General features: G+C 70.1%; 33 protein-coding genes and 4 pseudogenes. 24 read left to right on the top strand and 13 right to left on the bottom strand.

Features of this window, described 5'->3' with window-relative positions:
• Positions 1 to 89: 89 nt before the first annotated feature.
• On the bottom strand, positions 90 to 653 hold the full coding sequence (locus tag ACZ5Y0_RS35480; RefSeq protein ID WP_329900747.1) for a TetR/AcrR family transcriptional regulator: 564 nt from the start codon (positions 651 to 653) through the stop codon (positions 90 to 92).
• A 138-nt stretch (positions 654 to 791) separates the two neighbouring features.
• On the opposite strand from ACZ5Y0_RS35480, the gene ACZ5Y0_RS35475 reads away from it, so the two are divergent.
• The 15 genes and pseudogenes from ACZ5Y0_RS35475 to ACZ5Y0_RS35405 form a co-directional block, all read left to right on the top strand.
• Positions 792 to 1,517, top strand: coding sequence for an SDR family oxidoreductase (locus tag ACZ5Y0_RS35475; protein WP_469132762.1), 726 nt, complete (start codon positions 792 to 794; stop codon positions 1,515 to 1,517).
• A 69-nt stretch (positions 1,518 to 1,586) separates the two neighbouring features.
• The gene (locus ACZ5Y0_RS35470) at positions 1,587 to 2,657 is read left to right on the top strand and encodes an aldo/keto reductase (protein ID WP_469132761.1); all 1,071 of its coding nucleotides are present in this window, start codon (positions 1,587 to 1,589) and stop codon (positions 2,655 to 2,657) included.
• 69 nt (positions 2,658 to 2,726) lie between these two features.
• Positions 2,727 to 3,473 carry an SDR family oxidoreductase gene (locus tag ACZ5Y0_RS35465; protein WP_469132763.1) on the top strand — a complete coding sequence of 249 codons (747 nt, stop codon included), beginning with the start codon at positions 2,727 to 2,729 and terminating at the stop codon, positions 3,471 to 3,473.
• A gap of 259 nt (positions 3,474 to 3,732) precedes the next feature.
• Positions 3,733 to 3,985, top strand: a pseudogene (locus ACZ5Y0_RS35460) (transposase family protein); the annotation flags it as partial.
• 804 nt (positions 3,986 to 4,789) lie between these two features.
• On the top strand, positions 4,790 to 6,490 hold the full coding sequence (locus ACZ5Y0_RS35455; protein ID WP_469132760.1) for a trypsin-like serine peptidase: 1,701 nt from the start codon (positions 4,790 to 4,792) through the stop codon (positions 6,488 to 6,490).
• 10 nt (positions 6,491 to 6,500) lie between these two features.
• A complete protein-coding gene (locus ACZ5Y0_RS35450; protein ID WP_469132759.1) occupies positions 6,501 to 8,636 on the top strand; it encodes a tetratricopeptide repeat protein in 2,136 nt (711 codons plus the stop codon).
• 85 nt (positions 8,637 to 8,721) lie between these two features.
• Positions 8,722 to 10,161, top strand: a complete 1,440-nt coding sequence (locus ACZ5Y0_RS35445) for a vWA domain-containing protein (RefSeq protein ID WP_469132758.1) — start codon at positions 8,722 to 8,724, stop codon at positions 10,159 to 10,161.
• Complete coding sequence (locus tag ACZ5Y0_RS35440) at positions 10,158 to 11,075, top strand: hypothetical protein (protein ID WP_469132757.1); 918 nt, start codon at positions 10,158 to 10,160, stop codon at positions 11,073 to 11,075. Before ACZ5Y0_RS35445 ends, ACZ5Y0_RS35440 begins: the two co-directional genes overlap by 4 nt.
• Positions 11,072 to 12,310 (top strand): extracellular solute-binding protein, encoded by a 1,239-nt coding sequence (locus ACZ5Y0_RS35435; protein ID WP_469132756.1) that lies wholly within the window; start codon positions 11,072 to 11,074, stop codon positions 12,308 to 12,310. The genes ACZ5Y0_RS35440 and ACZ5Y0_RS35435 overlap by 4 nt, the downstream gene beginning before the upstream one ends.
• A gap of 50 nt (positions 12,311 to 12,360) precedes the next feature.
• Positions 12,361 to 12,690 (top strand): CU044_2847 family protein, encoded by a 330-nt coding sequence (locus ACZ5Y0_RS35430; protein ID WP_467518941.1) that lies wholly within the window; start codon positions 12,361 to 12,363, stop codon positions 12,688 to 12,690.
• 91 nt (positions 12,691 to 12,781) lie between these two features.
• Positions 12,782 to 13,300: a hypothetical protein gene (locus ACZ5Y0_RS35425; protein WP_469132755.1), complete on the top strand. Its 519-nt coding sequence runs from the start codon at positions 12,782 to 12,784 to the stop codon at positions 13,298 to 13,300.
• A gap of 569 nt (positions 13,301 to 13,869) precedes the next feature.
• Complete coding sequence (locus ACZ5Y0_RS35420; RefSeq protein ID WP_469132754.1) at positions 13,870 to 15,228, top strand: glycoside hydrolase family 43 protein; 1,359 nt, start codon at positions 13,870 to 13,872, stop codon at positions 15,226 to 15,228.
• Positions 15,229 to 15,336: 108 nt separating this feature from the next.
• Positions 15,337 to 17,643 (top strand): beta-L-arabinofuranosidase domain-containing protein, encoded by a 2,307-nt coding sequence (locus tag ACZ5Y0_RS35415; RefSeq protein WP_469132753.1) that lies wholly within the window; start codon positions 15,337 to 15,339, stop codon positions 17,641 to 17,643.
• Positions 17,644 to 17,749: 106 nt separating this feature from the next.
• Complete coding sequence (locus ACZ5Y0_RS35410; RefSeq protein ID WP_469132752.1) at positions 17,750 to 19,159, top strand: non-reducing end alpha-L-arabinofuranosidase family hydrolase; 1,410 nt, start codon at positions 17,750 to 17,752, stop codon at positions 19,157 to 19,159.
• A 75-nt stretch (positions 19,160 to 19,234) separates the two neighbouring features.
• Positions 19,235 to 19,531, top strand: a pseudogene (locus ACZ5Y0_RS35405) (alpha-galactosidase); the annotation flags it as partial.
• A 107-nt stretch (positions 19,532 to 19,638) separates the two neighbouring features.
• Here the strand turns inward: ACZ5Y0_RS35405 and ACZ5Y0_RS35400 are convergent.
• The 4 genes and pseudogenes from ACZ5Y0_RS35400 to ACZ5Y0_RS35385 all read right to left on the bottom strand — a co-directional run bounded on the left by ACZ5Y0_RS35400 (position 19,639) and on the right by ACZ5Y0_RS35385 (position 23,200).
• Positions 19,639 to 20,556 (bottom strand): RNA polymerase sigma-70 factor, encoded by a 918-nt coding sequence (locus ACZ5Y0_RS35400; RefSeq protein WP_469132751.1) that lies wholly within the window; start codon positions 20,554 to 20,556, stop codon positions 19,639 to 19,641.
• Positions 20,553 to 21,746, bottom strand: coding sequence for an NAD(P)/FAD-dependent oxidoreductase (locus ACZ5Y0_RS35395; RefSeq protein ID WP_469132750.1), 1,194 nt, complete (start codon positions 21,744 to 21,746; stop codon positions 20,553 to 20,555). Before ACZ5Y0_RS35395 ends, ACZ5Y0_RS35400 begins: the two co-directional genes overlap by 4 nt.
• Positions 21,747 to 22,116: 370 nt before the next feature.
• A pseudogene (locus ACZ5Y0_RS35390) lies at positions 22,117 to 22,308 on the bottom strand (alpha/beta hydrolase); the annotation flags it as partial.
• A 118-nt stretch (positions 22,309 to 22,426) separates the two neighbouring features.
• Complete coding sequence (locus tag ACZ5Y0_RS35385) at positions 22,427 to 23,200, bottom strand: DUF5995 family protein (protein WP_469132749.1); 774 nt, start codon at positions 23,198 to 23,200, stop codon at positions 22,427 to 22,429.
• Between the two features lie 662 nt (positions 23,201 to 23,862).
• Between ACZ5Y0_RS35385 and ACZ5Y0_RS35380 the strand changes: the two genes are divergently transcribed.
• Positions 23,863 to 24,663, top strand: a complete 801-nt coding sequence (locus tag ACZ5Y0_RS35380; RefSeq protein WP_469132748.1) for a class I SAM-dependent methyltransferase — start codon at positions 23,863 to 23,865, stop codon at positions 24,661 to 24,663.
• Positions 24,664 to 24,795: 132 nt separating this feature from the next.
• Here ACZ5Y0_RS35380 and ACZ5Y0_RS35375 read toward each other — a convergent pair whose 3' ends face one another.
• Both ACZ5Y0_RS35375 and ACZ5Y0_RS35370 read right to left on the bottom strand, forming a co-directional pair.
• Complete coding sequence (locus ACZ5Y0_RS35375; RefSeq protein ID WP_469132747.1) at positions 24,796 to 25,197, bottom strand: MerR family transcriptional regulator; 402 nt, start codon at positions 25,195 to 25,197, stop codon at positions 24,796 to 24,798.
• A 26-nt stretch (positions 25,198 to 25,223) separates the two neighbouring features.
• A complete protein-coding gene (locus ACZ5Y0_RS35370) occupies positions 25,224 to 25,982 on the bottom strand; it encodes an SDR family NAD(P)-dependent oxidoreductase (protein WP_469132746.1) in 759 nt (252 codons plus the stop codon).
• 740 nt (positions 25,983 to 26,722) lie between these two features.
• On the opposite strand from ACZ5Y0_RS35370, the gene ACZ5Y0_RS35365 reads away from it, so the two are divergent.
• On the top strand, positions 26,723 to 27,766 hold the full coding sequence (locus ACZ5Y0_RS35365; RefSeq protein WP_469132745.1) for an SGNH/GDSL hydrolase family protein: 1,044 nt from the start codon (positions 26,723 to 26,725) through the stop codon (positions 27,764 to 27,766).
• Between the two features lie 823 nt (positions 27,767 to 28,589).
• Here ACZ5Y0_RS35365 and ACZ5Y0_RS35360 read toward each other — a convergent pair.
• The 3 genes from ACZ5Y0_RS35360 to ACZ5Y0_RS35350 form a co-directional block, all read right to left on the bottom strand.
• Positions 28,590 to 29,078, bottom strand: a complete 489-nt coding sequence (locus tag ACZ5Y0_RS35360; RefSeq protein WP_469132744.1) for a glutathione peroxidase — start codon at positions 29,076 to 29,078, stop codon at positions 28,590 to 28,592.
• A gap of 78 nt (positions 29,079 to 29,156) precedes the next feature.
• Complete coding sequence (locus ACZ5Y0_RS35355) at positions 29,157 to 30,356, bottom strand: DegT/DnrJ/EryC1/StrS family aminotransferase (RefSeq protein WP_469132743.1); 1,200 nt, start codon at positions 30,354 to 30,356, stop codon at positions 29,157 to 29,159.
• The gene (locus ACZ5Y0_RS35350; RefSeq protein ID WP_469132742.1) at positions 30,353 to 32,059 is read right to left on the bottom strand and encodes a carbamoyltransferase family protein; all 1,707 of its coding nucleotides are present in this window, start codon (positions 32,057 to 32,059) and stop codon (positions 30,353 to 30,355) included. Before ACZ5Y0_RS35350 ends, ACZ5Y0_RS35355 begins: the two co-directional genes overlap by 4 nt.
• A 274-nt stretch (positions 32,060 to 32,333) precedes the next feature.
• Between ACZ5Y0_RS35350 and ACZ5Y0_RS35345 the strand changes: the two genes are divergently transcribed.
• Together ACZ5Y0_RS35345 and ACZ5Y0_RS35340 are read left to right on the top strand one after the other, a co-directional pair.
• A complete protein-coding gene (locus tag ACZ5Y0_RS35345) occupies positions 32,334 to 33,452 on the top strand; it encodes a radical SAM protein (RefSeq protein WP_469132741.1) in 1,119 nt (372 codons plus the stop codon).
• Positions 33,453 to 33,510: 58 nt separating this feature from the next.
• Positions 33,511 to 34,590, top strand: a complete 1,080-nt coding sequence (locus tag ACZ5Y0_RS35340) for a methyltransferase (protein ID WP_469132740.1) — start codon at positions 33,511 to 33,513, stop codon at positions 34,588 to 34,590.
• A 44-nt stretch (positions 34,591 to 34,634) separates the two neighbouring features.
• Here the strand turns inward: ACZ5Y0_RS35340 and ACZ5Y0_RS35335 are convergent, their stop codons facing one another.
• From ACZ5Y0_RS35335 to ACZ5Y0_RS35325, 3 genes are read right to left on the bottom strand one after another with little or no spacing between them, the layout of a single operon-like run.
• The gene (locus ACZ5Y0_RS35335; RefSeq protein WP_469132739.1) at positions 34,635 to 35,180 is read right to left on the bottom strand and encodes a P-loop nucleotide/nucleoside kinase family protein; all 546 of its coding nucleotides are present in this window, start codon (positions 35,178 to 35,180) and stop codon (positions 34,635 to 34,637) included.
• Positions 35,180 to 35,812 carry a winged helix-turn-helix domain-containing protein gene (locus tag ACZ5Y0_RS35330; RefSeq protein ID WP_469132738.1) on the bottom strand — a complete coding sequence of 211 codons (633 nt, stop codon included), beginning with the start codon at positions 35,810 to 35,812 and terminating at the stop codon, positions 35,180 to 35,182. The genes ACZ5Y0_RS35335 and ACZ5Y0_RS35330 overlap by 1 nt, the downstream gene beginning before the upstream one ends.
• A 55-nt stretch (positions 35,813 to 35,867) precedes the next feature.
• Positions 35,868 to 36,791 (bottom strand): PIG-L deacetylase family protein, encoded by a 924-nt coding sequence (locus tag ACZ5Y0_RS35325; protein ID WP_469132737.1) that lies wholly within the window; start codon positions 36,789 to 36,791, stop codon positions 35,868 to 35,870.
• Positions 36,792 to 37,355: 564 nt separating this feature from the next.
• On the opposite strand from ACZ5Y0_RS35325, the gene ACZ5Y0_RS35320 reads away from it, so the two are divergent.
• From ACZ5Y0_RS35320 to ACZ5Y0_RS35300, 5 genes and pseudogenes are all read left to right on the top strand, one after another.
• Positions 37,356 to 39,257, top strand: coding sequence for a KedN5 family methylcobalamin-dependent radical SAM C-methyltransferase (locus tag ACZ5Y0_RS35320; RefSeq protein WP_469132736.1), 1,902 nt, complete (start codon positions 37,356 to 37,358; stop codon positions 39,255 to 39,257).
• A 32-nt stretch (positions 39,258 to 39,289) separates the two neighbouring features.
• On the top strand, positions 39,290 to 39,565 hold the full coding sequence (locus ACZ5Y0_RS35315; protein ID WP_469132735.1) for an acyl carrier protein: 276 nt from the start codon (positions 39,290 to 39,292) through the stop codon (positions 39,563 to 39,565).
• 59 nt (positions 39,566 to 39,624) lie between these two features.
• A complete protein-coding gene (locus tag ACZ5Y0_RS35310) occupies positions 39,625 to 40,527 on the top strand; it encodes a glycosyltransferase family 2 protein (protein ID WP_469132734.1) in 903 nt (300 codons plus the stop codon).
• Positions 40,524 to 42,227 carry a beta-ketoacyl synthase N-terminal-like domain-containing protein gene (locus ACZ5Y0_RS35305; protein WP_469132733.1) on the top strand — a complete coding sequence of 568 codons (1,704 nt, stop codon included), beginning with the start codon at positions 40,524 to 40,526 and terminating at the stop codon, positions 42,225 to 42,227. The genes ACZ5Y0_RS35310 and ACZ5Y0_RS35305 overlap by 4 nt, the downstream gene beginning before the upstream one ends.
• Positions 42,220 to 42,445: pseudogene (locus ACZ5Y0_RS35300) on the top strand (B12-binding domain-containing radical SAM protein); the annotation flags it as partial. The gene ACZ5Y0_RS35305 and the pseudogene ACZ5Y0_RS35300, both read left to right, overlap by 8 nt.

Raw genomic sequence — 42,445 nt, 5'->3', positions numbered from 1 at the left:
AACGACGCGATGACATCCACGAAGCCTTCCTCGGCCTCGCCGTCTGCCTGATCACCCACAGACACGTCCAGCGCCTTTGTTAGGACCTCTTAGCGGGGCCTGAGTCCGTCGACGACGACGTCCAGCATGCGGTTCAGTTGGGGGCGCTGTTCGGGTGCGCCGGCCACGGAGAGCAAACCGGCGAGGATGCCGCCTACCTCGACCGGGTCGATGTCGCTGCGCAGTTCTCCTGCTGTGGCGCCGGCCTCGAGCACCATCGCCAGGACTTGCTGGACCTCGTCGCAGACCGGTCCGGTGCCGAAGCGGCCGGAAGCGCTCATGGCGACCAAGGCCTCGCAGATGCCGCGTCGTTCGCCGGCCCAGTCGGCGAATCGGAGCATCCACGCGTGGAGGGCCTGTGCGGGCGGCTCGGTAGCCAGCAGGGTGCGCGCGTCTTCGCGCAAGGGGCGGATCTGGTCCCGGTAGACCTCTTCGACCAGATCCTCTCGGGTGGGGAAGTGCCGGTACAGGGTGGCGTTCCCCACTCCCGCGCGTTTGGCGATCGCGTCCAGTGAGATCGGGCGTCCGGAGGCGAAGGCTTCGGCGGCCGTGGCGATCAGTTGCTCGCGGTTGCGCTGCGCGTCGGCGCGCAGGGTGCTGCGTGGAGGTGTCATGACCTTCGCGATCGTGAGTGTCGGATGAGGCTCGAGAACGATTCGGGGATGTCCCCGGTTCAGTGTACGGTGAGACAACCGGGGAGTTCCCCGATTATGGGTGGTCTCACCCATCGCTTCAGCGACGAAAGGTCTGCCATGCCCACAGCGCTCATCACCGGGGGGACGACCGGGATCGGCAGAGCGACGGCCGAGCTGCTGCACGCCCGCGGCCACCAGGTCGCGGTCACCGGACAGAATCCCGAATCCCTCGCACGGGCGCAGTCCGAGCTCCCCGACAACGTGCTCGTCGTCCGATCCGACGGGCGCGTGCTCTCCGACACCGACGCCCTGATGTCGGCGGTGTCGGCGCGGTTCGGATCGTTGGACCTGCTCTTCCTCAACGCCGGGATATTCCGTCCGGCCCCGGTTGCCGAGGTGACGGAGGAATCGTTCGACGAGCACGCCGACCTCAACTTCAAGGGCCAGTACTTCACCCTCCAAAAGGCCCTTCCCCTCATGAACGACGGCGGCTCGATCGTGCTGACCGTGGGTATCGGATCCCGTCACGGCACCCCTGGCGCCACGGTGGGGGCGGCGACACGCGGCGCGCTGCTGGCCATGCTGCCCTCCCTCGCGCTCGAACTGGCCCCGCGCAGGATTCGCGTCAACGCCGTGAGCCCCGGGGCCACCGACACCCCGCTGCTCAACAAGCTGGGGGTGCCCGAGAGCGGCCGGGACGCCATGCGCTCGAAGATCCCCTTCAAGCGCTTCGGAACCAGCCAGGAGGTCGCGGAAGCAGTCGCCTTCCTCGCCTCGGACGCCGCCGGCTACATCACCGGCCAGGACATCACCGTGGCCGGCGGCTACGGGCTCGGCGCCTGAAACACGGGCGGGTCGACCACCAATCCGCACCTTCCGAACGCCACGAACCGCACCTCACAGGAGAACACGATGGCACTCACTCTCGACACCTATCGGCTGCTGGGCCGTTCCGGACTCCGGGTCTCACCGCTGGCGCTGGGCACGGCGACCTTCGGCACCGAGTGGGGCTGGGGCGCCGAGCGCGAGGAGGCGCGCAAGCTCTTCGACCGCTACACCGAGCTCGGCGGCAACTTCTTCGACACCGCCAGCACCTACACCAACGGCAGCTCCGAGCGACTGCTCGGCGAATTCGCCCGCACCAACCGCGACAAGATGGTGCTGGCGACGAAGTACTCGACGCTGCGTCAGCCCGGTGACCCCAATTCCGGGGGTACCCACCGCAAGAGCATGCTGGCGTCGGTGGAAGCCAGTCTGCGGCAGCTGAACACCGACTACATCGATCTGCTCTACGTGAACGTATGGGACTTCAGGACGCCGGTGGAGGAGATCCTGCGGGGACTGGACGACCTGGTGAGGCAGAGCAAGGTGCTCTACGTGGCGATCTCCAGCGCCCCGGCCTGGCAGGTGTCGCGCATGCAGGCGATCGCCGACCTGCGCGGCTGGTCACCACTGGTCGCACTGGAGACCGAGTACAGCCTGATCGAGCGCACTGCGGAGCGTGACCTGATCCCGATGGCACGCGAGATGGGACTCGGCGTGGTCCCCTTCTCCCCGCTGGGCGGCGGGGTGCTCACCGGCAAGTACAGCCGGGAGGACCAGAACCAGGTGGGCTCCGTTGTCGGCGAAACCGCCAGCAACCGCAAGAGCCTCAACGTCGCCTTGGGATGGGTCACCGACCGCAACCTAGCCATTGCCGATGTGGTGAAGGAGGTGGCCTCGGAGCTAGGCCGCACACCCGCCCAGGTCGCACTGGCCTGGACCCTGAACGCCCCGGGCGTGACGGCACCGATCATCGGCGCCCGCACCATCGCGCAGCTGGAGGACAACCTGGGTGCCCTGCAGGTCGACCTCACTCCTTCCCAACTGGCCCGCCTCGACGAGGTCGGCTCCATCCACCTCGGCAATCCGCACGGCCTGCTCGCCAGCGATCACATCCGCACGGTCACCACAGGCGACATGAAGATCGAAACCCTCGGCTGATTCGCTTCATGGATGGCGACATACAGATATATCGACATGTTTTTGATGATGGAACGGAGCAACCTCGGTATGGGTAAGTACAGCGACAAGAATGTGGTGATCACGGGTGGCAGCAGCGGGATGGGGCTCGCGCTGGCGGAGCTGCTGGTGCAAGGCGGAGCCCGCGTGGTGATCACCGGCCGTTCTCAGGCCAAGCTCGACGCGGCACGCGAGCGGCTCGGAGAGAACGCCGCGGCTGTCCGGGCGGATGTGGCCTCACTGTCCGACCTGGATGTGCTCGTCGGCCGTGTGAAGAGCGAGCTCGGCTCGATGGAGGCTTTGTTCGTCAACGCCGGCATCTCGCCCCTCACGCCCCTCGAGTCGACGACCGAGGACGTGTACGACGAGCTGTTCGCGATCAACGTCAAGGGCGCCTTCTTCACTGTGCAGAAGCTCGCTCCGCTGCTGAGCGCGAACGCCGCCATCGTCCTCACCACCTCGATCGCGAACGTCATCGGCATGGTGGACACCAGCGTCTATGCGGCCGGCAAGGCGGCGCTGCGCTCGATGGCCCGCACCTTCTCCCGGGAGCTGCTTCCGCGGGGAATCCGTGTCAATGCGATCAGCCCGGGTCCCATCGACTCGGGGATTCTGGAAACGATGAACTTGTCCAAAGAGGCCGCTGACCTGTTCAGGGCGGAGCGGACCGCGAGCAACCCTATGAAGCGCTACGGCACCGTCGAAGAGTTCGCCAAGGCGGCCGCATTCCTCGCCTTCGATGCCACGTACACCACCGGCATCGAGCTGGCCGTGGATGGCGGCGAAACCCAGCTCTGAGCTCGTCTGCCGTCCCGCCACGGGCGTAAGGCCCGCTACCACGGCGGTTTCAGCGGGGAGCTGCAACACGTGGTCGTGTCGATCAGGCCGCAAGCAGTTCATGCAGGCGCTCGGCTGGGGTAGCGCCGCCGAGCGTTTTGCGTGGGCGGCCATCGAGTTCGGCGGCGACGGCGTCAAGATGCTCGCACCAGGAGGTTGGCGCGGCCCACGAAGACACGCCGACTGAGTCCGGCGTCGACCGGGCCTGCCGCGGCGCCCGACCATCGCCGACGGCGGATATCAGGGCACTGGCCTGCTCATCCCACACCGTGAACGACGAGGCCAGAGCCACCTCAGTCCCCAGCAGGAAGCGGAGAACGCGGACCACCGCCGGGCTCAAGCCCGGGTGGAACATGCTCTGTCGCGGCTGAAGAACGGGAAGATCCTGCGGGACTGCCGGCTCAAGGGCGACGGAGTTCAGCAAGGCCATGCTCGGCGTCGCCCGGCTCCACCACCTGGCCCTCACCGGATAACTCACGCCCCATACGGGACAACCTCTAGATCTTCCTATCCATAGGGCTATAGGTGTCACCTCCGACAACCACGACTACGGCCTATCGATGTCCCTTTCTGACGGGCCAGTTCACGACGGGCCCCTCCCGCCTTTCAACGAGATGACCCTGCCCACCGTCCACCCCGAGCCAGCCGAATTACAGGTCCCCGTAGGCGGGACGTTGGCCGGGAACGCCGTAGGTCCGTCCGAGCAGCAGGCCGCCTCGTCGTACGTGGTCTCGAACAGGCACGCGCGCCGGTGCTGCCTGCGCGCAGCCGCGCGCGCCGCGCCCGGACTGCATCACCTCGAGGTTCGCGGCGGTCACCGGCGCCGGCGCCGGCATTTCGGGCACGGTCAGTGGCCACCGCGGGGCCGTAGCGGTCGGCCGGCTCCCCCAGCCAGCAGTGCCTGTCCACAGAAACCAGCTGCGCGAGGCCCTTGCTCTCCAGGCGCTGGACGGTGTTGCGGTCGATTCCAAAGGTATGCCGGATCGCGCCGGCCTCCAGCAGCACCTGGAACGCAGCCCGTTCCCGGGCAGGCAGACGCGTCGACCTGGGGCGCGCGGTACGGGTCGGCGCCATCAGGCCGGTGTGGCGGACGCGGCCGGCGTCGGCGGACGTCGAGGTCCCGGCGGCCGGGCGGCGGGGCGGTCGGGTACGTGCGGGTGGGCGTGCGCGGCCGGTCGGCGGCATCGGCCGGACTGAGCGTGCAGAGGTGACGGGCGGCAGCGGTCCCGTCCCGCCGATCCGGGTCAACGGGGCGCGTGTTGCCCTACCTTGGGCTCATGGCGCTGCATCACCACAGTGACCGTCCGTGGCGTGTGAGGGTGGACGACGAGGAAGGCGCGCCCTGTGGCGCCGGGGTGCTGCTGGACGACCGGCACGTGCTCACGTGCGCCCACGTGGTCCGCTACGCGGGGGCGGCCCCCGGGGGGTCCGTGCCGCATGTGCGCATCAGCAGCGTGGCGTGCCGGCCGGAATGGACGCGCACCGCGCACGTGGTACCGGGCACGTGGGTGCACGACCACGGAACGCAGCGCGGCGACGTGGCGCTCCTCGAACTCGACGAGCCGGCCGGCTGCGGCACCCGCACCACGCTGTGGAAGGCCCCCCTGTCCGGCGGCACGGTCCAGGTCTACGGCTTCCCTCAGGACGAACCGTTCGGCATGGGGGCCGACGCCCGACTGGCGGGATCGGGCCACCGGCAGGGCGAGTGGGGCCTGCTGAAGCGGATGCGCGAGGGCGATCCGTGGATCGAGCGGGGCTACTCGGGCGCCGGGGCGATGGCGGTGGGCGGCGAGTTCGACGGCCGGGTCATCGGCATCGTGGTGGCCGACTACGTCAACGGCGACGCGAAGGCGGCCTGGATGCTGCCGACCGAGACGATCCTGACGTACCTGCCCCGGATCGAGGAGTTCACAGGCGGCGACCGAAACGACGAACTGGGGCCCTCGCGCGGCGAATTGCCCGGCGACGTGCTGGGTGACCCGCTGCGCCTCGCCCTGACCCAGGAGCTCACCCGGCTGCTCGACAGCGGCTGGTCCGGCACGGTCGTCGTCGGCACCGGCGGCACGACCGCCGTGGGCGACTCCTGGCTCGTCCGTCTGGTGCGCACGGCCGATCCCGCGGCCCGCGCCACGGTCACCGACGCCGAACTCACCGGCGCCCCCGGGGACACCGTCCTCGGGCTCGGCACGATCGACGCGGCCTACGACGCGCGCGGCAGGTCGGTCGCCGACGTCTGCGGCTATCTCACCCGGCGGTTCGGGCTCCAAGGCGGCGACGCGCACGAGGTGCGGCGGCAACTGCTGCGCCGTTTGCCGCCCGCCTGTCTGGTGGTGGGCGGGGTCGACCGGGCCCAGGACCCGCAGGCCCTCCTCCGCGAACTGCTCGGGGAGCCGGCGGCCCGCGCCCGCTCGCGCGGCCTGCGCCTCGTCCTCGGCTTCGAGGGACCGCCGCCGGCCGACCTCGCCCACGACGTCTCCCTCGACCCCGAGCCGCTGCGCGGAGAGGCCGCCCGCAGCGTGACCGCCGCCGAGGTCCACCGGGTCGTCGGCCGGCTCTCGGCGGAGGAGGACGCCGCGTCCGTGCTGCAACAGGAGCGCGGGGCACAGTTCTTCGCCGCGCCCCGGCTGCCGCGCCGTGCCGCACCCCGGCTGCGGGTCCGGCTGGCCGTGGCGCGGGCGACGGAGCCCAACCCCGAACTCGCCGCGATCCACGGCCGGGCCGAGGAGGCCCGGGCCGCCGTGGCCCGGTTCGATCACGACCTGCGCCGCATGATCACGGCGCACGAGGACCTCACCACCCGCCTGGAACTGCACCGGGTGCGCGCCGCCCGCTACTTCGGCGTCGAGGACCGGCGTCTCGCCGAGCGGCACGCCCCGGCCTTCCGCTCGCTGATGACCGAGCCGGTCGACCTCGCGGCCGCGCGCTCGCTGGTCAGGCGTTACATCGAAGAGGTCGACCGACGGTTGGAGGAAAGGTGAGTCACAGGGGATGAGCCGTCAGTTGTGCAACCGCCCCGACTGCGGGCAGGACGTGATCGACGACCAGGGCTTCTGCGCGCGGTGCGACCGGCCGCCGCTGCCGCGGGCCGAGGCCGTGTCGGCGCGACCGGAGCCGGGACCGGAGCCGCAGGCGCGCGGGGGCGCGGGCGTCGGCGTGGCGCACGTCCGCCCGGATCCCTGGTACGGCCTCGGTCTGGTCGGTTCCGACCAGCCGCCGGAGCTGCCGCCGCCCCGCTCGGGCCCGGTGGCCGAGGAGCACCGTCACTGCCTCAACCCCGCCTGCGGGCGGCCGGTCGGACGCGGCCACGACGGCAGGCCGGGCCGGATCGCCGGATTCTGCTCCGTGTGCGGGACCCGTTACGACTTCGGCCGCCCGGACGGCTTGACGGTCGCCGGGCGCTACGACGTCCGACGCGTCCTCGGCTCGGGCGCGTACGGCGCCGCCTACCTCGCCCACGACCGCAACCTCGCGACCGAGGTCGTCCTCAAGGCCCTGCACAGGTCGGTCGCCAAGACCGCCCGCCACGAACGGGACGTCCTGGCCGGACTCCGCCACGACAGCATCGTGCGCATCCTGGGCTACGAGCCCGAAGGGCCGTACCTCGTCCTCGAGTACGTGCCGGGCGAACCGCTCTCGGCCCGCGACGGCGACCGCCTCGAAACCCTCCTCGCGCACGGCGTCCGCGTCCTCCAGGCGCTCGACTACCTGCACGCCCGCGGTCTGTTGCACTGCGACGTCAAGCCTTTGAACATCATCCGCTTCCGGGAGGAGAGCGCGGCGGGCGCGCAGGACCGGGTGCGGCTCATCGACTTCGGGGCGGTGCGCAGCCACACGAAGGACACCGGACCGGTCGTGGCGTACACGGAGGCGTACGCGCCTCCGAAGACGGATCCGGAGCACCTGCGTCCCACCCCCGGCTTCGACCTGTACGGGCTGGGCATGACGCTGCGCGAGGTGTGCCGCTCCCGCTGGACGGACCGCTCCGCGCCGGGCGTCGACTCGCTCCACCTGCTTGTGGAGCGCGCCACGGACTCCGAGCGGCCGTGGGGGCGGTTCGTGTCGGCCCGGCAGTTCGCGGAGCAGCTCAGCGGCGTCATCCGGCAGGTGGTCGCGGCGCCGCCGACGTGCCGTCAGGTGGCGCGTCCCTCGGCCCTGTTCGGCTCGATGCCCGAGTCGCTGCACGGCGGGCTGGGCGCGGCCCGGCCGCCGGCCCACTGGGTGGAGGCGCAACCCGACGAGAGGGGGCTGCTGAGGATGCCCGCGCCGTTCTCCTCCCCGCATCCCGGTGACATCGCGGCCGCCCTTCCGGCCCCTCTGTCCGACCCGGACGATCCCGGCGTCACGGGTGCGGCCGGTGGGTCGCTGGCCGAGAGCCGTCTCGCCCTGCGCAGAAAGGACGCGGCGTCGGCGGCGGGACAGCTGGCGGGGGCGGGTCTGCCCGACTGGCACTGGCTGGCCGACTGGTACTGCGGCCTGATCGCGCTTGCCGACGGGCGTCCGAAGCGGGCCGCCGTGGTGTTCGGCCGGGTCCGCAGGGCGCTTCCCGGGGAGCTGATACCGCCGCTCGCCCTCGGCCTGTGCGCGGAATTGCGCGGGGACCGCACGGCGGCGCGGTCGCACTACGGCATGGCCTTCGACACCACTCCGGCACTCGGGGCGGCCGGGTTCGGTCTGGCCCGCGTTCTGCTGCGGGCCGGCGAACGCGCGAAGGCGGTGCACGTGGCCGAACAGCTGGCCGAGGAGTTCCGCTACGAGCGCGAGGCACGCGTGGCGGCCGTGCGGCTGCGCGTGATGGTCGTACCCGGACCGGGGCACCCCGCGCCGACCGAGGACGACGTGGCGCGGGCCAGAGCGGCCCTGCCGGGCCTCGACGTGGACGAGGCGGCCTTCGCCGCCCTGCGGGCCGAGATCCAGTACGCGGAGTTCCTGCGCACCCGCGACCGGCTGAAGCTGTCCGACGCGGTCCGGGCCCTCGGACCGCACGCGCCGACCGAGCGCGAGTACGTGGCACTGGTGGACCTGGCCAACAGGCTTCGTCCGCCGCTGAGATGGGGCCGGACGGGAAAGCGTGGCAGAACGGGTCATTCCCGTTTCGGAGCCGCGCCCGGCAGGCTAAGCTCCTGAAACGTTCCGTCGAGGACGTGAACACGCTCCGTAGGGGAACACGCAGCGACATGATCGGGTGGTGCCGGTGGGGGACAGGTCGCCCTTGGGGCTCAGCTTCGCCCTGGAAGTGGACGCGCCCTCGGATCTGCCCCACGACGAGCGGCGCGCGGACGCCCTGATCACCGTCACGGCGCGGTCGGCGGAGGGCTCGGCCGAACGGGCCCCGAGCGCGGAGATCCTCATCATGGACCGCTCGCTGTCCATGACGGGCCACAAGCTGGACGAGGCGAAGCGCGCGATGTGCGCGGCCATCGACACCTTGCGTGACGGCACCCTGCTGGGGATCGTCGCGGGCAACCACAACGCCGAGGTGATCTTTCCCCCTTCGGGCCGCGGCCTGGCCCGCGTCGACGCCCTCAGCCGGGCGGACGCCAAGCTCCGGGTCGTCGGCCAACTGCCGGAGGGCGGCACGGCGATCGGCCGATGGCTTGCCCGCGCCCGCGAGCTCTTCGCCTCCGTGGAGTCCCCGGGCACGGTGCGCCACGCGGTGCTGTACACCGACGGAAAGGACGAGCACGAGACGCCGGAGCAGCTCGGCGAGATCCTCGCGACGTGCACCGACCGCTTCGTCTGCGACGCGAGGGGGCTGGGCGACGACTGGCACTACGCCGAGGTCCTGCGCATCACCGAGGCCCTGTACGGCACCGCCGAGGCCGTGGTCACCCTCTCCGACCTCACGGAGGACTTCACCCGCCTGATGCGTGAGGCACAGCGGATCGTCGTACCCCGGGTGTATCTGGGCCTGCGCCTCAACCACCGTTTCCAGCTCGCCTTCGTACGGCAGACCCGCCCCGTGGAAGCGGAGTTGACAGCAAGTCAGCGACGGGAGGAGGAGACGCACGTACCCCTGGGCTCCTGGCCGCCGGAGAGCCGCCAGTACCAGATCTCCCTCCGTTTCGACCCTCAGAGCCTGCCCGTGGACGAGGTGCTGCGCGCCGCACGGGTCACGCTGCACGCCGAGTTCCCCGACGGGACCCGCCGGCCCTGCTCCGATACCGCGGCCATGGTCGTGCGCCGCCGCTCGACACCCGGCTTCGGCGTCGCCCGCTCCCCCGACCTCACCCGCGTCGAGAACGAACGCGAACTCGGCATGGCGATGCGTGCCTGCGCCGACGCCCACCTGCGCGGGGACCTCGACCGCGCGGACCACGAACTGCGGCTCGCGATCGGCCTCGCGGAATCCCTGCGGGACACCGCGCGCCTGCGGTTGCTGCGCTCCGTGGCGTCCGAAGGCCACGACGGCCGGCTGCGGGTGCGGCCGGACGTCCCCCGGGGCCGGATACTCGGCGTCGGCGTCGACTCGACCAAGACCGCGAGACCGCAGGCCGACCCGCCCGATCTCCCTCCCCGGGACGCGCAGTCGCCGCACGTGTGCCCGCGGTGCGCCACGACCGCGACGTCGCCCGCGGCCAGGTTCTGCGAGGCGTGCGGCGATCGGTTCGGGGAGACGGGTGCGGCCGACGAGCCGATGGACGCCCTGTGAGCGGGGTGCGGCCGCGCGCCTCCCATCCGGTCGTGGCGCTGCGCTGGCTCAGAGCCGGCGTGCTGGGCGTGGTGGCGGCGACGACGCTGCTCTACCTGATGGTGGCGGACCGGGCCGGTGAGCAGCTCGCGACCGCTCGGCGCACGCAGACCGCCATCGACCACATCGCTGAGGCACAGGCCGAGACGCGGAAGGCGAAGGCCGCGCTGGACGCGGTCTCCAAGATCGGCAAAGAGGCGATGGGCCTGACCGGCACCGGCGCCGACTTCGCCAACGCCACCGCCCGCATCAGCTCCCATCTCACCTCGGCGACCGAGAGCAACGGAGCCGGCGAGCAGGGACTCAGTCACATCCAGTTCGTGCAGGGCCAGTTGGCGACGACCGTCCAGATGGCCAACACGGCGGTCCTGGACGGGGCTCCGGCCGTCCTGAAGGTCGGCGAGGCGCTGGACGCGCCGGGGACCGGCGCACAGGGGAAGGGCGCGTCCGCCGCGCCCGTGAAGGAGACGAAGGAGGCGAAGGATTCGGAGGCCGATGAGGAGGCCGCTTCCTTCACCGGTGACCTCGACCAGTCCCTCGCGGGCCTCAAGAAGCTCGAGCTCGACGCCAAGGAGCGCCAGGAGACCTCCCGCTGGCGCGATCCCGGGGTCCTGTGGCCGCTGTTCATGGCGCCCCTGGTGGTCATGCTGGTGCTGGTCTGGGCGACCGGCCGCATCGTCGTACGAAGCTTCCGGCGCTACCCCAGCCCCACCCTCCTCCAGGCCCTGGTGGCCACCGCGTCGATCTGCGTCTGCATGTGCCGGTTCACCCCGCTGCACGCGGCGATCGCGTTGCCCGTGCTCGCCGCCGCGGGCGGCCTCGCGTACCTGGCCTACCGTCCCCGCCTGGCCGAATACAGGTTCCCCCGCTCATGAGAAGACTCGCGACACCCCTGCTGCGCTGCGCCCTGGTCCTCGGGCTGGTCGCGGCTCCGGCCGCGTGCGCCGGACCGCAGGAGAAGGGCACGGTGACGATCATGGTTCCGTGGTCCGACGACGAGTTCGCGGCGTTCCACGCGGTCGTCGAGGCCTTCGAGGAGCGCAACCCCGGCATCGACGTCAAACCGCTGGCCACCCGCGCCCTGACCCAGCAGCTCGACGCCGCTGTTGCCGCCGACGCGAAGCCCGACCTGGCGGTGCTGCCCAGCGTCGGAGCGATCGCCAAGTACCGGCAGGAGGGCGCGTTGCGCGAACTGTCCGTGGAGACGGGCGAGTTCGTGCAGCCGTTCCGGGGCCTCGGCATGGCGGGCGAGGCCGTCTACGCCGTCCCCGTCAAGGCCGACGTCAAGAGCCTCATCTGGTACGACTCCCGGGCCGCCGCCCCTCCCGCGGACGCCGACTCGCGGCCGGGCTCCCCCTGGTGTCTGGGACTGGAGTCGGGTCCCACCTCCGGCTGGCCCGGCGCCGACTGGATAGCGGACATCCTGCTCGCCACACACGGTGACGACGACTACACCCGCTGGGCGTTGGGGACGAAGGGTCCGGCGGGCCCGGCGAAGTGGAGCACCGGACCCGTCCACGACGCGTGGACCACGTGGGGGGAGACCGTGGGAACCGCCCTCGACAACGCGGCCAACGTCCCCTTCCGTGCCGCCGCCGACGACGTGACCGGCAGAAAGTGCTCCCTGCGGCACGGCGCCCTGTCCGCGATGCCCTTCGACGCGGCCGAGGTGAAGGAGAAGGGCGGGTACACGTTCGTCCCGCCCACCCGTGAAGCGTTGCAGGTCTCGGCGGACTTCGTCGGGAAGCTCACGGAGAACGAGAACGCCGACAGGTTCATCGCCTTCCTGGCGAGCGCGCCGGCCCAGCAGGCCTGGGTGAACGAACCCGGTTTCGCGCTGTCCGCCCACAGCAAGGTGACCGAGTACGCCAATCCCGTCCAGGGCCGGATAGCGGCGCTGCTACGGCCCCCCGTGCACAGGCTCTGTTTCAGTGCGGCCGACGCGATGGACCCGGACGTGTCCGCCGCGTTCTACCGGGCGGTCGTGGAGTACGCCAACGGCAAGCCCCAGAGGACTCTGCTGGCGGCACTCGACAGGATCCAGGACGCACTCGGATACGAGGACCCCGAGTCCTCTCCGCGGCCGCCGCCGCTCTGCAGCACCCCCTGACCATCCCTGCCCCCCACCCGCATCCCGCCCGACCCCTGTAGGAGCCCCGCATGCCGGACGCCGTCCAGTTCACCCTCGACGACGGCACCGCCGTCCTCGTCGCCCCGCCCGCCCGCACCGGCACCGGGGCCGTGGGCCTGGGAAGCCGCCTGGAGACAGCGGGGACGACCCTGCGCGAGGCGCTGGCGCCGATCACGTCCGCCGCCTCCGAGGTGATAGGCCAGTTCCGCGACGTCGCCCAGCGGCCCGACGAGGTGGAGGTCACCTTCGGTGTCGTCCTGGACGCCAAACTCGGCGCGATCCTGACGAGCGCCGGCGTCAGCACCCACCTCGACGTCACGCTCCGCTGGAGCGGCACGGAACCGACGCCGCCGGCCTGAGAGGGCCTGTCGGCCGGAGTGCCGTACGGCTCCGGGGCCGATCCGGCGGGGACTCGGCGGCCGAACGTGAACGGTCGGCCATGTGGTGGCGGTGCCCAAGTCCCAGCAGATCAAGTCCCTGGCCGGTATCTGGCGTATCGACCAGCTCATCGACGAAGCACCCTGCCACGGGGCTGTGGGACGGTCAGGACCAGATGCCGGACACGCCTCGCCGCGCGGCATCGACACCGTCCACTACGCCGCCCGCGTCAAGTACCTGCCCAACTTCCTCGAGGCACTGAGCAGGCGCAGCTGCCACGCCCGGCACATCACCGTCATCACCGGATCCGACGCGGCAGCCCTCGACCCGAAGACGGAAGCACTCCACGACCCGGACTCGCCGATCGCCGTCCTGTACGCGTCGTTCCCCAAGGCGGAGCAGTTCCGCGCCCCCTTCAACCCCGGCCGCGGCCTGTACCAAACCTTCGCCGCGGTCTCTCTCCCACACACACCACCACGGCCAGCAGTTCCCCGCAGGGCATCTCACCAGCAGCTACTGGGGCATCGTCGTGGCTGGGTTGCTTTGGGCTGGGGTTCGCCGAGGCGGTGGACGGTGGTGACGGCGTCGTAGGCAGGGCGGCACCCCTGTAAGGGCGGACCATCTGCCGTGGCCGAGGGCCACGGCACCGGCGACGGCGGCGGTGCGGCGCTGGTGATGGCCACGGCGTCGGCCCCGTCGGGCCCGCCGGCCGTCAGCGACGGGTCTTCCCGCCGGGAACCAGGGCTCGTCGGGGGCGACATGCCCCGGCAGTCTCGGCAGCGCGACAACGGACCTCGCTTCGGTGCGGGCCGGTGCGCGCCCGACGACGACCGGGGCACCGGCCGCTCGAACACGGACCACCGTACGGCCCTCTGAGGGCCGGCCGACTCAAGAAGTGTCCGGTGGTGTGAACGTGGGCCACATCCGCGATGCGGAATGGTCGCAGAACGGGCAAGACGTCGTGCGGAGTTCAACGTGCGCGACAGCACTGCCATCCCGCCGTCCGGGTGGCCCCGGCCGCACCGGAAACGGAACCCGTCGGAAGCATTGACGGAACCGCGGCCCAAACCTATCTTCTGCTCGAAGTACCGCACGCAGTTCGACTTTTCGAACAACAGTCCTCAGGCATCAGGGCAGTTCACGCAGAAACGGGACCAGCGTTGAACAGAACCCTCAGGGCGGTCCTCGCCCTCCTCACCTCGGTGGCCGCCCTGCTGGGCCTCACCACCGCCTTCGCCGGTACGGCCGGAGCCGCCCACCCGCCGGCGGGGCAGACGACGCGGTACACGATGACCGCGTTCACCAACAGCAACGAGTCGAACATGTACGTGTACGACTCGCCGGACGCCACCGGATTCACCTTGCGGAAGGGCCCGGCCTTCACCCCGCCGTCCGGTCTGATCCGAGACCCCAGCATCTTCAAGCACACCGACGGCTTCTACTACCTCACTTACACCACCAACTGGACCGGGAACACGATCGGTTTCGCCCGGAGCACCGACCGAGTGAACTGGACGCTCCTGTACAACCACACGATCCCCATCAGCGGGCTGACCCGGACCTGGGCGCCCGAGTGGTTCGTCGACACCGACGGCAGCGTCAACGTCATCGTGTCCCTGACGTCGGCGAGCACCGCGACCCACTTCACCGCCTACAAGATCACGGCGACCAACTCCGCGCTGACCGCCTGGTCCACCCCCACCCAGCTGGCGGGCATCGGCCCGAACTACATCGACACCTTCGTCGTCAAGGTCGGTTCCACCTACCACGCGTTCACCAAGAACGAGACGACCAAGTACATCGAATACGCCACCGCCTCCAGCCTCACCGGCCCGTACACCTTCAAGAAGACCGGCAACTGGGCGGGCTTCGGCGACTGGGTCGAGGGCCCGGCCCTGGTCCGGCTCGACAACGGAGGCTGGCGCATCTACTACGACGGCTACCGCGCCGGCAAGTACTGGTACAGCGACAGCTACGACAACTACGCCACCTGGTCCACACCCACCGAGGTGCCCGGACTGTCGGGCCTCATACGCCACGCGACGGTGCTGAAGGAGACCGTCTCCGGTGGCGTCACCCTCCCGGCCAACACCACTCGGTCCCTCCGGTCCGTCAACTTCCCGAACCGTTACGCCCTGGTGCGCTCCGACAACCTCGGCTACATCGACTCGGTGACCTCCTCCAGCAGCACCGCCGTCAAGCAGAGCGCCACCTTCACCGTCGTGCCCGGACTGGCGGACGCCAACTGCTACTCCTTCCGCGACTCCGGCGGACGCTATCTGCGGCACTGGGACCACCGGATCCGCTTCGACAGCAGCAGCGGCACGACCATCTTCGACAAGGACGCCACGTACTGCGCCCGTCCGGGCGCGACCGCGGGCTCGGTGAGCCTGGAGTCGTACAACTACCCCGGCCGCTACCTCCGCCACTACAACTACGCGCTGCGCATGGACCTCTACCAGAACACCGACACCTTCCGCGCCGACAGCTTCTTCACGGTGGTCAGTCCCTGGGCCTGACCTGCCCGACTCCCCTGGGCACGGTTTCCCTGTTGTTCCGTCAGCGCGCCAGGGCCTTCACCGCATGGATACGCAACCGCACGTTCCGCCCTCACCGAAAGGGTCAAAATGTCGTCCTCCGTCAGCAGACGGCGCCTACTGCAAGCAGTGGGCGCCACCGCCGCCGCCTCTGCCACCGGATCCTTCGTCTGCGCGTCCCCCGCCCAGGCGGCCGTGCCTCCCGCAAGGGTCGACGTCGGGGTCTCCGCGCACCCCTTCGCACTCGACCAGGTCCGGCTCACCGCGAGCCGATGGCTGGACAACCAGAACCGCACACGGAACTACCTGCGGTTCGTCGATGTCGACCGGCTGCTGTACAACTTCCGTGCCAATCACCGGCTCTCCACCAACGGCGCGGCCCCGAACGGTGGTTGGGACGCGCCCGACTTCCCCTTCCGCACCCATGTCCAGGGGCACTTCCTCACGGCATGGGCACAGCTGTACGCCGTGACCGGGGACACCGTCTGCCGGGACAAGGCGACCCACATGGTCGCGGAGCTGGCCAAGTGCCAGGCCAACAACAGCGCCGCCGGCTTTACCGCCGGGTACCTCTCCGGCTACCCCGAGTCCGACTTCACCGCTCTCGAACAGCGGACCCTGAGCAACGGCAACGTGCCGTACTACACCATCCACAAGACCCTCGCCGGCCTGCTGGACGTATGGCGCCACATCGGCAGCACCCAAGCCCGTGACGTGCTGCTCGCCCTGGCGGGATGGGTCGACCTGCGCACCGGCCGGCTGAGCGGCCAGCAGATGCAGGCCATGCTGGGAACGGAGTTCGGCGGCATGAACGCCGTGCTGACCGATCTCCACCAGCAGACGGGCGACGCGCGGTGGCTCACCGTCGCCCGGCGGTTCGACCACGCGGCGGTGTTCGACCCACTGGCGGCCAACCAGGACCGGCTCAGCGGACTGCACGCCAACACCCAGGTACCCAAGTGGATCGGGGCCGCCCGGGAGTACAAGGCGACCGGCACCACCCGTTACCGGGACGTCGCCACCAACGCCTGGAACTTCTGCGTCGACTCGCACACCTATGCCATCGGCGGCAACAGCCAGGCGGAGCATTTCCGCGCCCCGAACGCCATCGCCGGCTACCTGAACAAGGACACCTGCGAAAGCTGCAACACCTTCAACATGCTCCTTCTCACGCGGGAGTTGTTCGCACTGGACCCGAACCGGGCCGCGCTGTTCGACTACTACGAGCGGGCGTGGCTGAACCACATGATCGGCCAGCAGAACCCGGCCGACCCCCACGGCCACGTCACCTACTTCACCCCGCTCAACCCGGGAGGCCGGCGCGGTGTGGGTCCCGCGTGGGGCGGCGGCAGCTGGAGCACCGACTACGGCACGTTCTGGTGCTGCCAGGGCACGGGCCTGGAGATGCACACCAGGCTGATGGACTCCATCTACTACCGCAGTGACGACACGCTGATCGTGAACCTGTTCGTGCCCTCGGTGCTCAACTGGTCCCAGCGCGGCATCACGGTCACCCAGACCACGACATACCCCGTCAGCGACACCACGACCCTACAGGTCACCGGCAACGTCAGCGGAACCTGGGCAATGCGCTTGCGCATCCCGGGCTGGACCGCCGGGGCCACCGTCAGCGTCAACGGCACGCGGCAGGACATCACCACCACGCCCGGCAGCTACGCCACCCTGACCCGCTCCTGGACCTCCGGCGACACGGTCACCGTCCACCTGCCCATGCGGGTCATCATACGGGCGGCCAACGACAACGCGAACGTCGCCGCGATCACCTACGGCCCGGTGGTCCTGTCCGGCAACTACGGCGACTCCACGCTCAGCTCCCTCCCCACGCTGAACACATCCTCGATCAAACGGACCAGCAGCACGTCACTCGCCTTCACCGCCACCGCCAACGGCTCCACCGTCAACCTGGGCCCGTTCCACGACGCGCACGGCCACAACTACACCGTCTACTGGAACGCCGGCGGCACCGTCCGTCTCACCAATGTGGGCAGCGGTCTCGTGCTGGGCATCCAGGACATGTCCACAGCCGACGGCGGCCGCGCTCTCCAGTGGCACGACTCGGGCACCGCCGACCACGACTGGCACATGATCGCCGATGGAAACGGGTTCCGCTTCCGCAACGCCCACAGCGGCAAGGTGCTCGGCGTCTTGAACATGTCCACGGCAGACGACGCGACCGTCCTGCAGTGGTCGGACAACGGCACCGCCGACCACCGCTGGACACTGCTCGACCAGGGAGACGGGACCTACAAGATCCGCAACGAACACAGCGGCAAATTGCTCGCCATCGCGAACGATTCCACCGCTGTCGGCGCGTTCGCGGTCCAGGATTCAGACGACGGCACCGCCGACAACCGGTGGCGCATCGTGAGGATGTGAGTTCCGCCCCGGAAGCAGACGGCCGCTCTTCCCCCTTCACTCTGCCCGACAGCTCGACCCTTGTTCGTCATGACGAACAGCCGCTCACTCAAGGAATGAGACCCCCATGCGCAGACGTGGTTTCAGCCGCAGGTACTTGTCTGTGGTGCTCGCGACCCTGGTCGCTTCGGCGGCGACCCTCCTCACCAACCCCGCCCAGGCGGCCACTACGAGCACCGTGCGCGGCGTCGGTTCCGGCCGGTGCCTCGATGTGTCGGGCGCCGGCCAGACCGACGGCACCAACGTGCAGATCTGGGACTGCCACGGCGGGACCAACCAGCAGTGGACGCTGACGGACAACAACCGGCTCACCGTGTACGGCAACAAGTGCCTGGATGTTCCGGGCCACGCCACCACGGCCGGTACCCGGCCGGTGATCTGGTCCTGTACCGGCGGAACCAACCAGCAGTGGCGGGCGAACGCCGACGGCACGATCGTCGCCGTGGAGTCCGGGCTGTGCCTGGACGTCAGCGGCGGCGCCACGGCCAACGGCACGGCGGTGCAGCTCTGGAACTGCAACGGCGGCAGCAGCCAGAAGTGGACCGGCCTGTCCGGGACGCCGACCACGTGTGCTCTCCCGTCGACGTACCGGTGGAATTCGACGGGTCCGCTGGCGCAGCCGGCGAACGGGTGGGTCGCCCTGAAGGACTTCACCACCGTGACGTACAACGGTCAGCACCTGGTCTACGCGACCAGTTCTGACGGATCGTCGTGGGGCGCGATGACGTTCCGGCCCTTCACGAACTGGTCGGACATGGCCTCGGCCGGCCAGACCGGGATCAGCGGGTCCGCGGTGGCACCCAAACTCTTCTACTTCGCGCCCAAGAAGATATGGGTGCTGGTCTCGAACGGGTGGGGCACCGCCTGGCCCTTCACCTATCGCACGTCCAGCGACCCCACCAACCCCAACGGCTGGTCCGCGCCGCAGCCGCTGTTCACCGGCAGCGTCCCCGTCGGCGGCCCGATCGACCCGACCGTGATCGCCGACGACCAGAACATGTACCTGTTCTTCGCCAACGACAAGGGCAGCATCTTCAAGTCGACCATGCCGATCGGGAACTTCCCGAGCAGCTTCGGCTCGTCGTACACGACGGTCATGAGCGACACGGAGAAGAACCTGTTCGAGGCGCCGGAGCTCTACAAGGTCCAGGGCCAGAACCAGTACCTCATGATCGTTGAGGCTCGTGGTGCAACGGAGCAGCGATTCTTCCGCTCGTTCACGGCCTCCGGCCTGAACGGTCCGTGGACCCCGCAGGCCGCCACCGAGAGCAACCCCTTCGCGGGCAAGGCCAACAGCGGTGCCACCTGGACCAACGACATCAGCCACGGTGACCTGGTCCGCAACAACCCCGACCAGACCATGACCATCGACCCCTGCAACCTGCAGTTCCTCTACCAGGGCAGGGACCCCCACTCGAACGGCACCGACTACGTGAAGCTGCCGTACCGGCCGGCCCTGCTCACCCTGCGGCGCTGACCCGCGCGCGCCTGATCACCAACTCGTGGGCGGCCCATCAGGCCCGCACAGCTTCGCGGGCCAGGAAGGACCCCCATGGTTTCCCCGAACAGACGACTGCCGCGTCTCCTCACGGCCACCGCGCTGACGCTCACCGCCTGCATCGCCGCCTCCCCCGGCACGGCCGCCGAGGCCGCGCCTGGCAGCCCGTCACTCACCCCGCCGCTGGGCTGGAACAGCTGGAACAGCTTCGGGTGCGGGATCACCGAGGCGCAGGTCCGCCAGGCCGCCGACGCGATGGTGTCCACGGGCATGAAGGCAGCGGGCCACCAGTACGTCGTCGTCGACGACTGCTGGTTCGACCCGCAGCGTGACGCGGCTGGGCCTGTTCAACCGGGGAGGGAGCACCACGACGATCACCGCCTGGGCCGCGCAGGTCGGCCTCACCGGAGGGCCGCTCACCCTCACCGACCTGTGGGGCGTCGATATCGAGCGGACGGTCAGGAGAGGTCGTGCCGAGTGCCGTCGGTGACGGCGTGGAGCTTGTCGGGGTTGGCCACGTTGTGGATGGTCGAGATGCGGCCTTCCGGGTCGAAATCGAAGGTCAGCGTCGCGACCACACGGTCCGGGCCGTGGAAGACCACGCCCGGGCCGCCGTTGATCCAGGTGAGTTCTGCCCGCATCTGCCCAGGCTCAATGCCCTGGTAGGTCTCGGTGCCGAGCGCGGCGAACCAACGGGCCACGGTCTCCAGGCCCACAACCGGCTTGAGGGCCTGGCGGACCTTGCCGCCGCCATCGGTCCACAGCGTCACGTCCGGTGAGAGCAGCTCCATGAGGGTGTTGATGTCGCCACCCGTCGCCGCCGCGAAGAAACGCTCGGTGACGTGGCGTTGCCGGGTTCGGTCCGCGGCGAAACGGGGCCGGCGGGCCTGGACGTGCTCGCGGGCGCGGTGCGCGGCCTGCCGAACCGCCGGCTCCGAGCGTTCCACCGCCTCCGCGATCTCCCCGTAGCTGAAGGCGAATGCCTCCTTCAACACGAAGACCGCGCGTTCCAGGGGGCTCAGCGTCTCCAGCACGACCAGCAGGGCCATGGACACCGAGTCCGCCGCAGCGACGCCGTCGGCGGTGTCCGGGCCGGTGAGGATCGGCTCGGGGAGCCATGGCCCGACGTAGGTCTCGCGCTGGTGGCGGGTCGAACGCAGCCGCTCCATCGCCAGGTTGGAGACGATCCGGGTCAGGTAGGCCTTGGGGTCGGCGACCTGGGAACGGTCGGCCGCCGACCACTTGAGCCAGGCGTCCTGGACCACGTCCTCGGCGTCGGCGGCGGTGCCGAGGATGCGGTAGGCGACGGAGAAGAGCAGGGTGCGGTACTGCTGGAAGGCGAGCTGGTCGGGGGCGAGCTGTCGCGGCTGGGTCACTTGGCGCTCCGTGTCCGGGTGTAGCGGCCGCCGTGCGGCCAGAACGCGCCCGAGGCGGGCATCTTCTTCATGCGGGCGAAGGTCGGCCACGGCGCGGCGGTGACCGTCTCCTTGTACTTGGCGGCCCGCTTGCCGGTCAGCACGATCCGGCGCGGGCTGTCGTCGGGGTGGGTGAACTGCACGACGGCGTCGTTGCGGCCCAGGCTGACGGGTGTGTGGTAGTAGCCGAAGCGGAAGGGCTTGGGCTCCTTGCCGGCCAGCACCCGCAGGATCGAGAGGGCCGCGTGCACGCCGGTGGGCATGCCGCCCTGGCAGGTCCCGTGCATCACGCCGTAGCCCTGGCGGATCGCCGCCGCATCACCCACGGCGTAGACGTCGGGGTGGGAGACCGAGCGCAGCGCGCTGTCGGTGACCACCCGGCCGCGCTCGTCGACGGTCAGGCCGGCGCCGGCGGCCAGCGGCGAGACACGGGTGCCGCTGGTCCACAGCACCGCGGCCGCCCGGATGCTGGAGCCGTCCGCGAGCTCGACGCTGTCCGGCAGCACCTTGACCACCTCGACGCCGCTGCGCACCTGCACGCCGAGCCGGGCGAGCGCCGCGTCCAGGTGGGCCTTGGCCTTCGGGTGCATGCTCGCGCCCGGCTCCTGCCGGCCCAGCAGCACCACCTGGAGCTCCGGGTGGCGCTCGGCGATCTCCGCGGCGGCCTCGACGCCGGTGAGGCCGCTGCCACCGATTACGACGGTCCCGCCGTCGAGCCGGGTCAGCCGGCAGGCGAGGAGGGCGGCGTCCTGTGGGCTGTCGAGGGTGTAGGCGTGGTCGTCCACGCCGGGGACGGCGACGGTGTTCGCGACGCTGCCCAAGCCGTAGATCAGGGTGTCGTAGCGCAGGACCCGGTCGTCGTCGATCCGTACGGTCCTCTCCTCGGCGTCCACGGCGGTGACCCAGCCGCGGACGAAGCCGGCCCCGGTGCCGTCCAACAGCTCTGGGATGTTCATCTCGGCAGTCTCCTGGCCGGTGGCGGTCATGTGCAGTCGGAGCCGCTCGGTGAAGGTGTCGTACGGGTTGACCAGTGTCACTCGCAGGTTCCCACGCTTCCTGGCGCGGGCCGCGAGCTGGATCGCGGCCGAGAGCCCGGCATAACCAGCGCCCAGAACCAGGACCTCGTGCCGCTGCACTGCTGTCGCATTCATCGCTCTGCTGCCTCTTTCGTGTCGGTCGTTCCCGCCGTGCGGACGACCACCAGACGCAAGCTGCCCTTCCGTTCGTGACATGCGGTCGGTGCGACCCGCATCACATTGCGACGAAAGGACGGGCGCGCGGCATCACCACCCCGAGCGCCGCGACGCAGCATTCAACCATGATCAAACCGGCCCCGCGCGGGAACTGACGAGCCGACAGGAGCCGCGGGTAAGCGGCAGGGCCTGGTGCTTCCACGCCGCCCGCGAGCACGACCGCGCCTCCCCCGGCCGCGGAACCACACCGTCACCGCTTGAGCGCGAGCTGCGCTCGAAAACGAACCGCACCTTACTGACTTCGGCTTGTCAGGGTGACTCTGGATCGTCGAGGGCCAGGCCGGTGCCGGCGGTCCCGGACGAGCAGGGTCAGGGCCGCGGTCAGGCCACCGCCCGCGCTGGGCCCCGACACGACCAGCCGCCCTGGATCGACGCCCAGCTCCTCCGCATGCTCCACCGTCCACAGCAGCCCCGCGTACACGTCCTCCAGCCCCGCGGGGAAGGGCGGCGCTCGGGCGAGTGGTCTGGAACTGACCCACCGCTCGACGTTGCGCCGCTCGGCGCGCGGCGGGACGCACGCCTTGTCTCCTGGGCAGTCGGTGAGTGGTCTGCGCCGATGCAGACGCTTCCTGGCGTCGCTATGGGACAGAGGGGCGCGCCATGGCGTGGTCCAAATGAGCGATGACAGCCGGTATGTCATCGCTCTCGGTGCCGCGGATCAGTTCCAGGGCCGGACGGATGAGACCGCTCGGGTGTGCCACCAGGCGGGCGAGCACAGCGGCCCGGACGTCGAGGCGGTCGATGGTCGCCTCGCGTTCCTCCTGGCTCTGACCGGCCAGCAGGACGGCGTTGTACCAGGCCTCCTCGCGCGACTGGCGGATACTGAAGTCGAGGATCCGTTCGTCGGTGCGGGCTCCGACCCGGTCCAGCAGGGACAGCAGCGGGGACAGGGCGCCGACCGAGTCCTGAACGGCCAGCACCACCCGGCCGAGGATGTCGTTGATCAGCAGGAAGTCGTGTCGCAGCCCGTGGATGGCCCCGCCCGGGCTGGTCCGGGCGGCTGCGACGGCCAGGTCGAGGTTGATGTGCGCGTTCACGCCGAGCAGCAGGTGCTGGATGATGACGGTGCCCGCGTCGTCCAGCAGTCCGAATCCCTCGCGCCAGCAGCGCGGCCCGCGGCTGTCGCGACGCCAGGCGTCATGCGCGTCGAAGTAGCGGTTGCCGAAGGCCGTGTCGAAACGGTCCATGCGCTCACCGTCGTCGAACAGCCCACTGTGGATCGCCGTGCGGACCTCGACGGTCACCTGGCGGTAGAGCGCGGCGAAGTACCCGATCCGGTCACCGGCGCGGGTGGCCTCCCGCACGATCCCGGCGAGTCCGTCCACGACCTCGTCGATGTTCTGTGCCCTCATGCCCAACTCCCGTTCTATAGAAGGACGTTCGCGAACAAGACGCCGACTGCAGACCCGTCCTACCACCGCACGAGCACGACGGGAAGCGGCGGCCGCTCGGCGAGACGGGGGCCCTGGCAGGACCGCAGCAGCCGGTACGGGATCCCGCCGTCCCGCTACCGAGCCGCCTCACGCGCGGAAAGCGACACTCACCTCCCTTTCTGAGGTCTTGGATTCGGCGGCTTGTTCTCACCGGTGCTCGTCCGACGCCCGGTGCGCCACGGCCTACGGGCCCGTGAGGCACACTGGGGCGGCACGTCTTGCAGACGTTGCACCGGCCCTGTCCTGCGCTTCCGCCCGCCGCGGACGCGGCAGGACAGTCGAGGAGTTCTATCCGCTTGTTGGTCAGCTCGGCGGACCACCGCTCGGCCAGGTTGAGCCAGGAGGAGCCGGTGGGTGTGATGGGGTAGTTGTCCAGTAGCAGGTGCACGTCCAGGCGCGTCGGCACCTCCTGGTCGAGTTCGGTCAGGAACTTCTTGAACTCCTCGGACCGGTGCCGGCGGCGCGGGGGGATCGGCGACACCTGCGATCCCGACCACCTCGACATCGACGCCACCGACAAGCACCCCACCGCCCGAGAGCCATCGGCGGACTTGGGCGGTGCAGCAATTAGGGTACGGCGTATGAGCCAGACTCCCGTCGACCCCGTCGCGCACAACCGCCTCGCCTGGGACCGCGAGGTGGAGGAGGGCAACGAGTGGTCACGCCCGGTCGGCCCCGAGGTGATCGCGAAGGCGCGGGCCGGCCAGTGGTCCATCGTCCTGATCGGGTACCAGCCGGTCGACCCGACCTGGTTCCCGCCGGAGATCGCCGGTCGAGACGTGCTCTGCCTCGCCTCCGGCGGCGGGCAGCAGGGTCCGGTGCTGGCCGCGGCGGGCGCGCGGGTGACCGTCTTCGATAACTCGCCCCGCCAGCTGGCGCAGGACGAGATGGTCGCGGCGCGGGAGGGGCTCGACCTACGCACCGTGCTCGGCGACGCGCGCGACCTGAGCCCGTTCCCGGACGCCTCGTTCGACCTTGTAGTCCACCCGGTCTCCAACCTGTTCATCCCGGAGCTGGCGCCGGTCTGGCGCGAGTGCCACCGCGTGCTGCGCCCCGGCGGGACGCTGCTGTCCGGCTTCCTCAACCCGGACGTCTACCTCTTCGACGCCGAGTCCTTGGAGGCGCGCGGCGAGCTGGTGGTGCGCCACCGCCTGCCCTACAGCGACCTCACCCACCTGGAGCCCGCCGAGCGGGAACGGCTGTGGGGCCTCGACGCGCCGGTGGAGTACAGCCACACGCTCACCGAGCAGCTCGGTGGGCAGATCGCGGCGGGCTTCGCCATCACCGGCTTCGCCGAGGCGCCGCACCACTCGGAGGCCACCGCCGACTGGCTCTCCGGCTACTTCGCCACGAAAGCGGTCAAGGCTGGCGCCGGTTACTGACCCCCCACCGGCCGGGCCAGGTCAGCAGTGAGGCCGGCGGGCGGCTGGGCCAAGCGGGCAACGACCCCGCAACACGACGCGGACACCGCCCACGACAACTGCCCAACACTCAGAACAAACACCGTTGCAGTACTAGCCGCTGTTTTGCGCCGAGGCGGACGATCCGACTACTGGGCGGATTCGGCCACTGGTTGCCTGTCGCAACGCCGCTTCCAGCCGGTCGCGGGCCTTGGTCTGGGCGGCGATCCGTTGGTCGAGCACCGCCAACCGTTCCAGCGCGACCCGCAGGCCCTTGTCGGAGGGCGGTGCCGCAGCCACATCGCCATCCAGGCACGGCAGGAACACCCGCACGTCGTCCAGGGTGAGCCCAGCAGCCAGCAGGTGGCGGATGTTGCGGACTCGCACCTCCGTCCGCTCGTCGTAGACGCGGTAGCCGTTGGAGGACCGTTCGGAACAGATCAGTCCGGCCTGCTCGTAGTGCCGCAGCGCACGAGCGGTCGTCCCAGTTGCCCTGGCCAGCTCACCGATCCGCACCCGTCCCACCTCCCGGGCCACTCCTATCACGCCACGACCGCTCCGCCGTCGACCGGGAGTACCACTCCGGTGACGAACGATGCATTCGGGGCGGCAAGCTGGGTGATCGCCCAGGCCACCTCCTCGGGCCGACCGATCCGGGCCAGCGGGGTGTGCGCCAGCTGCCACTTCCGCACGGCGGCCATCCGCTCCGGTGTCAGGCCCTGGTGCTCGCCGATCGGAGTGTCGATCGCGCCGGGAGCGACTGCCACCACCCGGATCCCGCGGGGTGCCAGCTCGACCGCCCAACTGCGGGTCAGCAGCTCCAGAGCGGTCTTGGTCGCCGCATAGACGGAGCTGCCCGGCCAGGCCCGCTGCCCCACCGACGTAGTGACATTGACGATCACCCCGCCCGACGCCTCCAGGAGCGGCAGGGCGGCCTGAGCCAGCAGTGTGGGGGCGACGAGGTTGGTGGCGAGCTGAGTCTCGATCATCTCGGGCGTCAGCGTGCCAAGGGTGCCGCTGCGCACGATGCCGGCGTTGTTGACCAGCACGTCCAGCCGGCCGTGTGTCTCCAGCACGACCTGGAGAATCCGATCGGGCTCGCCTTCGGCCGTGATGTCGGCGCTCAGTGAGGTGATCCGGCCGTTCTCGGCAGCGGTCTCCTTGAGCGGCTCGACTCGCCGCCCGATCGCGATCACGTGGGCGCCCTCGGCGGCGAAGGCGCGGGCGGTGGCCCGGCCGATCCCGGTGCCGGCTCCGGTGATGGCGACGATCCTGCTGGTCTGCAGTGCGGTGCTGTTCATGCCGGTCAGCGTTCAACCCTGCCGCCAGTGGCAAGGTCAAGCAGCGCCTGACGGGCAGTAGTCACCGCAGTGGTCGCCGGGAACGTAGCGACGCCAAGTTCCCAGCCTCGGCGGGGAGACTCGCCTCGTATGGAAGAAGTTCGACCCCAAGACCGCGGTCCTGGAGATCGTCTAGCACAACCCGTCCAAGACGCCGGCCGGTCTGGGCACCTACCCGCGCACCAGCTGCACCGCAAGGGGCAGCATCGGCAACACATCGTTCCGAGGGGTCGGGTGGTGATGCTTCGCCGTAGGAGGGCGTGGGCACGGCGCCGGTACGCGCTGCTGCTCCTTCCCGCCCTCTACACGCTGAGTGCCTGCGGCATTCCCACGACCGGCGTGGTGGAGGGAGGGTGAGCCCGCCGGTGGCGTGGTGCCGACGGTGCGGGTCCTGTTCGTCCGGGACGACAGCTTGGTGGGCGTCAGCCGTCGGACCGTCCGGGCCGGTCGACGGCGGCTCGGCGCTGCGGATGCCGTTCCGCGTCGCCGTCGCTCACGTCTTCTTCTTCTCGCGCGCGCGAGACTAGCAGGCTGTGCCCGAGCCAGCGTGAAAGATCCGGACACTTAGTCCGATTGGATGATGGCGGACCGATTCACCGGACAGGGCGGGACGACGGCGCGGATGATTTTAGTGAGGTGCGTTCCGCTCCGGGCGTCGTGCTCCGGCCGTCCGGACGTCTTCGGCTGATCCTGGAGGATCCATGCGACACCCTGTCACCCGCCCGCGCACGCGAGTCCTGGCTGTGGGGCTCGCGCTCGCCGCGGCCACGCTCTTACCCTCCGGCTCCGCCGAGGCGACCGACCAGTACGAGTGGGCCGCGCTCGGCGACTCGTTCACCGCCGGCGTCTTCGTCGGCGACCCGGTTCCCCCGCTGGGGGATCCGTCGCAGGACGGCTGCGCCCGGACCAGCGGCTCCTACCCCAGCGTGGTCGAACGGGAACTCGCCGAGTTCCCGCCGGGCAAGTCCGTCCGCCTGACCAACGTCGCGTGCAGCAGCGCCGTCATCGCGAACATCGCCAAGGTCAAGCAGACGCCGATCAGCCCGGTCCAGACCCCTGCCGACGGCTGGCCCGCGGTGGACACGCAGATCAAGCGGGCCGGGCTCGACGACGAGACCGACGTCGTGACCATCGCCATCGGCGGCAACAGCCTGCCCTTCGGCGACATCTTCCCCAAGTGCCTCGAGCAGGGCTCTATCGGCAAGTCCTGCCGCGAGTACTTCACCGACCCCCCCGAGGGGGTGGAGAGCATCCGAGAGAGGCTCGCCCGGGTCCAGGCCGAGTACATCGAGATGCTGGCCGAGGTACACCAGGCCGCGCCCAACGCCAAAGTGATCAACGTCGGCTACCCGGCCATCATGCCGGCCGAGGCCAGTGACTGCGACCTCGGGTCCCTCACCGAATTCGGCACGACCACCCACGCCGACATCGACTGGCTGCGTGACGACGTCCTCAAGCCGCTGAACAAAACGATCAAGCGGGCCTCGTCGTTCTTCGGCGACCGCTACGTCAACGTCTACTCCTCCAGCGAGGGCCACGACGCCTGTCAGCCCGCGGGCACCAAGTGGATGGAAGGAATCTGCGGCGACGCCGCGGCCTACTGGCCCACCACGTTCCCCGGTACGTCGGTGGACTGCGGTCCCATCGGCAAGCACGCCACGATGATCCACCCCAATGCCGCGGGACACGCCAACACCGCGGTCCGGGTGGAGCGAGCGATCCGCATCGCCCTCCTCCAACACTGACCCACCGGCCCGAACCCCGACGCCGGAGCCCGGCCCCCCCGGCCGACGGCTCCGGCGTCGGGGCGTCTACGCGGTCACGCCGAGTCCGAAACAGCCATGGGGACGCGGTCAGGCGGGCCGGTGCTCCGCGTGCGGAATCGGCCCGGTTCTCGTACAGCCACGGCCAGGTGTCATCTGCGCATGGTCGGCCTGGTCAGCGGCGGGGAAGTCCCCTGCGGTGCACCGCCTGTTCACTGCGACGGCGGACCATCCACCAGGGACAACGGCCGCGCTTCCGCGAATGAGGTGTGCGTATTTATTTCGGCAGCACCTGATCAGGTGTCACTCCCCCGCGTCATGTCCGTCTGCCGTAGCGACACGAGAACTGCGCCTACCTGGTCCGCGCTCACGAGCGGCACGATGAGGGCCTGCACGAGTTCGGCAACCGGGTCACCGGGAAGGCACGGAACCCCTGGTGCTCGTCGAGCACCTCGCGCGTCTGTCGGGCAACCAGTTGAGGTTCGCCCAGAAGCGTGCCCCGGGGTGGATCTGGTGTCCGATCAAGCCGATCATCGCCCCGCGCCGGCCGACGCGAGTGGACCTCACCGGCCCCGATCTGGTGGAACGCCTCCAGCGACAGGTCCTCGACCCGCCGCCGACGACGTGCTGCACACGCTCGTTGAACAGGCCGAGGACCAAACGAGCTCCGTCATGGCGGCGTTGCCGGCGCAGGCCCAGCGCGAAGGGGAGAAGCCATGATGCCCGGCGCCACACTGTACGCAGGGCCCGGTGGACGACGGAGGACCCCGTACTCTCCGTGGCGCGGCCCGGCGCGGGGCGGTGATCAGGACGGCAGCAGTGCTTCGATCCGGGCGATGACGTCGGGGGCGTCCGGCTTGACGCGTGACCCGATGCGATGGGCCACGGCACCGTCGGGCGAGACGAGGAACTTCTCGAAGTTCCACTCGACGTCCCCGGCCACCCCGCGTTCATCGTGGGCGGCGGTGAGGATCTCGTAGATCGGGTGCCGTCGCCCGCCGTTCACGTCCACCTTCTCGAAGAGGGGGAAGGTGACGTCGTACGTGGTGGAGCAGAACTCCTGGATCTCCTCGGGGCTGCCCGGTTCCTGCTGCCCGAACTGGTTGCAGGGGAAGCCCAGGACGGCGAACCCGCGGGGTCCGTAGCGCCGGTGCAGCTCCTCGAGCGCCGCGTACTGCGGTGTGCGGCCGCACTGCGAGGCCACGTTCACCACGAGAAGGACCTTGCCCCGGTAGGGGCTCAGGTCACCGGGCTCCCCGGCGAGTGTGCGGACGGGTATGTCGTACAGGGACATGTCGGCGCGTCGCTCCGCTTGTGTCGGTGACGGTCGTTCGGTCACATCGGTCGGACGGTTCGGTCGCCCAGGGATCGTTCAGCCGGTCCCGGTGACGTCCTGGTAGCTCTTGCGGAAGGCGGCGACGACGGCGTCGACGTCCTCGTCGGTCATGGCGGCACCCAGACCGATGGTGACGGAGCGGCCGAGGAGTCCCTCGCTGGTCCGGTAGCGCGGGGGGCGCTCCCACTCCACGCCCCAGGGTGTCCGCCCTTCCCGTACGGCGCGGTTGGCCGTGACCGGCTGCCCCTGGTACATGGTGTGTGCCGGGACGCCGGCGGCGTTCAGGTCGGCGACGAAGGCGCGCGCCTGGAGACGGGAGTCGAGGAACAGCGTGAGATCGCCGCCCGATCCCTCCTCGTCCGGCAGCCTCCGCCAGCGGACCGGCAGATCAGCGATCTCGCCGCGCACATGGCGTGCCACGTCCCGCAGACGCCGGCACATGGGGACCAGCCGGGGGAGCTGCGCGGACAGGACGGCCGCGGTCAGCTCGGTCATGCGCAGGTTGACGCCGACGAAAGGCGGGCTGTCGCCGGTTCCGCGCGTCGCGCCCTTGGAGGTGGTGAACTGGCCGCCCTGGTCCTGGTACCGGGCCACCCGGTCGTACACGTCGGCATCGGTCGTGGTGACCGCGCCGCCCTCACCGGCGGTGATGTTCTTGTCGAGCTGGAAGCTGAACGCGCCCGCGTCGCCGAGGCTGCCGACGGGCCGTCCCCCGTAACGGACGCCGGCGGCCTGGGCCGCGTCCTCGATCACCCGCAGTCCGTGCCGCCGCGCGACCTCCAGGATCGGCTCCATGTCGGCGGCGACGTTGTTGAGGTGCACCGGCATGACACCCCAGGTCCGCTCGGTGATCCGCTCCTCCAGCAGCGCGGGGTCCAGGGTCAGCGAGTCGTCGACCTCGGCGAAGACGGGGATGCCGCGGGCGGCGACGACGGCGCCGACGCTGCCGACGAAGGTCACGGCGGGCACGATCACTTCGGCCCCGGCCGGGATCCCGAGGCCGATCATCGCGGCGGTGAGCGCGGCGGTGCCCGACGACACGGCGACGGTGTGCGGAACCCCCGCGACCTCGGAGAACGCGGCCTCGAACAGGTCGGTCCGGTGGCGCAGATCCGGCCCGTAGTAACGGAACAGCGACCGTGACCGGATCACCTCCAGGGCGGCGGCCTCCTCTTCCGCACCCCACAGGGCGAGGGCCCGCCAGGTCTCGTACCGCATCCCCGGGTCGCCCGTCACGCGCCTGCCTCCGTCACCGTGTCGAGGTCCGTCGCGCTGTGCGCCACCACGAAGTCCTCCAGGAAGAGATAGTCGAGCTGGCTCGGCCCGAAGAAGGCCAGCGCCTGCTCGGGGGTCTCCACGATCGGCTCACCGCGGTCGTTGAAGGAGGTGTTGAGCACCACGGGCACGGAGGTGAGCTCGCCGAACCGTTCCACCAGTTCGTAGAAGGCGCCGTTCGCCTCCGGCGTCAGCGTCTGGACCCGGGCCGTTCCGTCCACGTGGGTGATGGCCGGCACCTCCCGGCGCTTGTCGTCCCGCACCGGCGCGACGATCAACATGTACGGCGACTCGATGTCGAGCTCGAAGTACTCGGAGGCCCGGTCGGCCAGGACTGCGGGGGCGAACGGACGGAACGCCTCGCGGTGCTTGACCTTGCTGTTGAGGATGTCCTTCATCTCCGCGCGGCGGGGGTCGGCGAGGATGCTGCGGTGACCGAGGGCACGCGGTCCGAACTCCGAGCCTCCGGTGAACCAGCCGATGAGCGCGCCCTGCGGCAGCAGGCCGGCGGCCAGCCGGGCCGGCCGCTCCACACGCCGGTAGGGCAGGCCCGAGGCGTCGAGCGCGCGCTGGATCTCCTCGGTGCCGTACCGGCGGCCGAGGTAGGTGTGGCGCTGCGGACGGGGGGCCGTGCGGGGGGCCTTCGGACCGCGCGGCCGCGGCTGCTCGCCGAGGACGTGGTAGCCGTAGTAGGCGCAGCCGACCGCGCAGCCGTTGTCGCCCGCGGCGGGCTGGGCGAAGACGTCGGTGAACGGCGTGTTCCGCAGGATCTTGCCGTTGGCGACCGAGTTGAGGACGACACCGCCGGCCAGACACAGGCGGGTGAGGCCGGTCTCCCGGTGCAGCCAGCCGGCGGCGTGCAGGACGGCGGTCTCCAGCAGGTCCTGGGCGGCCCAGGCGAGGTCGGCGCCGCGCGCGAAGCGCTCGTCCCCCTCAAGTCCGTCCAGGGCGTGCTCGACGAAGTGCAGCAGTCCGCCGTCCTTCAGGTGCAGCTCGAACCGGCCCTCCGGCAGCAGGTCGAGGTGGCGCCGGAACTCCGCCCGGTAGCGGTCGGTCCCGTACGGTGCCAGCCCCATGGTCTTGCCGTCCTCGGTCAGGTACCAGGGGCCCTCCTCGTAGAGGGTGAAGCCGATGGCCCTGCTGACCGCCTTGTACATGAAGCCCAGCGAGTGGTCGCTGTCGCCGGCCTGGTAGACCCGGGTCTCCCGCAGGCCGTCGGTGCTCCAGTTGGTCCCGTACACCTTGGAGATCTCGGTGATCTCCGTGCCATTGCCGACCGACATGGTCATGGTCTCGACGCCCTGGCCCTCGAACAGGCTGCCGGCGCCGTCGACCACGAGGACCGCGGCCTCGGGGAAGGGCGAGGGAAGGAAGGCGCTGGCCGCGTGCGCCATGTGATGGCGGATGAGCGTCGTCCGGCTGCGGAACGGGAAATAACAGCTGGGCAGCAGGGTGTCGTCCGCGACGATCGCGTCCACCTCGGCGAGACGGACCCCGTGCGTCGTCAGGCAGTACCGCCAGCACTGGTTCGCCAGAGAATTCACATTGACCGCGTATTTGCGGCGGGTCAGCCGCTCTTCTTCAATACCGACGGCGATCTCACCGTTCTCGACGAGACAGGCCGAGAAGTCGTGGTTGGAACCGCCGAGCCCCAGAGCGAGCATACTGCCGTCCTTACTCCCGTTGCAGGTCTGCGGATTTGGCGAGTACGTGGGGCGTAACGCTACCCGGTCACAACGGGTCAGTCAGCAGGCGAATATGAGCCATCCTCAGGCCGGATCAAGTCGAGTTCCAGCCGACCGCCAGCGCCCCCGGTAGTCCTCATTGACCCGGTCTTCCAGGTGAAGTTACGATCGTCGCTCAACGGAAGAGTCATGCGCGAATACGACCTGGGTGCGGTGATAAGGCATGGCCCTGAAAAGTCATTATCGTGATGCGATGTTCGCGCATCGCGATGGGCAGAACCGTCTCAAACTCCTGATGAACGACATGGTCATCGAGGAGCAACTGTGCCAGATGCGGTGCTCCTACTGCCTCACCGAGGACTTCAACCTCCTCATGGAGGTCCCGGACGCCCGACTGCGCCTGACCACCGACCGGCGAGCGGACTGGCACGAGATCCTCGACGCCTATCACCGTCAGGTGGACAGCCCCATCATGCGCCTGAGTGGCGGTGAGTTCTTCTGGCTGAAAGGCTCCACCGAGTTCGTCGCGGAGTGCAGCGAGAAGTACGAGGTCGTGCAGGTCATCACCAACGGCGCCTTCCTGACGCCGCACCGGCTGGAGGCGCTCGCCGCGCTGGGTAACGTCCAGCTGTGCCTCTCCCTCGACGGCCACACGCTGGAGATGAACGGCCACCGGCTGCCGCCGAAGCAGCACCGGCTCTTCGACGTCATCATGCGGCACCTGGACCACGCGGTGGAGCTGGGCATCCCCATCGAGATCCAGTCGGTGATCAGCGACCTCAACGCCACCGGCCAGGCGGACTTCGCCGAATTCCTGCTCGAGCGGTACGGGCGCGGCGTGATGCTCTACTTCTTCCCGGTGCGCGGCGAGACCAGGACCACCCACGCACCACCCCTCGGCGACCATTTCGCGCCACTCCTCGAGCGTTACGACGAACTGTCCGCGGTGCTTCCCCCGCGGGCCTTCGTGGAACACATCGGGAATCAACTGCGCACCGGCGTCCGTACCCTGCGGTGTTACGCGACGGCCACCATGGTGCAACTCTTCGGACAGGGAGACGTCTCCTGCTGCCCGTACGCCTGGCTCAAACCCATGGGCAACATAAAGGAGAATCCCGAACTCATCCACGAACAGTTCGGGAAACACCAGCACTACGATATGTTCATGCAGCCCCGGCCGCGCTTTCCGTACTGCAAGAGCTGCACCGGACCGATCGACGTGGTCAACCTCTATCTGTTCGGCGGCATCTCCGAGCAGGAAATCGCGCGCTGCGCCCCGTACGCCGGACCCCGCGCTCTGGAACGGCTACGGGAGTTGAAATCGGCGTTCACGCCGGTCTCCGAGCCGGCCGGGGAACCGTCACCCAGCTGATCCCGTGGGCGACGGAATGCCAGAAGACCAGAGCATACCGAGGCCTCGAGGAGACGAAATGATTTCCGTGGATGGGATGTCCGGCGACGATTTCGCGGGTGCCGGGCTGCAGAGGCTTCTCACGCTCCCGCAGCACGATCTGCTCACGCTCGCCGGGGACTGGCTCGGTGAGCTGGCGCCGTGGCGGAACCCCGAGACCCTGGCGGCGATCTCCACCACCCTGGCCGCCGAGTCCGTCCTGTCCTCCCTGTTCGTCTTCGGGGAGCGGGTGGCGGAGTCCGACGTCCGCTCGGAGGTCCCCGGACCCCTGCTCGACCTCCTGCTCCGCGCCCGGGTGCTCTCCGAGGAGTCCGGGAAGGTGTCGGCCGACTACTGCCTGGTCCGCGGGGACGGCATGTCGCTGCTGGCCGCCTGGCGGGCGGCGGGACGGGACACGGGCTCGTACGCGCCCTGGGTCGGCACCGACTCGATGACGCTCTCCCGGCTGGTGGCGGCGCGCCGCGGTGCCCGGTCGGCCCTGGACCTGGGATGCGGCACCGGCATCCTCGGACTGTCGGCGGCCCGCAACGGTGCCGAGGTGCTGTCGGTCGACGTCAACCCGGAGTGCACGGCGGCCGCGACGGTCAACGCCCACATCAACGGGCTGGCGGACCGGCTGACCGCCGTCGAGGGGGACATCATGTCCCTCTCGCTGGACTCCCGGTTCGACCTGGTCGTCTCGAACCCGCCCTGTCTCCCGCTGCGCCGCGGCTCGCTCGGCTGGCTGGCCGGCGAGGCGGGGCTGGACGGCCTGGAGTTCTTCTGGGAACTCCTGCGCCAGGTCCCCGGGCTCCTCACCCAGGAAGGTGAGGCGCTGCTGCAGGCCGCGGCCTACGGGGACGAGCGCGGGCCGTTCTTCGTCCCGGAGCTGGAGGCCGAAGTGCGACGCCTGGGGGTCTCCGGGCGGCTGCTGCTGCGGCCCTCCACGCCCCCGCGCTGGCCGGCCTTCGCGCCCCGCGACGAGGAGCAGCAGCTCACCGGCCCGCTCGGCGACGAGGTCCGGGAGTACGTCACTCGGATCGGTGCCACCCACTACTACGGATTCGTCCTCTCGGTGCGACTCGACGGCGAGGGCCTGGCGGTGGGCCGCTTCCAGTGACCCGGCACCCGGGGGTGGAGCCGGCCCACGGCTCCACCCCCGGGTCATCCGGTGACCGTCGGAGCGCCGGCCGCCCCGAGCCACCGCGGCCCGAGCTCGGCGCGTTCCAGAGCCGCGACCGCGTCGGCCGCCTCCATCAGCGTCAGGTGCGTGGTGTCCACCAGCCGGACGCCGGGCACGTCGGGCACCTCCGCGTCTAGGTGACGCTCGGCCAGCCTGCCCTCCACGAACAGCCGGCCGCCCGCGTCGCTCTCGATCCGGGTGGCCAGCGCCTCGGCGTCCGCCCGCAGGCCGTAGTAGACCGCCTCCGCGCCGACTTCCTCGAACACCTTCTGGAAACGCTCGTAGGCACGGCCCGCGAGGACCACGCCGGTGACGATCACGACGCGAGCCCCCCACTCCCGGTAGACGGGCAGGGCCGCACGCACGGTCGAGGCCATCAGGTCGTACACCTCCTCGCCGCCGTTCCACGGATGGACGATGGGATCGCAGTCCATCGCGGCGGCCGGGACGCCGTACCGTGTCACCAACTGGTGACCCAGCCGGGTCTTGCCCACGCCCGGGGCACCGGTGATCACCACGGCGCGCATCAGTTGGCCCCCTCGCGGACCGTGCCGACCAGGCGGAAGCCCAGGTGAGGGATCTTCAGGAGCTTCGCACCGGAGTCGATGTCCAGGAACTTCTGCTTCAGGACCGACGTCACCTTGTTCACGTCCTCCCCGCCCGTGGCCTCGGTGAGTTCCTCGCGGGAGACGATCTGGCCCGGCCGGTCGGACAGCAGGCGCAGCAGCCCCGCCTCGGCGTCGGTCACGGGCGACGACTTCGCGGCGGAGCTCAGCGAGCCGTTCGCGAGAGTGAGCACCTGGGTGTTCTCTGACGGGGTGACCGTCTTGAGGTAGCTGAGGGTCTCCACGAGCCGGGACCGCCGTAGGGGGCTGGCCAGCGTGAAGCTGTAGCCGGCGGTGACCGCCGCCAGGACCTCGGCGGCGGAAACGCCGTCCAGCACGGCGACGGCGTAACCGCCCCGGCGTTTGAGGTCCGCCACCGACAGGTCGTCCGGCCGGGCGGCGGCGACCCGGTGGAAGGAGACCAGCAACGCGCCGGGCGGTGGGGCGTGGCCCGTCGCGGGGTCCGTGACATGCAGGGCGAGACCCACCTCGGCGCATGCCTCCGCGAGGACCTCGAGGTCCGCCGGTGTCAGGGACTGAGCCAGTGCGTACATGGGAAACCCTTCACAGAGCGGCGGGGCCGCGGTCGCTTGTCGGGTGGGGAGAGGGTCAGAGGCGCATCAGCCAGATCCGCTCGGCGGCCGGGAACCCGGAGCCTTCCGCCAGGCGCACGCCGTGCCGGCGGATGCGCTGGATGATGCCCTTGCGTACCTGGATGCGATAGGCGCCCAGCGCCTCGCACTTGGTGAGCGCCGCCTCGTCGTCCACAGGCAGCAGCTCCGGGCGCAGTGCGCCGAGTCCCTGCTCGGCCAGGCGCGCGCCGATGTTCTTCGCGGTCTCCTCCGCGGAGGAGAACAGGGAGTAGGGCTGGTCCTCGTAGAAGGCGACCCGCGCCGTGCCGAGCCGACCGGTCCGGGCCAGTTCCAGCACCGCCTCCCGGCAGGCGACGTGGTCGACGTGGCCTCCGACGCCGAGGGGCGCGTAGATCAGGCCGGCGCCGTCCAGCAGGGGGGCGAGCCGTTCGGTGAGGGCGTCGAAGAGCTGCGGTTCCTCCCGTGCGAACCCGTCGGACCAGGCCGGATCGGTGAAGAACCGGTCCCGTCTGAGGTCGCGGTCGGCGGCGTCGACGAATCCCAGCAGCTCCACCTGGGCGCGCAGCACACGGGCGGCGACGCCCTCCTCGTCCAGCAGCAGGCGCTGGGTCAGCGCCGGGCGTTCGGCGTAGTACGGGTCCTTGGTCCAGGTCTCGACGCTGAAGACGTCGAGGAACCGGGCTCCCTGCCGGGCCACCGTCCCGCCGAGGGCCAGCGCGGCGTCGTCCGGATGCGGGGACACGACCACCGCGGGTTCGGTGGCCGGGGGGCCGGGCGTGAGCGGGGGTGCCATGAGCAGCAGCCCGTGCCGGCGCCACAGGCCGATGGTCTCGCGGTCCGCCGCGGGGAACCGGTCGAGGGGCCGGCTGCCGTCGCAGTGGGACAGCAGGGCGGCGTCACGGTCCGACAGGTGGCCGTGCCCTTCGACCTGACGCCCCATGAAACGGAGCTCCCCGTCGGCTGTTTCCACGTGCGGCAGGGCCGTCGGGCACCAAGTGTCAGGAATCTTCGTCATGTAACTCCGAGCCCGCGGTGACGAATGACAGACGCCATATGGACGGAGCATACAGATCGCCTTCACGCGCGCCCAGAGCCCGATCCAAAGAGGCAGAAAATGGGGGGACGGGTGGCCGAAAATACCTTGCCCGGATGGTCACCATCTTCTTCGGGAACCACCGGGACGATAGCTTTCCGGTCATTCATTTCGCTTCGCAGGTCACTTCCGGGGACTCGCCCCGGACCGCGGCGGCGGCCAGGGCCGCGACGGCGCGGGCACAACGAAGTTCCCATGTCAGCAGCCCTGTCCCCGGAGGCGCTGCGAGCGACCGTCCCGGGCCCGGACGGTCGTCGTCATCGAGCCGTCGGCATGGCCGAACACGTGCGAAACGCAGGGAATAGGCCACGCCGACGGCCCGGTTCCGGAGGCGCCATTGCGCCGGGAATCTTCTGCTGTAGCCTCGAAGTGCGATTTGGCCTGTCGGGCGATTAGAGGACGAGGCAGGGAATGGAGACTCGCGTACTGCTTGTTCAGCAAGGAGTCTGGGGGAATTCCGCGGCCTCCATGCCGCTGGCGATCGGCTACCTCAAGGCCTACGCCGAGGCGGACGACCGCATTCGACGCCGCATGGACATCTCCATCAGGAACTACCCGGGCGACGCCGGTCTGAACGCGATGGCCCGGGACCTGATACGGGACGGCTGTCCCGACATCCTCTGCTTCTCCGTCCTCGGCTGGAACTTCCGCGCCTTCGGCACCCTCGCGGAGACGTACAAGCAGATGAACCCGCAGGGCTGGGTCGTCTTCGGCGGCAACCACGTCGCCCACCAGGCCGAGCGGGTCTTCCGTATGTTCCCCCAGGTCGACGTGGTGGTGAACGGTGAGGGGGAGCTGATCTTCCGGGATCTGCTGAACGGCTACCTCGACGGAGCCCACCGCGGGGAACTCCACGAGATCAGCGGCATCTCTTTCCGCGAGGCCGACGGGAACCTGGTCACCACCCCCGAACGCGAGCGCATTCAGGACCTCGAGATCCTGCCGTCCCCCATTCTGACCGGAGCGGTACCGCTGGTCGACGAAAAGGGTCGTTTCCGCTACGACTACGCGTTGATGGAGACGAACCGCGGATGTCCGTACAAGTGCGCCTTCTGTTATTGGGGAGGCGCCACCGGGCAGAAGATGCGGGCATTCTCGCGGGAGCGGCTGCGTGAGGAACTTGAACTGCTGGGACGGCACGGCGCGGAAATCCTGATGCTCGCCGACTCCAATTTCGGACTCCTGCGACAGGACGAGGAATTCCTAGACGATCTGCTCCGGGTGCGCCGCAAATACGGGTTCCCTAAGAGACTCGAAACCTCCTGGGCCAAGAACAAGTCTCCCGGTTTCTACCGCATCATGGAGAAGATGAAGCAGTCCGGGATGCACAGCGCCTTCATCCTCGCCCTGCAGACGATGGATGACTCCGTGCTGGATCTCATGCGCCGGCGGAACATGAAGCTGAACGACTGGGAAAGCCTCGTCGCCTGGCTGACCGACCACGGCATCACGCCGTATCTGGAGCTGATCTGGGGGGCGCCGGGCGAGACGGTCACCTCGTTCCTGGAAGGTTATGACCGGGCGGCACGGCACACGCCGTTCATCGCGGTCCACCCGCTGATGCTGCTGCCGAACACCGAGTACCACGACAAGCGCGAACAGCACGGACTGGTGACCGTGCGCGGCGAGCAGGACGACTTCGACTACGTGCTCTCCCACAAAACGATGACACTCGCCGACAACGAGCGCATGCTCCGCTTCATCTGCTGGAACCGGGTCCTGGCGCGGAGTCTGTTCCTGCACAACATCTGGGTCGCCCTGCGCGCGCTCGCCGACGTCCCCCAGTCACAGGTGCTCCTCAGCTTCTCCGACTGGATCGAGGAGAGCGAAGACCCCGAGGCCAGGGAACTGCACGCGGTGGCCAGGCCGACGAGCTCCGCCAGTGAACTCGTCGACCCCAACGTCTGGCGACTGCTCACCAAGCGGCTGCTGCGGCAGTGGTGGGAGGAGGCCATGCGTCCCTCACTGCCCGAGCACCTGCTGCCGGTCCTCGACGAGGTGTTCCGCTACGACCTGCTGTGCCAACCGGTCCGCCAGCTGCCCGACGGATCGGGTCCCGAGGAGGACCTCCCGGTCGTCAACAAGTACGGCGAAAGCTGGTATCTGCGCAGCGACACGGAATTCACCCATCCCGTGCCCCGGCTGATCGCCGCGCTGCGACGCGGAGAGACGGTGAGCACGGAGCCGGAGCGCCACACCGCGGACTTCTACTACCGGACCGAATTCGGCGGTGACCTCCAGCACTACTTCCGCATGGACCGCTTCCGCGGGCTGACCGAGCAGCAGCTCGACGAACAGTTCACCAAGGTTTGACCGAGATCCTTCACCACGGGAGACAAGAGACGATGGACCGCGCCGGGCTAATTCGGGAACTCCACGAGATCGCAGCGGGCATGACCAAGGGCGAGCACCGGGTGGCACCCCAGGAGGGCGACGCCAGCCTCGTGGACCAGTACGGGTTCAGTTCCCTCGACGCCCTGGAGTACCTGCTGATCCTCGAGGAGAAGTTCGATGTCGTCTTCGAGGACGAGGACCTGACGGAGGAGACGCTCTTCTCCATCGAGGGCCTCGCCACCTACATCCTCCAGCAGAGGGCCGGCGAGAGCCGCTCCCTGACGTGACGGCCATGACACCGGCGGCCGCGCGGCCGGGTGGAGCGCCCGGGGAGGTGGCGGTCAGCGTGGTCGTTCCGACCCGTGACCGGACCACCCGACTCCTGCTCACCCTGACGGCCCTGGGACACCAGACCCTGGACCGTGAGCGGTTCGAGGTCGTCCTCGTCGACGACGCACCGGAGCGCGGTGCGGTGGAACAGGTGCTGTCCGCCCTTCCCGCGGGCCTGCCGGTCCGGCCGACCACCACGGGCGGGCGCGGGGTGGCCTGCGCCCGCAACACCGGGGCCCGGCTGGCGCGCGGGGAGCTCCTGCTCTTCCTCGACGACGACACCATGGCCACACCGGGGCTCCTGGAGGCGCATCTCGCGGCCCACCGCAGGGCCGGTGCCAGGGTGGTGCACGGCGCCGTCACCGACCTGTCCGCGTTCGCGCTGACGCCTGAACCCCAGCCCCTGGACACGGCACTGACGGGTGCCCGCGGCCGCACGATCGAGCCCGCCACCGTCGCCGACCTCGACTCCGCCGTCCCCCTTCTCGGGCCGCGCCGCTCGTTCATCGAGAGGACCGCCCGGCAGGTGACGCGGTCACCCGAGTACGCCCCGCTGCGCTGGCTGAGCTGCATCGGCACCAGTACCAGCGTCCGGCGCACGGTGTTCGAAGGGGTCGGTGGCTTCGACGAGCACTACGGACAGCTGTGGGGCGGCGAGGACCTCGAACTGGGACTGCGGCTCGCCGCCGCGGGCGCCACCTTCGAACTGCTCGACGAGACCGCGTACCACCTGCCGACGGCCCGCCGGGACACCGGCGACCTCCTGCCGAGGTTCTGGCGGCGGGTCGCCGACCGGCACGGCGACGCGCGCCTCGCGGACGTCGGTCCCTTCCTCGCCGGCCGACTCTCCCTCGACGAGCTGGCCGCGCGGCTCGGTTCCGCGGACCGTGCCCTGGCACCCGGAACGGCGGTGTCATGACGCACCCGAAGGCAGGCACGGTGATCGTGGGCGGTACGGCGCCGCGGTCGCTGGACGGTCTCCGCTCCCGGCAGGACCTGTCCGTCCTCGCCGCCCGAGAGTCTCTGCCCGCTGCCTTCGTCGACGTGCTGTCCGCGGCGCTGGACCGCCTGCCCGCCGCCCTGCGCGACGGTGTGCCCGTGGTCATGGCGGCCACGGACTACTGCGTGGCGGCAACCTCCCAGTACGTCGGCCGGTGCGTGGAGGCGGAGGCGGGGGGCCGCCGGCTGCGGCCGTCCGAGGCCATGACCCCGGAGCCGGCGCAGTTGCTCCAGGAGCTGGCGGAGGCCAGTGGATGGAACGGGACGGGCCATGTGCTGATCAGCCCGCGCGCGGCCACCCTGCAAGCGGTGCGCTGGGCGTGGGGCGCCGTCTCCGCGGGGCTGCACGACGCGATGGTCGTGTGCGAGGTCGTACGGGCCGCGCACGAGGACGGCTACCGGGTCGCGGCCGTCCCGGTGACCGCCGCCGACGGCGCCCGCGCCCCGCAGACCGGCGGACCCGGCGGATCGTCCGTGGTCGTCTCCGGCACCGGCCTGGTCACCGCCTTCGGTGACGGGGGGACCGCGTTCTGGCAGGGCCTGCTGGACGGCCGGCGGGAACTGTCCGAGTCGACCCGGTTCGACGCGTCCCGCTTCCGCAGCAGGACGGTGTGCCAGACGCGGGTGGAGGCGCCACCCGGGCTCCCGACACGCCGTGCGCTGCTGGACCGGGCGCGCGCGGAGGCGCTGCGGGAGGCAGGACTCGACGAGCTGCCGGGCCGGACCCTGCTGGTGTCGGCCGGGGTGGTCCCGCACCTCCCGCAGGTCGGCGACGCCCCCCGGATCGACGAGATCGCGGTGGAGCCCGACTGGGACGGAGACGGATCGGGTGTCGCCCCGCCGGACGCGGTGCTGGTGGCCCACGCCTGCGCGTCGGGCGCCTTCGGGCTGGCCATGGCACGCGAATGGCTGCTGTGCGGCCTGGCGGACACGGCCGTCGTCACCGGGGTGTCGTCCCTCAACGCCTACGACTACGCCTGCCTCGACGTGCTGCGCGCGACGAGTACGACCGCCGCCCGCCCGTTCGACGAGGACCGCTCCGGCGTCACCGTCGGGGAGGGCGCCGGGGTGATCGTGCTGGAGACCGCCGAGCGCGCGGCGGCCCGCGGGCAGACGCCCCTGGCGACGCTCAGCGGGATCTCCTGCCGGGTGGCGGGGCAGGGCATCAGCCGGCTCAACGCGCACATCGGCGCCGCGTGCATGCGCGACGCGTTGGCCATGGCCGGCCTCACCACCGTCGACTACGTCCACGGTCACGCCCCCGGCACCCGGCAGGGCGACGAGGCCGAGCTGCTGGCGCTGGACCAGGTCGGCGCCGAGCACGACTGGCGGGGCGTTCCGGTCAGTTCGTACAAGGGGGCGGCCGGCCATCTGCTGCACGCCTCGGTCTTCCCCGGTGTCGTGGTGGCGGTCCGGGCCCTGCGTCATCAGGTGCTTCCGGGGACCCCCGGGCTGCGCAAGCCCCTCGACGCGCGGCATGTGCGGGTGCTGCGCGATCCGGAGCCCTGTGACGGGATTCGTTCCGTGCTGGTGAACAACTTCGGGTTCGGCGGCAACAACGCCGCGTTCCTCCTGACGGGGGGCGCGGCCGGGCGCATGGAGTGGAGTACGGATGGCTGACGCGGTGCTGATGACACCACGGGAGATCCTCACCGGGTTCTCCAGTGTCAACAACCAGAACGTCCTGATCAACGACGAGGAGTACCTCCGCCTGGACCCGGCGATGCGCCTCTTCTACGAGAAGGTCCGGGAGAACCTGGGGGTGGCCTGTATCGCCGGTCACCTGAGGTCGTGCGGCTATTCGGTGCGGGCGCTGAACCTGCACGGGCGCAACCCCA

The organism is Streptomyces sp. NPDC033216 (genome assembly GCF_055577115.1).
This window is presented reverse-complemented; position numbering and strand designations above follow the sequence as displayed.

What these genes read in the sequence shown, in the direction of transcription:
- ACZ5Y0_RS35470 (WP_469132761.1), top strand. Translation starts at nt 1,587, where the DNA reads ATGGCACTCACTCTCGACACCTATCGGCTGCTGGGCCGTTCCGGACTC.
- ACZ5Y0_RS35315 (WP_469132735.1), top strand. Translation starts at nt 39,290, where the DNA reads ATGGACCGCGCCGGGCTAATTCGGGAACTCCACGAGATCGCAGCGGGC.
- ACZ5Y0_RS35350 (WP_469132742.1), bottom strand. Translation starts at nt 32,059, where the DNA reads ATGCTCGCTCTGGGGCTCGGCGGTTCCAACCACGACTTCTCGGCCTGT.
- ACZ5Y0_RS35450 (WP_469132759.1), top strand. Translation starts at nt 6,501, where the DNA reads ATGAGCCGTCAGTTGTGCAACCGCCCCGACTGCGGGCAGGACGTGATC.
- ACZ5Y0_RS35475 (WP_469132762.1), top strand. Translation starts at nt 792, where the DNA reads ATGCCCACAGCGCTCATCACCGGGGGGACGACCGGGATCGGCAGAGCG.
- ACZ5Y0_RS35340 (WP_469132740.1), top strand. Translation starts at nt 33,511, where the DNA reads ATGATTTCCGTGGATGGGATGTCCGGCGACGATTTCGCGGGTGCCGGG.
- ACZ5Y0_RS35385 (WP_469132749.1), bottom strand. Translation starts at nt 23,200, where the DNA reads ATGAGGGCACAGAACATCGACGAGGTCGTGGACGGACTCGCCGGGATC.
- ACZ5Y0_RS35365 (WP_469132745.1), top strand. Translation starts at nt 26,723, where the DNA reads ATGCGACACCCTGTCACCCGCCCGCGCACGCGAGTCCTGGCTGTGGGG.
- ACZ5Y0_RS35370 (WP_469132746.1), bottom strand. Translation starts at nt 25,982, where the DNA reads ATGAACAGCACCGCACTGCAGACCAGCAGGATCGTCGCCATCACCGGA.
- ACZ5Y0_RS35345 (WP_469132741.1), top strand. Translation starts at nt 32,334, where the DNA reads ATGTTCGCGCATCGCGATGGGCAGAACCGTCTCAAACTCCTGATGAAC.
- ACZ5Y0_RS35380 (WP_469132748.1), top strand. Translation starts at nt 23,863, where the DNA reads ATGAGCCAGACTCCCGTCGACCCCGTCGCGCACAACCGCCTCGCCTGG.
- ACZ5Y0_RS35480 (WP_329900747.1), bottom strand. Translation starts at nt 653, where the DNA reads ATGACACCTCCACGCAGCACCCTGCGCGCCGACGCGCAGCGCAACCGC.
- ACZ5Y0_RS35435 (WP_469132756.1), top strand. Translation starts at nt 11,072, where the DNA reads ATGAGAAGACTCGCGACACCCCTGCTGCGCTGCGCCCTGGTCCTCGGG.
- ACZ5Y0_RS35410 (WP_469132752.1), top strand. Translation starts at nt 17,750, where the DNA reads ATGCGCAGACGTGGTTTCAGCCGCAGGTACTTGTCTGTGGTGCTCGCG.
- ACZ5Y0_RS35320 (WP_469132736.1), top strand. Translation starts at nt 37,356, where the DNA reads ATGGAGACTCGCGTACTGCTTGTTCAGCAAGGAGTCTGGGGGAATTCC.
- ACZ5Y0_RS35430 (WP_467518941.1), top strand. Translation starts at nt 12,361, where the DNA reads ATGCCGGACGCCGTCCAGTTCACCCTCGACGACGGCACCGCCGTCCTC.
- ACZ5Y0_RS35330 (WP_469132738.1), bottom strand. Translation starts at nt 35,812, where the DNA reads ATGTACGCACTGGCTCAGTCCCTGACACCGGCGGACCTCGAGGTCCTC.
- ACZ5Y0_RS35305 (WP_469132733.1), top strand. Translation starts at nt 40,524, where the DNA reads ATGACGCACCCGAAGGCAGGCACGGTGATCGTGGGCGGTACGGCGCCG.
- ACZ5Y0_RS35335 (WP_469132739.1), bottom strand. Translation starts at nt 35,180, where the DNA reads ATGCGCGCCGTGGTGATCACCGGTGCCCCGGGCGTGGGCAAGACCCGG.
- ACZ5Y0_RS35415 (WP_469132753.1), top strand. Translation starts at nt 15,337, where the DNA reads ATGTCGTCCTCCGTCAGCAGACGGCGCCTACTGCAAGCAGTGGGCGCC.
- ACZ5Y0_RS35325 (WP_469132737.1), bottom strand. Translation starts at nt 36,791, where the DNA reads ATGGGGCGTCAGGTCGAAGGGCACGGCCACCTGTCGGACCGTGACGCC.
- ACZ5Y0_RS35395 (WP_469132750.1), bottom strand. Translation starts at nt 21,746, where the DNA reads ATGAATGCGACAGCAGTGCAGCGGCACGAGGTCCTGGTTCTGGGCGCT.
- ACZ5Y0_RS35465 (WP_469132763.1), top strand. Translation starts at nt 2,727, where the DNA reads ATGGGTAAGTACAGCGACAAGAATGTGGTGATCACGGGTGGCAGCAGC.
- ACZ5Y0_RS35455 (WP_469132760.1), top strand. Translation starts at nt 4,790, where the DNA reads ATGGCGCTGCATCACCACAGTGACCGTCCGTGGCGTGTGAGGGTGGAC.
- ACZ5Y0_RS35360 (WP_469132744.1), bottom strand. Translation starts at nt 29,078, where the DNA reads ATGTCCCTGTACGACATACCCGTCCGCACACTCGCCGGGGAGCCCGGT.